Annotated in this window: 54 protein-coding genes and 2 riboswitches (1 of these 56 running past the window's edge); of the genes, 8 read left to right on the top strand and 46 right to left on the bottom strand. The window is 39.9% G+C overall.

Translation table 11 applies throughout. The features are described 5' to 3' along the window. A protein-coding gene (locus BIV59_RS07795) for a hypothetical protein (RefSeq protein ID WP_071350905.1) crosses the window boundary here: on the bottom strand, positions 1–223 show its 5' portion. Its footprint begins 2 nt before the window's first position; 223 of the gene's 225 nt are visible here — the first part of the coding sequence; the start codon lies at positions 221–223; its stop codon straddles the left edge of the window (only 1 of its three bases is visible, at position 1). A gap of 14 nt (positions 224–237) precedes the next feature. Then, positions 238–1,095, bottom strand: coding sequence for a hypothetical protein (locus tag BIV59_RS07790; protein ID WP_071350904.1), 858 nt, complete (start codon positions 1,093–1,095; stop codon positions 238–240). A gap of 252 nt (positions 1,096–1,347) precedes the next feature. On the opposite strand from BIV59_RS07790, the gene BIV59_RS07785 reads away from it, so the two are divergent. Continuing rightward, on the top strand, positions 1,348–1,695 hold the full coding sequence (locus BIV59_RS07785) for a hypothetical protein (RefSeq protein WP_071350903.1): 348 nt from the start codon (positions 1,348–1,350) through the stop codon (positions 1,693–1,695). A gap of 41 nt (positions 1,696–1,736) precedes the next feature. Here BIV59_RS07785 and BIV59_RS07780 read toward each other — a convergent pair whose 3' ends face one another. The 4 genes from BIV59_RS07780 to BIV59_RS07765 form a co-directional block, all read right to left on the bottom strand. Further along, positions 1,737–2,129, bottom strand: coding sequence for a YybH family protein (locus BIV59_RS07780; protein ID WP_071350902.1), 393 nt, complete (start codon positions 2,127–2,129; stop codon positions 1,737–1,739). Between the two features lie 27 nt (positions 2,130–2,156). After that, positions 2,157–3,389, bottom strand: a complete 1,233-nt coding sequence (fabF, locus tag BIV59_RS07775; RefSeq protein ID WP_071350901.1) for a beta-ketoacyl-ACP synthase II — start codon at positions 3,387–3,389, stop codon at positions 2,157–2,159. A 284-nt stretch (positions 3,390–3,673) separates the two neighbouring features. Then, positions 3,674–5,632 (bottom strand): elongation factor G, encoded by a 1,959-nt coding sequence (locus BIV59_RS07770; protein WP_071350900.1) that lies wholly within the window; start codon positions 5,630–5,632, stop codon positions 3,674–3,676. A gap of 35 nt (positions 5,633–5,667) precedes the next feature. After that, the gene (locus tag BIV59_RS07765) at positions 5,668–6,261 is read right to left on the bottom strand and encodes a branched-chain amino acid aminotransferase (RefSeq protein WP_083392084.1); all 594 of its coding nucleotides are present in this window, start codon (positions 6,259–6,261) and stop codon (positions 5,668–5,670) included. 240 nt (positions 6,262–6,501) lie between these two features. Here BIV59_RS07765 and BIV59_RS07760 point away from each other — a divergent pair, with 240 nt between their 5' ends. After that, positions 6,502–6,921: a ferritin-like domain-containing protein gene (locus tag BIV59_RS07760; RefSeq protein ID WP_071350899.1), complete on the top strand. Its 420-nt coding sequence runs from the start codon at positions 6,502–6,504 to the stop codon at positions 6,919–6,921. Positions 6,922–6,973: 52 nt separating this feature from the next. Here the strand turns inward: BIV59_RS07760 and BIV59_RS07755 are convergent, their stop codons facing one another. The 8 genes from BIV59_RS07755 to BIV59_RS07720 form a co-directional block, all read right to left on the bottom strand. After that, positions 6,974–7,252 (bottom strand): hypothetical protein, encoded by a 279-nt coding sequence (locus BIV59_RS07755; protein WP_071350898.1) that lies wholly within the window; start codon positions 7,250–7,252, stop codon positions 6,974–6,976. 12 nt (positions 7,253–7,264) lie between these two features. Then, positions 7,265–8,545 (bottom strand): ArsB/NhaD family transporter, encoded by a 1,281-nt coding sequence (locus BIV59_RS07750; protein WP_071350897.1) that lies wholly within the window; start codon positions 8,543–8,545, stop codon positions 7,265–7,267. 291 nt (positions 8,546–8,836) lie between these two features. Next, positions 8,837–9,055, bottom strand: coding sequence for a DUF378 domain-containing protein (locus BIV59_RS07745; protein ID WP_071350896.1), 219 nt, complete (start codon positions 9,053–9,055; stop codon positions 8,837–8,839). 697 nt (positions 9,056–9,752) lie between these two features. Then, entirely contained in the window at positions 9,753–10,598 is an 846-nt protein-coding gene (locus BIV59_RS07740; RefSeq protein ID WP_071350895.1) for a P-loop NTPase family protein, read from the bottom strand. Between the two features lie 51 nt (positions 10,599–10,649). Then, positions 10,650–11,480, bottom strand: a complete 831-nt coding sequence (locus tag BIV59_RS07735; protein ID WP_071350894.1) for a GNAT family N-acetyltransferase — start codon at positions 11,478–11,480, stop codon at positions 10,650–10,652. Positions 11,481–11,858: 378 nt separating this feature from the next. Next, positions 11,859–12,062 carry an alpha/beta-type small acid-soluble spore protein gene (locus BIV59_RS07730; RefSeq protein WP_071350893.1) on the bottom strand — a complete coding sequence of 68 codons (204 nt, stop codon included), beginning with the start codon at positions 12,060–12,062 and terminating at the stop codon, positions 11,859–11,861. A 136-nt stretch (positions 12,063–12,198) separates the two neighbouring features. Beyond that, positions 12,199–13,746, bottom strand: a complete 1,548-nt coding sequence (locus BIV59_RS07725) for a glycosyl hydrolase family 28-related protein (protein WP_071350892.1) — start codon at positions 13,744–13,746, stop codon at positions 12,199–12,201. 186 nt (positions 13,747–13,932) lie between these two features. Continuing rightward, a complete protein-coding gene (locus tag BIV59_RS07720; protein ID WP_071350891.1) occupies positions 13,933–15,126 on the bottom strand; it encodes a NupC/NupG family nucleoside CNT transporter in 1,194 nt (397 codons plus the stop codon). Between the two features lie 158 nt (positions 15,127–15,284). After that, a riboswitch (purine riboswitch) is annotated at positions 15,285–15,387 on the bottom strand. 211 nt (positions 15,388–15,598) lie between these two features. Between BIV59_RS07720 and BIV59_RS07715 the strand changes: the two genes are divergently transcribed. Beyond that, entirely contained in the window at positions 15,599–16,366 is a 768-nt protein-coding gene (locus BIV59_RS07715; RefSeq protein WP_071350890.1) for an SDR family oxidoreductase, read from the top strand. Positions 16,367–16,414: 48 nt separating this feature from the next. On the opposite strand, the gene BIV59_RS07710 is transcribed toward BIV59_RS07715, so the two are convergent. The 3 genes from BIV59_RS07710 to BIV59_RS07700 all read right to left on the bottom strand — a co-directional run bounded on the left by BIV59_RS07710 (position 16,415) and on the right by BIV59_RS07700 (position 18,943). Further along, positions 16,415–16,729: a DMT family transporter gene (locus BIV59_RS07710; RefSeq protein WP_071350889.1), complete on the bottom strand. Its 315-nt coding sequence runs from the start codon at positions 16,727–16,729 to the stop codon at positions 16,415–16,417. After that, entirely contained in the window at positions 16,729–17,070 is a 342-nt protein-coding gene (locus BIV59_RS07705; RefSeq protein ID WP_071350888.1) for a DMT family transporter, read from the bottom strand. The genes BIV59_RS07710 and BIV59_RS07705 overlap by 1 nt, the downstream gene beginning before the upstream one ends. Before the next feature lie 68 nt (positions 17,071–17,138). After that, positions 17,139–17,235: riboswitch (guanidine-I (ykkC/yxkD leader) on the bottom strand. 61 nt (positions 17,236–17,296) lie between these two features. Then, positions 17,297–18,943: an MFS transporter gene (locus BIV59_RS07700; RefSeq protein ID WP_071350887.1), complete on the bottom strand. Its 1,647-nt coding sequence runs from the start codon at positions 18,941–18,943 to the stop codon at positions 17,297–17,299. Positions 18,944–19,268: 325 nt separating this feature from the next. On the opposite strand from BIV59_RS07700, the gene BIV59_RS07695 reads away from it, so the two are divergent. Further along, positions 19,269–19,697 (top strand): MarR family winged helix-turn-helix transcriptional regulator, encoded by a 429-nt coding sequence (locus BIV59_RS07695; protein ID WP_071350886.1) that lies wholly within the window; start codon positions 19,269–19,271, stop codon positions 19,695–19,697. A 65-nt stretch (positions 19,698–19,762) separates the two neighbouring features. On the opposite strand, the gene BIV59_RS07690 is transcribed toward BIV59_RS07695, so the two are convergent. Together BIV59_RS07690 and BIV59_RS07685 are read right to left on the bottom strand one after the other, a co-directional pair. After that, a complete protein-coding gene (locus tag BIV59_RS07690; RefSeq protein ID WP_071350885.1) occupies positions 19,763–20,605 on the bottom strand; it encodes a deoxyribonuclease IV in 843 nt (280 codons plus the stop codon). 14 nt (positions 20,606–20,619) lie between these two features. Continuing rightward, positions 20,620–22,002 carry a glycosyltransferase family 2 protein gene (locus BIV59_RS07685; protein WP_083392082.1) on the bottom strand — a complete coding sequence of 461 codons (1,383 nt, stop codon included), beginning with the start codon at positions 22,000–22,002 and terminating at the stop codon, positions 20,620–20,622. A 376-nt stretch (positions 22,003–22,378) separates the two neighbouring features. Between BIV59_RS07685 and BIV59_RS07680 the strand changes: the two genes are divergently transcribed. Beyond that, positions 22,379–24,100: an LTA synthase family protein gene (locus tag BIV59_RS07680; protein WP_170846109.1), complete on the top strand. Its 1,722-nt coding sequence runs from the start codon at positions 22,379–22,381 to the stop codon at positions 24,098–24,100. Between the two features lie 97 nt (positions 24,101–24,197). Here the strand turns inward: BIV59_RS07680 and BIV59_RS07675 are convergent, their stop codons facing one another. From BIV59_RS07675 to BIV59_RS07600, 17 genes are all read right to left on the bottom strand, one after another. Next, the gene (locus tag BIV59_RS07675; protein ID WP_071350883.1) at positions 24,198–24,617 is read right to left on the bottom strand and encodes a VOC family protein; all 420 of its coding nucleotides are present in this window, start codon (positions 24,615–24,617) and stop codon (positions 24,198–24,200) included. Between the two features lie 247 nt (positions 24,618–24,864). Beyond that, entirely contained in the window at positions 24,865–25,266 is a 402-nt protein-coding gene (locus BIV59_RS07670; RefSeq protein WP_071350882.1) for a cytosolic protein, read from the bottom strand. Positions 25,267–25,358: 92 nt separating this feature from the next. After that, complete coding sequence (locus BIV59_RS07665; RefSeq protein ID WP_071350881.1) at positions 25,359–26,114, bottom strand: exodeoxyribonuclease III; 756 nt, start codon at positions 26,112–26,114, stop codon at positions 25,359–25,361. A gap of 368 nt (positions 26,115–26,482) precedes the next feature. Further along, positions 26,483–27,910 carry a glycogen synthase GlgA gene (gene glgA, locus BIV59_RS07660; protein WP_071350880.1) on the bottom strand — a complete coding sequence of 476 codons (1,428 nt, stop codon included), beginning with the start codon at positions 27,908–27,910 and terminating at the stop codon, positions 26,483–26,485. Between the two features lie 13 nt (positions 27,911–27,923). Continuing rightward, positions 27,924–29,030: a glucose-1-phosphate adenylyltransferase subunit GlgD gene (glgD, locus tag BIV59_RS07655; RefSeq protein ID WP_071350879.1), complete on the bottom strand. Its 1,107-nt coding sequence runs from the start codon at positions 29,028–29,030 to the stop codon at positions 27,924–27,926. 24 nt (positions 29,031–29,054) lie between these two features. Beyond that, positions 29,055–30,203, bottom strand: a complete 1,149-nt coding sequence (locus BIV59_RS07650; protein ID WP_071350878.1) for a glucose-1-phosphate adenylyltransferase — start codon at positions 30,201–30,203, stop codon at positions 29,055–29,057. Continuing rightward, positions 30,193–32,142 carry a 1,4-alpha-glucan branching protein GlgB gene (gene glgB / locus BIV59_RS07645; RefSeq protein WP_071350877.1) on the bottom strand — a complete coding sequence of 650 codons (1,950 nt, stop codon included), beginning with the start codon at positions 32,140–32,142 and terminating at the stop codon, positions 30,193–30,195. Before glgB ends, BIV59_RS07650 begins: the two co-directional genes overlap by 11 nt. 315 nt (positions 32,143–32,457) lie before the next feature. Continuing rightward, positions 32,458–33,474, bottom strand: coding sequence for a glycoside hydrolase family 15 protein (locus BIV59_RS07640; protein ID WP_071350942.1), 1,017 nt, complete (start codon positions 33,472–33,474; stop codon positions 32,458–32,460). A gap of 391 nt (positions 33,475–33,865) precedes the next feature. After that, entirely contained in the window at positions 33,866–34,381 is a 516-nt protein-coding gene (locus tag BIV59_RS07635; RefSeq protein ID WP_071350876.1) for a mismatch-specific DNA-glycosylase, read from the bottom strand. 38 nt (positions 34,382–34,419) lie between these two features. Next, positions 34,420–35,925 (bottom strand): cardiolipin synthase, encoded by a 1,506-nt coding sequence (gene cls / locus BIV59_RS07630; RefSeq protein ID WP_071350875.1) that lies wholly within the window; start codon positions 35,923–35,925, stop codon positions 34,420–34,422. A 228-nt stretch (positions 35,926–36,153) separates the two neighbouring features. After that, positions 36,154–36,702 (bottom strand): NADPH-dependent FMN reductase, encoded by a 549-nt coding sequence (gene ssuE, locus BIV59_RS07625; RefSeq protein ID WP_071350874.1) that lies wholly within the window; start codon positions 36,700–36,702, stop codon positions 36,154–36,156. Positions 36,703–37,052: 350 nt separating this feature from the next. Beyond that, positions 37,053–37,937, bottom strand: a complete 885-nt coding sequence (locus BIV59_RS07620; RefSeq protein ID WP_071350873.1) for a LysR family transcriptional regulator — start codon at positions 37,935–37,937, stop codon at positions 37,053–37,055. A 123-nt stretch (positions 37,938–38,060) separates the two neighbouring features. Continuing rightward, the gene (locus BIV59_RS23570; RefSeq protein WP_170846108.1) at positions 38,061–38,198 is read right to left on the bottom strand and encodes a hypothetical protein; all 138 of its coding nucleotides are present in this window, start codon (positions 38,196–38,198) and stop codon (positions 38,061–38,063) included. 27 nt (positions 38,199–38,225) lie between these two features. Further along, complete coding sequence (locus BIV59_RS07615; RefSeq protein ID WP_139194331.1) at positions 38,226–38,447, bottom strand: heavy-metal-associated domain-containing protein; 222 nt, start codon at positions 38,445–38,447, stop codon at positions 38,226–38,228. 14 nt (positions 38,448–38,461) lie between these two features. Further along, the gene (locus BIV59_RS07610) at positions 38,462–38,956 is read right to left on the bottom strand and encodes a helical membrane plugin domain-containing protein (RefSeq protein WP_071350871.1); all 495 of its coding nucleotides are present in this window, start codon (positions 38,954–38,956) and stop codon (positions 38,462–38,464) included. Further along, complete coding sequence (gene fdhF / locus BIV59_RS07605; protein ID WP_071350870.1) at positions 38,931–41,912, bottom strand: formate dehydrogenase subunit alpha; 2,982 nt, start codon at positions 41,910–41,912, stop codon at positions 38,931–38,933. Before fdhF ends, BIV59_RS07610 begins: the two co-directional genes overlap by 26 nt. Before the next feature lie 21 nt (positions 41,913–41,933). Continuing rightward, on the bottom strand, positions 41,934–42,716 hold the full coding sequence (locus BIV59_RS07600) for a formate/nitrite transporter family protein (RefSeq protein ID WP_071350869.1): 783 nt from the start codon (positions 42,714–42,716) through the stop codon (positions 41,934–41,936). A gap of 108 nt (positions 42,717–42,824) precedes the next feature. On the opposite strand from BIV59_RS07600, the gene BIV59_RS07595 reads away from it, so the two are divergent. Further along, positions 42,825–43,046, top strand: coding sequence for a hypothetical protein (locus tag BIV59_RS07595; RefSeq protein ID WP_071350868.1), 222 nt, complete (start codon positions 42,825–42,827; stop codon positions 43,044–43,046). A gap of 50 nt (positions 43,047–43,096) precedes the next feature. Here the strand turns inward: BIV59_RS07595 and BIV59_RS07590 are convergent, their stop codons facing one another. From BIV59_RS07590 to BIV59_RS07550, 9 genes are all read right to left on the bottom strand, one after another. Continuing rightward, positions 43,097–44,131 carry an LLM class flavin-dependent oxidoreductase gene (locus BIV59_RS07590; protein WP_071350867.1) on the bottom strand — a complete coding sequence of 345 codons (1,035 nt, stop codon included), beginning with the start codon at positions 44,129–44,131 and terminating at the stop codon, positions 43,097–43,099. Between the two features lie 126 nt (positions 44,132–44,257). Further along, positions 44,258–45,250, bottom strand: coding sequence for an LLM class flavin-dependent oxidoreductase (locus BIV59_RS07585; protein ID WP_071350866.1), 993 nt, complete (start codon positions 45,248–45,250; stop codon positions 44,258–44,260). A 299-nt stretch (positions 45,251–45,549) separates the two neighbouring features. Further along, positions 45,550–47,340: an oligoendopeptidase F gene (pepF, locus tag BIV59_RS07580; RefSeq protein WP_071350865.1), complete on the bottom strand. Its 1,791-nt coding sequence runs from the start codon at positions 47,338–47,340 to the stop codon at positions 45,550–45,552. Between the two features lie 279 nt (positions 47,341–47,619). Further along, positions 47,620–48,534 (bottom strand): cysteine synthase A, encoded by a 915-nt coding sequence (cysK, locus tag BIV59_RS07575; RefSeq protein ID WP_071350864.1) that lies wholly within the window; start codon positions 48,532–48,534, stop codon positions 47,620–47,622. Positions 48,535–48,615: 81 nt separating this feature from the next. Beyond that, entirely contained in the window at positions 48,616–50,871 is a 2,256-nt protein-coding gene (locus tag BIV59_RS07570) for a DEAD/DEAH box helicase (RefSeq protein WP_071350863.1), read from the bottom strand. A gap of 373 nt (positions 50,872–51,244) precedes the next feature. Beyond that, a complete protein-coding gene (gene pcp, locus BIV59_RS07565) occupies positions 51,245–51,892 on the bottom strand; it encodes a pyroglutamyl-peptidase I (protein WP_071350862.1) in 648 nt (215 codons plus the stop codon). Positions 51,893–51,906: 14 nt separating this feature from the next. Next, the gene (locus tag BIV59_RS07560; protein WP_071350861.1) at positions 51,907–52,869 is read right to left on the bottom strand and encodes a DUF979 domain-containing protein; all 963 of its coding nucleotides are present in this window, start codon (positions 52,867–52,869) and stop codon (positions 51,907–51,909) included. 14 nt (positions 52,870–52,883) lie between these two features. After that, positions 52,884–53,582 (bottom strand): DUF969 domain-containing protein, encoded by a 699-nt coding sequence (locus tag BIV59_RS07555; RefSeq protein ID WP_071350860.1) that lies wholly within the window; start codon positions 53,580–53,582, stop codon positions 52,884–52,886. Between the two features lie 39 nt (positions 53,583–53,621). Beyond that, positions 53,622–54,383: a 5-oxoprolinase subunit PxpA gene (locus BIV59_RS07550; protein ID WP_071350859.1), complete on the bottom strand. Its 762-nt coding sequence runs from the start codon at positions 54,381–54,383 to the stop codon at positions 53,622–53,624. A gap of 295 nt (positions 54,384–54,678) precedes the next feature. On the opposite strand from BIV59_RS07550, the gene pxpB reads away from it, so the two are divergent. Both pxpB and BIV59_RS07540 read left to right on the top strand, forming a co-directional pair. Beyond that, complete coding sequence (gene pxpB, locus BIV59_RS07545; protein ID WP_071350858.1) at positions 54,679–55,416, top strand: 5-oxoprolinase subunit PxpB; 738 nt, start codon at positions 54,679–54,681, stop codon at positions 55,414–55,416. Then, the gene (locus BIV59_RS07540) at positions 55,413–56,417 is read left to right on the top strand and encodes a 5-oxoprolinase subunit C family protein (RefSeq protein ID WP_071350857.1); all 1,005 of its coding nucleotides are present in this window, start codon (positions 55,413–55,415) and stop codon (positions 56,415–56,417) included. Before pxpB ends, BIV59_RS07540 begins: the two co-directional genes overlap by 4 nt. 116 nt (positions 56,418–56,533) lie before the next feature. Here BIV59_RS07540 and BIV59_RS07535 read toward each other — a convergent pair whose 3' ends face one another. Continuing rightward, on the bottom strand, positions 56,534–57,301 hold the full coding sequence (locus tag BIV59_RS07535) for an IclR family transcriptional regulator (RefSeq protein ID WP_071350856.1): 768 nt from the start codon (positions 57,299–57,301) through the stop codon (positions 56,534–56,536). Positions 57,302–57,671 lie beyond the last annotated feature (370 nt).

Below are 57,671 nucleotides of genomic sequence, written 5' to 3'. Positions count from 1 at the left end.
ATATTCCCAGTCGAGAAAGAATATGACGTACATTTGGATTGTTTTTTTTATCGCCTGAATTTCGCAAGTTGCGTTTTTTATGGGAAGGAGCATGTCCGGTTTGCTTGATCATCACGGATATTTCCCTCTTTCCACTTCTTTCCAGTTCAATATTTTGCAGTTCATTTAAAAGTTTTTTTTCATGGGCGGTTAAAAATTGGCCCGTCCCTTGATTCTCAGCCATAGTGCTACACCCCTCTATTCCTGTTCATTTAGCAAGTCATACAGCTTCTTTGCCATAATGGAATATTCAATACCATCAGCACTCAGCTGCACCATCCGGTAAATGGTTTCTAAAATAGTTTCATCCATTGCGTCAAAACCATTTTTATAGTCATACATGACAATTACGTGAGAGATTTGATCTGCTATAAAAGGAAAAACCATTACATTCAGCCTGTTCAAGATACTGCTGCCATTAGAGGTCTGCAGCTGATTTTCAGAAAGCGCGGTCAGCAGCAGATGCTCTGACTGAGAAGTGATTTTTAAAGGCTTTACTTCCTCAGACTGAACAGAGCGAAAGGATAAATCTCTATATTCATAAATAACCCAATTAATGCTTTTATGAAAGTTTTCTTTGTAATTTAATTTCATATCGCTCAAAAACCATGCAAGGCTATCCAGGATATTTACTTTTCCTGCAGAATCTACAAACAAATCTACAATAACCTGATAGGTTTCTTGTGATGTGAGCTGTCTGATATAGTTTGATTTCGCTTCGTAGGTGTCCACCAAATCCACTATTGCAGATTGGACTTCTTCTTTCTCTACCACTTCTATTTCCAGATTAAACAATTTAAACCTTCTCAGTGTAGCTAGCCCTGCTGGTATCAATAAAAAAAATCCCACTAAAATCAGCAAATAAAAAATAGCCCGGAAGATTTTTAAATTAAGCGGATCCTGAACAATTGGCTGAAGGACCAGTTCAGTCCAGGTTGCATTCTTAACCGTTTCGCTGGCAGAAGGCGGAGTATAAATCAAAGCAAGAATGATACATCCTGCAACGATGCATCCGTATGTAACTTTAAGCCAGTTAGGTACAGACGATGATTTCATTTCTCCTCCAGGTTTTTTTATCACTATTATAGCATTCGGCTGACTAATAATAAACTCAAAAAGAATGCCTGGTTTGTGAGTGTTGTTTGAATTTGGCTATATATACAAACCCTTTTCACCATCATGGTTTTTCAGCCGTTAAGACTGATGATATGAATAGAGGATCACTGCACTGCCTACAAAGCAAGGATCAGCGTTTAAGTATACAGCATTCGGGTATGTATAAAAGTAAACGTTAATAGGAGGAAATAAATGATGATGAAGAGAAAGAACATGCTGATGAGTGCAGCTGCATTAGGTGCTGTTTATCTATTAAGAAACAAGGATGCCCGTGATAAATTAATGAATGGGGTTCAAAATTATATCAGCCCAGAAAAAATCGAGAAAATGAAAAATAGCGTCCAGTCCATGATTAATCCGAAAAATGGTGAACAGCCAGAGAAATTTGCAGGTTCACAAGCAGAAAGCAGCAAAATGAACAATGACAGCTCTGAAATTGAAAAAGCTTCAAAGGCTCAAGACCAGGCCCTGTTAGGCACAGACTTCGCACAGAAGGATGAAGATGAATCACATTCTCTAGCCGAGGCGCCAAAATTGTAAAACTGATAATCCCCTTGGAGTTATTCAAGGGGATTTTATTGTTATGGAGATTTTATGTTCTTTAATGTTAAAAGGCCGCTTAGATGCTCGTGTTTAATTTTCCATGAACCATCACAGCTCTTTACAAAAACATTTGTTGCCCTGCCGCTTCCAGCAGAAGGGGCACTATTATAAATGCCTTCCCATGTATAAGTATAAATGCAAATAGCTACATGCCTGTCTTCGGCAATCCACCGGACATCTTTTGCCCCATAGACCTCATTTTGAATGGTATTCCATGCATGTTCGAAGTATTTTTTTATTTCATCTCTGGTTGTGCACGTTTTATCAGTGAACCAGTAGATGGCACCTTCAGCCAGAAGGTTTTCAACATTTGAGAAGACGTGGGTATTAGTTGCAGCGATATATTTCTCCAGTGCCTGAATATGATCCATTAATTTCACCTATTCTGATATTTTTAGTTAATAAGCCTTAAAAATCAAAGCGGTATTATGCCCTCCGAAACCAAGTGCATTGCTTAAAGCAGCCTTTACCGGGGCTTTTCTGGCTGCAACAGGCACATAATCAAGATCACATTCCGGGTCAGGGGTGACTAAATGTATGGTCGGAAGTATAATGCTATTTTCTATTGTCAAAAGAGTAAAAATAGCTTCGATAGCTCCTGCAGCACCCATCATATGGCCTGTCATTGACTTTGTAGAGCTGATAGGTATTTTAGGTGCGAATTCCTGGAAGAAGGTTTTTATTGCCTGGGTTTCTGTAATGTCATTGTAATGGGTGCTTGTTCCGTGGGCATTGATGTAGTCTATATCCTTTTTGTGAAGTCCTGACCCTGCAAGAGCGAGTTCCATTGCACGGACACATCCTTCTCCGCCAGGTGAGGGGCTCGTGATATGATAGGCATCCGAAACGGTACTGTATCCTGCTATTTCCCCATAAATTTTTGCTTCTCTTTTTAAAGCAGACTCCAAAGTTTCAAGAACTAAAACTCCTGATCCCTCACCCATGACAAGTCCATCGCGGTCTTTATCAAAAGGACGGCATGATGTGGCTGGATCCGGATTTGATGAAATGGCCCCCATGGCACAAAATGCTCCAATTCCCATTGGTGTGATGGATGCTTCTGATCCCCCTGATATCATGATATCCGCCTCGCCTCTTTGTATGACCCTAAAAGCTTCTCCTATCGCATTTGAACTGGAAGCACAGGATAGCACAGAGGTATTATTATAGCCTCTTGCACCAATTGCGATGGATACCTGGCTAGCTGCCATATTGGAAATAACCATTGTAGCGGCAAAAGGATATACCCCCTGTATCCCATTTTGATTCATGCATTTATAAGTTTCTTCAAAGCTTTCCAGTCCTCCTGCAGCTGTACCGAAATATACACCTATCCTTTCTGGTTCTGCATGTTTCCCTGCAATAACCCCTGAATCCCTGACAGCCATGATGGAGGCAGCCACCGCATATTGTGCAAAACGGTCCATTCTATGCCTTTTATTAACAAGCATGTAATCTTCCATACGAAAATCCTTCACTTCTGCAGCTGTCTTTGCTGTGAAATTGCTGCTGTCAAATTTAAGTAAAGGCCCGATTCCTGTTTTTCCTTCAAGGGCAGAGCGCCACGTTGCTTCAATAGAATTTCCCAAAGGCGTAACGGCCCCTATTCCGGTAATTACAACTCTTTTCAAATGGCATCCCTCATTTTTTCAAAAATGTAATATAATTCCTTTTTAAAAATATTCGACATTAGCCAACATTAACCTTTATATTTCCAAAATTTATGATAAATTTCTTTAACATTTTTGCTCATTTATTCGCGCCTTCGGATTTCAGCAGCAAAATCTGCGTTTCGAGAGTGTCCAGGGCCTGTGCAAAAAGCCTGCAATCAGCATCGGCTCTAATTTCAAATACAATTGGTATTGATAAGCATAATAAAAAAACTGGGAATGGCCTATTAATGCCATTCCCAGTGCTAAATTGATATATGCATCAAATGTTCGGCTTCTTGCCAAGTTACAGAATACCCCTGCCCTCTTGCGCAAAAAATGGAAGAAGACGTATACTCGGGGTCCCTATCCTTCTTATAGCCGCTTTTTTTCACAGCTTCCTCTTCATTGTGACAAGGCTGGTACCCTCCAAAGACCAAGCCGATTGTCCCCTTCCCTTTGGTGAAAGAGGAAAGGGATGTACTATATTCCATGAATGTTGCCACAGGAGCTTTCCCTGTAATCACGGCTTTACTGTGAATGAGTTCCGGCGTGTTAAAAGAACCAAAAGCAGCCTGGATATCAGAGAGTACCCTGCCCATATGATTAATATCCACAGTGATTTTGAAATGATAGTATGGTTCAAGCAAAATATTTTCAGCTTTTTCAAGGCCTTGTCTTAACGCCCTGTAAGCCGCTTGCCTGAAGTCCCCTCCGCTTGTGTGTTTAATATGTGCTCTGCCAGTAAGCAGCGTGAGTTTGATATCAGTTAATTCAGATCCCGTTAAAATTCCATGGTGCTTTCTTTCAAGCAGATGCTGCTTTATCAGATTTTGATATCCTGGAGGCAAATCATCATTAGAGCAGACATTCCTATATGTAATGCCGCTTCCGTTTTGCGCGGGTTCAAGCTTTATATGCACCTCGGCATAATGCTTTAGCGGTTCAAAATGCCCGAAACCATTTACCGCCGTTCCAATAGTCTCTTTATAAATGATTTCAGGTTCTTTAAAAGAAACTTCTATATTAAACCTTTCTCTTACCACCTCTTCAAGCACTTCAAGCTGAATTTTGCCCATTACCCGGACCGAAATCTCCTGATTTGTTTCTTCCCAGGCTACATTCAAGGAAGGATCTTCCTCATTAAGAATGTTAAAGCATGCTAAAACATCCCTTACAGGGATGGCTGGGTCGAAGGCTGCCTTGGATTTCAGAGGAGAATCCAAACTAAGATTTTTAGATTCACTTAGGATGCCGAGTCCATCGCCCGGAGAAATTTTTGTGAGCCCCGAAACGGCAAATAGCTCCCCTGATTCTGCTTTGTCAGCTGCCACATAAGTATTGCCCTGATATTTTCTGATTTGTGTTATCTTTTCACAGGTGCGTTTTTCCCCTTGGCCATAGCAAATTTCATCTCTTACAGATAATGTTCCGGTCAGAGCTTTTATATAGGCAATTTTAGTCCCGTTTTTATCGTATTGCACCTTATAGGCTCTGCCAGAGAATAAACCTCCATTGCTGTAATTAGTTTCCGTTAATAAATCCAGGGTATCCAGGAATGGAAGGATCCCCTCATCCTGCAGTGCGGAGCCTGATGAACATGGGAAAATGCGGTTCTTTCTTATCATTTCCTTCATGGAACTAATCCACTTTACGCTATCATAGCCCCCTGTGAGATATGTCTCCAGCAGATTTTCGTCTCTTTCAGCTAGAAATTCAATTAATTCCTCATTCATCTCTCCAGTATGGCATAAATCCCTGATATTTACTGCATCCCGGGTAATCGCCAGTGAAATTTCTTCTCGCACTTTTCCTTCATCGGAACCGTTCCGGTCAGTTTTGTTAATGAAGAAGAAAGAAGGAATATCGTGCTTCCTCAATAGATTCCAAACGGTTTCTGTGTGGCTTTCAACCCCTTCAACTGCGCTGAGTATGATCACAGCGAAGTCCATGGCCATAATAGACCGCTCCATTTCTGGAGAAAAGTCCACATGGCCTGGAGTATCAATTAATTGGATCAGGGAATCTTTATAGCGCATTTCAGCCTGATTGGAGAAAACAGTGATTCCCCGTTCCTTTTCTATATCATGGTGATCAAGAAAAGCATCTTTATGATCGACCCGTCCTCTATGTTTGATAACTTTTGTATGATATAAAAGCTGTTCGGCAAAAGTGGTTTTGCCTGCATCAACATGTGCCAATATCCCAATTGTCTTTCTTGCCATTATTATCTCCTCACCCCTGCCTGGCTGTTTATGTTTTAGGCTGTTTTCTCTGTGAATTCAGCAAGCCGGAATAAGAAGCTGTAAATTAGATTAAAGGCATCTTCAAGAATCATGTTTTCAGAAAAGCCGGTTACATCATTTAAAGCAAAGTTGAGATCCCATAAGCCGTCCTGACTACTGAACATTAATTCAAAGGAATCCTGTTTTTTTGCTAATTCAGCATGCAAAAACTCTCTTATGGATGCATCAAACTTTTTTTGCAATTTTAAACCTAATAAAACAGAGTATGTTCGAAACACATCATCTAATTCAAAAGATACGGCATCAGCTCCAATCAGCTCAAACCATTTTGATTCGACATAAATAAATTCACCAGCATGTTCTTTAAAGTATGCAATTGGGTGTTCGAAAAAGGCGGGGGATTCTTCAGCAATCATTTCTTCACTTTCTTTATTGCAGCGCTCGATATAAGCGTCTTTAAATCTTTTTTCTTTCTCTTCGGCGAGCACACTGGCCTCCGCCAAATTATGCTTAAGTATGTATTCTCTTTCTTGTTCGAATAACTGTACCTGTCCCTGGGAAGAACTCTGAACATTTTCCAGGAATTTAATCATTTGTTTATTTAGCATAAAAATTTCCTCCTCTATGTAATAGCTGCAAATTAGCCATTCAATGAACAGCCCTGATTGTCTATTCACACTAATTATATCAATAAATTTTCTTCAGCGTGAAAAATGGCTGTATGCATTTCTATGTCCTAAGTGTGCCTCATTATATTTTTGGATGTTTATCACAATAATAGCCCTTTTTTCATATCATGCATGGAAAACAAAAAAGCAGGTGATTGCGCCGTGTATTACGAGTCGAATATGTTTGAAAGGGCCACACAGGATGCCCAGCTGATCAATGACCTTATGCAAGCGATAAATGGAGAATACTCTGCCATTGCTTGCTATAGGCAGATTGCCAAAAATGCACCTTCTGAAAAACAAAGAAATCGTATTCTGGAAATCCGCAAAGACGAAAAAAGGCACCTGAATATCTTTTCCTCCATCTATACACAGCTGACAGGGAAAAGGCCTGAACCCAAAATACTTGAAGCATGCCCTGTCAGTTATAAAAAAGGATTGGAATTTGCAATAGAGGATGAACAAAATACAGTGGATTTTTATAATGAGATAGCTGACAAAGCCCAAACTCCGTATATAAGAGAGCAATTTTTAAGAGCAGCAAGAGATGAGCAGAACCATGCTGTCTGGTTCCTGTATTTTCTCACCAAAAGACTTTGAATGCAGCATGGAAAAACCTTCAAATAAGAATTTGAAGGTTTTTTTTTAAGTTTTACTTCGGCCAACTTACACTTTTTAAAAGTTTCCATTTAAACAAACCGAGGATGAAAGATACATAAAGATCCCTGCGGACGATGACTTGTATTTTCTTATTCTTAAGAGAATAAAAAAGCACGTCGCTGTAAACATCATCTCCTTCAAAAAAAGAGCGGAGTTCCATTAAGGTATCATGTGCATTTTCATTAATTGTGCTGATCAAGAATTCATAATCCTCTTCACCCCTTCTTTCTTCCAACGAAATCAGATTTTCATTCACACTATAATTCAACATCACATACACCCCTCAGATCAGATATCGCACATATATATATACCATGCTTACTGTAATTGTAATGAGCATGATCGGCAGACCTAAGAGCATAAATTTCACAAATGAAATTTTATAGCCTTCCTTTTCTGCAAGCCCTGCTACAATTAAATTGGCACTAGCCCCAATCAGTGTCCCGTTACCTCCCAGGCATGCACCTAAGGATAAGCTCCACCATAGCGGCTCTAAATTATGAATACCCATCTTTCCCATGGACTCAATTAGGGGAATCATTGTTGCTACAAAAGGAATATTATCAACAAAAGCAGATGCAATCGCGCTCAGCCACAGTATTAGAATGGAACTTGATGTAACATTGCCGCCGGTTAAGCTGATGGCATAGCTAGAAAGCTTTTCTATTACACCTGTTTCAATAAGTCCGGATATTAAAACAAAAAGTCCAATGAAAAAGAAAATGGTTGGCCACTCAACTTTTGATAGAGATTGTTCCAGATGCTTTTCCCCGGCAATAAGCAGAAGTATAAATGCACCAGCCAAAGCTATCGTGGCAGATTCGACTGTAAGAAGCTGGTGAAGGAAGAATCCAAGAATGGTTAACCCGACAACTGTTAGTGACTTGATCATTAAGACTTTATCAGTAATTTCTTCTTTTTCGTCCAGATCCATAATACGGCTCCGAATCTCATCTGATACTTTCAAGTCTTTTCGGTAAATCATGATAAGTATAAGAAGGGTGATGATAGTAATAATTAAAATGACAGGTGCCAGATTATAGATAAAATCCATGAATGAAAGTGATTGAACTGCACTGCCTATCATAATATTCGGAGGGTCCCCTATCATGGTTGCCGTTCCGCCGATATTGGACATCAGTATTTCAGATAACAGATATGGCATTGGATTTATTTTGAGCTGTTTTGTAATGCTTAAAGTGACTGGAACCATAAGCAGAACAGTAGTCACATTATCAAGGAATGCTGAACCGATTGCAGTCAGCAAAGATAATGATACCAAAATGGACAATGGCTTGCCTTTCACTTTCTTTGCTGAGAAGATAGCAATGAATTTAAATACACCTGTTTCTGCTGTAATGGAAACGAGAACCATCATGCCAATCAGTAAGCCAAGTGTATTAAAATCAATATGGTGCAGTGCTGTTTCCTGATTTACTACCCCGAATAATATGATGGCTGCCCCGCCTAGCATGCTGATAATCGTGCGATGAATTTTTTCACTAATGATGAATCCATAAGTAACTAAGAAGATTCCGATTGCTAAAATTGCTTGTTGAGACAAAAGTTTCACCCTTTCAAATCATGCTTCCAAAATTATAACAAGTATGAAAAAACAGCAAAAAGGAGCCTGCAGTGACAGACTCCCCCAAAACATGCATACTTATTTAATTTAAGAAGAAAAATGTTAAATATACTATATTCCTGTCTTGCTGCAATATAGTTTCTATAAAAATCATACATGATATTACGATAACTTACAAGTGCTGACCTCCTGGAAGGCTAACAATGAAAATCCCAGCAGCTTTTTAAAAGCTGCTGGGATTGCCGTCTTATTGTTTCTTTTCACCTTTTATTAAATATCCCTATTGCTGTAGCGGTTGTTTAATAATGGAATGAACTTTAGTGAATAGATTGCGCATAATCCAACAATTATATAAACAACCCTGGATAAGGCCGCATCCTGTCCTCCAAAGATGGAAGCTACAAGGTCAAATTGGAATAAGCCGACCAAAAGCCAGTTAAGTCCCCCGACAATTAATAATATTAGTGCAATGACATCTAAAGTTTTCATTAAATGAATCCTCCTTTTCGAGTTGTCTGATATCGTTCTTTTTAACTTTGGTTGTTATTTATTAACAAAATAAATGGACAAGCAAATGTGCAAGTTTATGCTTTTTGTCTTTGTCTCCAGCTTTCCAAAGCTACCTCCTTTTTTGTTTATAGGTATTAATTAGCCTGCTTTAACTTTCAGTAAACTTTTGAATGTGCTCAATACTTTTTTGCATTGAATAATATATAAAAATACATCATTTGCCTTTGTGTTTTTACATTGTCCTTGGAAGAATGGTCATTTCCCCTTAAAAACAAGCGGTCTTCGTAAACCTTGCTGTTATGAAATATGGCAGACGGCTTGCTCTCCAATCTATGTAACAGAGGAATGGCCTCACAGAACTCATTTAAAAAATTTGGCTGTTTTCGTAAACTTTGTTGCTACCTGGACAAGGGGTTGATTTCCGCTCCAGGTTACTCGCTTCCCGCTAATCCTACAGGAGTCTCGCACCTTACGCTCCAATCAACCTGGTTTAACAACAGGTTCGCTTCACAGAACAATTAAAAAACAACAATCTTTAAGAGAAGAGCCAAAAGTTTTAAGAAAAAGCCAAAAACAAAAAAGAAAGCACCTTAGAATAAAGGCGCCCTACTGGAATGTAAACATCACTACAGAGTGATATCTGTATATAAATTTGGGCTCTTCTTCTTTCTGGAAATTAGCCGATAAGCAGTTGAATGGCATCATGAAGGGCCGCAGTATGTGAAGACAAATCAAAAGCGGAATTGTTAATGGTCAGGCTTTTTATTTTCAGCCGCTGCAGGAGATGTTCTTCGAGTTTCTTTCTTTCCTGAAGAACCTGTATAGTACCTGTGACCCCTGATAAACCAAAAGCTTTTCCATAGCCTTGTTTAGTATAATAATCAATGAAATTCTCACTCCAGGATATTGGTCGCTCTTTTATTGCTTTTCCGAAAGCAAGGGAAATATCAGGCTGATCCACATAAATTAAAGCCGGCTGCAGCGGTTCAATAATTTCACCCAATTCCTGAATATATCGAAATATTGTTTCTTTTGGTGCATGGTGTTTAACCATGCAGATAGTTAACGGGTTTTGAATGAAACAGCATTCAAAAACATACACCCTATTTTCTTTAAGAGCGTATTCCGTGAATCTCTTCCAGTTGTCCTTCATTAATTCTATATGTAAATCTAGCGGCAGTTCATAAATATCATACTGATAAAGATCTGAAATAAGTTCATCGGGAATGTGAGTGGCATATTCTTTTTTTAGCTTTGCATAAAAAACCAAGTACCCATTTAATAGTTTTGCTGAAAATCTGGCGATCATATCATGATAAGGCTTATGGGCGGATATGAAAGCGGTGTATTCATCAAAGGAGAGAAATGCGGTGCTTTCATAGTCGGCAGGATGATTAAGATCTCCCTCCAAATATAATTCCGCTGCTATACTGTCTTTCTTCAAGAGCCCGAATATCGCTTCTGCTGTTGTTGTTTTTCCAGATCCGGGAAGTCCTTCTGTCAATATCAATTTTGCTGGCACAGCTCATGACCTCTTTTCATACATCATTTAAGGTGAAAAATTATTATGAAGCTAAACTAATTCCCTAAAGGGAAGAAAGTATACAGGATATTTTGGCAGCTGAATGAATCCTGCATTCTTTGCTATGGCTATGGAATCCTTCCGGAAATCCTCAGTTGTCCAATGTGGAATGATACCTCTTTTTATACAGATACTGATATATTCCCTCGCCATCGCCTTTCCCAGCCCTTTGCCGCGGTGTGCAGCTGAATAAGTATTGATGCCAATTTCATGATCATGCCGGCCTGCAAACGCAGAAATGCATGTGCCCACTACAGTTTGATCCTTCATAGAACAAACACCAATACCTTGAGCAAAGAAGTCCGCTGCTGAAGGCCAAAATTTTAAGATTTCCTTAAGAATAACATGTTCCATATCTTCCAAAAGCGTATCTCTGTTTATTATTTTAATTTTATATCCATCAGGTATTTCAATGGGAGGCTGCTCACTAAAAATGGTTTCATCAAATATGAAAGGAACTCTTTGACCGATTCCCATTCTATCGCTGAAAATCTCCTTTACAGTATTTTGCCACTGTTCATAAGGATAGGTTTCAAGATTAATCATCTCTTCGTTTATTTCCATGGCCTCAGGTTTGATTTCACTTATGAAAAGCTGTTTTAAATAAACATTAAACTGAGGAATGTTTGCTTCTCCTATCAGGAAAAACATTTCGTTTATTGCCCATACCAGAGCAACTTGTGGTTTTCTCAGATTGTCAACATAAATTCTGCCAGGATTTCTGCCTTCCATAACACCTTGTATTACAGGATTCGTTCCAGTGAACTTTAACAAGTGTTCAATGGATTTATAGTCACTTTTATTTTTGATTTGAAAAATCATGAATGATCCTCTTTTCCGTTTATTTACCTTCAAGCAAATAGTCAAATAAAAGCGGTGTAGATGTAACATACGCCCTGTTTTGGATAAGCCCCGCACGCAAAGCCACATAGGGATTGATCATCATTGAATTGCCCCCAAATGCTTTGCACAATCAGCAAGGTATTGAATAATGAACTTTAACCAAGACTTTTATAAAGGAATGGTTATCTATTCGCCATGTTTGCTCCAAATTCCTTTTTAAATGCGGTTTCACGCTTGCTTTGTTATTGGGGTTATTGAACTGCTTTTGAAGAATATTCAGAAGATGGTTTAGATGAGGAAGCATAATGAAGACTGCCTGCTGATGCAGGCAGTCAATTCCATTATTATTTATTTAGATTAGCGGGAAGTATATCCAGAAAGCTGCTGCTGAGCAGTCATTACAAGACGTTTTGTAATCTCGCCTCCAACTGATCCGTTAGCTCTTGCTGTTTGATCTGCTCCAAGCTGTACTCCAAACTCAGAAGCGATTTCGTATTTCATTTGCTCTAGTGCTTGTTCTGCACCTGAAACTAAAAGCTGATTGCGGTTTCGGTTTGCCATAATATTCACCTCCTATTACTTTTATGATTTGCTTTGCTGTAATGGGAAATACTCTGCAATAAATGGAAAAATGCCGTTTTTTCAAGGGAAGTGATACCTGAAAATTAAAGAGTAAAGACAGAAAAATATCGTGACTTCATATATAGACCAATTCTTTTTTGTCCTTAGGTTTTATATCATTAATACTTATATTTTCAATATCCTTTCCAAAGACAACGGGTTTAGTGCCTTGCCGGTCATAGTACACTCCCCCAATGGTAATATGGTCGGCTTTCTGCTCACCGCCAAAAATCTTGATGGCACTTGAGGCCTTATTAAAGCCATTGATTGTAATATTGCTGAGCACTACATTGCGTGCCCTGTATTGGATAGCAATCACTGGCTGCTGTTTATAATCATATTCAGAATTTCCGATTAATAAAAAATGATTAATGGCTACATTTTTATAGGCGGAAATAACCATGCCCCTTGGATTTGAATCTTTATATAAGTCAGTGAAGACCGGTGCGAGCGACACGATTAGGGTTGCTCTAATATTATAGGCAGTTTTGGACTCTGGATCCTTTTCCTTGTGGTGCCCAATATGACGGAAATTGTAGGATCTATTATCGTTTACAGAAAGATGGCCAATAATGGTTACATTGGCAGCAGCAGAAGCATTATGATGCGCTTTTACTTCTACACCACCAAAGCACCGTGCTGTCGAATTATTCATAAGCCACACATTTGTTGAACCATCATCCACTTCAATTCCGTTCGAATTGGAAAATCCCTTTTGATGTGCTCTTCCGCTGGGGTCGCACAGATGTGAATTCGTTATCAAAATGTTATCGCTATGATGGGTTGTAATTCCATCATCACCGAAACCATAGCCATGAACATGATCAATCCAAATATACCGGCTTCTTCCGGGGCTTTTGGTTCCGTCCCCTAAATAAGTATATTTAGTGGAGGAAACATCGAAGCAATGAAGGCCAGGATTGATTGCCACGATATTTCTTGTCCATCCGTATGTAACATTGGCAAATGTAAGACAGCTTGACCGGTTGTTTCCTGAACTTGTCTTTTTATCGGCAGGAAGCCTCTCTGCATTCCAGTTCAATGTCATATTTTCCACAAGTATATTGCGATTTCCTTTAGTGTGATTTTTGTTCGTGATTAGCCTATTGCCCCTTGGTGACCGGTCATGAAGCTTAACGATTGTTTCTCCTTCACCCTGCCCTGTGAGAATGGTCCAGGAAGGCAATTTGATTCCTTTTGTTATATAAGTTCCTTTTGGAATGACCACCTTCACTTTTCCTGAACCAAGTGCCTTCTTAAAAGCCTGTGTGCAATCTGTCACTCCATCACCGACTGCACCATAATCAAGCACATTGACTTCCTTTTTTATGGAAATAATCAATGCATTATATTCCTTATCCAATTTATTTTTCCATTCAGGAAATAAGCCTTCGTTCATTTCAGTATCATTTCCCCTGTGGCTAAAACCGGTGAGTTTAGCGAGCAGGCCCTTCGCTTTATCCATAAAGGAGAGCTTAGAAATCCTGGTTTCCATGTTTTTGTGTTTTTGAAAAAGCTTATTTGTTTCTTGGACTGCCTTTTCGGCGTTCAATTGAGTGCCAAATAATTCTGATAGTAATTCACGATTTTTTCTTGAATCATGATTCTTACCCAGATCAATCATTCCATCAGCCCCTATAGAGTTCTACAGGAATTATTCCCGGTCTCGTGAGATGTAATCATATAAACAGATAAAACGTATTTTTGAAAGCTTTAATCCGGAAATCTTAGTTGCTGATATTCAGCTGAAGAAAGCAAAAAATGCACAGCAAAAACCCTCCCTCTATAAAGAAGGAAGGCCTATTGTTTATTACCAAATGAAAAGACCGACAAGCATAGCACTTAATAATGACACTGCCATGCCGCTGACAAGCAGCTTCCAGACATTCTTGCCGATAATCGAGGATTTATCTTCACCAAGAATTGAATTAAAAGTGCCATAAATCATTCCGACTGTACTGAAATTGGCAAAAGACGTCAGAAAAGTTGTAGCGGCTGCGATGGTATGTGGCGGCAAATCCTTAATATGCTTTTTCAAGTCCATCATCGCCACAAATTCGTTGGTAGAGATCTTAATGCCCATAAGCTGTGCAACATACATGGCATCATCTTTATTAAGTCCCAGCAGGAAAGCAAACGGACTGAAAATTATAGAGAAAATTTTCTGTATCGTTAAACCATCTACAAAAAATCCTAATATGCCGTTTAGACAGGATGTAAGGGCTACATATCCAATCACCATGGCCAAAATGACGATAACCATTTTCATTCCTACAAGCATGCTGTTAGAAATAGTGGAAAAGAAATCTTTCCTTTCCGATTTAGGAGGAAGGTACACGATATCGTCTTCCCTGCTCACTTCCTGCGGATTCAGCATGCTTGCAAGCAATAATGCATTAAAACAATTTAATGGAATGGCAGCAAAAACATACTGAGGCGGCACCATGGTTAAATAAGCTCCAATGATGGACCCGGAAATGCTGCTCATGCTCATAATGCCAAAGGTAAGCATCCGGTTCTCTTTTAATACTACGAGCTGCTGGCGTATTACAGCCAATGCTTCCGTGTTTCCAAGAAACATCATTTGAATGGAAAAAAAACTTTCAAGTTTAGGAAGCCCTGATATTTTTGAAATAACCCAGCCCACTTTATTAATAATCCAGCCCATAATTCCGAAGTAGGATAAAATATCAAAAAAAGTGATAATAAAAATAATCGGCATCAAAGCGCTGAAAAAGAAATCTACGGTATCATTTGCCATAATTGATGGAAAGGCGAAAGAGATACCGTCATTGGCACAAGAAATAAGCCATGTAAAGAATGAAGCAATATAATTTATGATATTTGTCCCTAGTTTGGTGTCCAGCATAAACCATGTTATGACAAGTTCTGCAGCCAATAGTATCCCAATTGATTTCCACTTAACATTTTTTTTATTGGGCGAAAGCAGAAAAACGATGCCGATTACAATGAAAATTCCTGCCAAATTTAAGAAAAAAAGCATGTCAGCACACTCCTGAAGTAAGATTTCCATAGAAAAAGCCCTTATTTTTTCACCTTTTTGCCGTAAAATCTGACAGAAAGCATGAAAAAATAAGAGCTCCGTCCAGCTTAATTCTTCCTGTTAGTGTTAGAAAATAACAGAAAAAAAGAGGAGATGCTTTATTTTGCATACTTCCTTGTAGTCCGGCATTTTACGGCTGCCAGGTAGAAACTATCAGACCATTACAACTGATATTATACAAGGATAATTTTTGGAATGATTATATATTATTACACACTGTGGGAAACTACAATGGTTTTTATCTTATTCGGAATTTTTAAAGAACTATTACAATCTATAACACTATTTTGTTTATGCAAGAAAATTGCATAGAATAATTTCTCCCTGTTTGCCTGAGTCTAATTAATGGAATCTGCTGGCATAAACGAGTAATATTCTTAGAATAATTTGGTTTTATGAGGAGGAAAATACATTGAAACTATCCGGACATACGGTACTTATAACTGGGGGAGCATCTGGTATTGGACTGGCATTTGCTGAACGTTTCTTAAAAGCAGGCAGTACGGTTATTATTGCTGGCAGACGGGAAGCAAAATTAAAAGAGGCAAAAGAGAAATTTCCAGCACTTCATACAAGGGTTTGCGATGTTTCTGAAGAAAAACAAAGAATTGAGCTTTTCAACTGGGCAGTAAGCGAGTTTCCTGGTCTTAACGTTCTTGTTAATAATGCAGGCATTCAGCAAAGGGTAAACTTATTGAATGTGCAGGAAGACTGGAATTACTACCGCAATGAAATTTCGATTAATGCAGATGCTCCAATCCATCTTAGCATGCTGTTCACCTCTCACTTTGCCAAACTCGATCATGCAGCAATTATCAATGTTTCTTCAGGACTTTCCATGACACCAGGTGTCTGGGTGCCTGTATACAGTGCAACAAAAGCCGCCATCCACTCTTTTACAATCTCCTTAAGGCTGCAGCTGGAGAAGACCAATATAGAAGTGATTGAAATATTCCCTCCTGCAGTCAATACAGATCTTGGCGGTGCAGGATTGCATACTTTTGGTGCCCCGCTTGATGATTTTGCTGACAGCATATTTTCAGATCTTGAAAATGGCATCCGGGAAATTGGTTATGGGGGGGCAAAAGACCGTTTGCGTGCATCAAGGGATGAACTTGATCAGGGCACGCTCCAGGCATGGGAAGGATACTTGGCGAGAAATCCAGATTTCTTTGAATGATGTTAATTATGAAAGGGAGCCTTGCTTCATGGTTCCCTTTCTATTTTCTTATTCGGTCACCTTTAATCCAATTGCTGCACAAAGAATCATAGCAATGAATAATAGACGTTTCCAATCCTTTGATTCTCCATAAAAGACCATCCCTAAAACCGCTCCGCCTGATGCTCCTATTCCTGTCCAAATGGCGTATGCAGTCCCCATCGGAAGTGACTTCATGCTGTATGATAAAAAAAGGAAGCTTGCTCCAAACCCAATAATCAAATATACCAGCCAAAGGAAGCTTGTTTTTCTGTGAAATTGATTTATCATCAATACTCCTGCCATTTCGCATATACCAGCGAGAATTAATGCAATCCATGCCATCAGTTCTTCCTCCTTTCTTCAATCTTTTCCGCTGTTACCGTTTTTAAGCCAATGATTCCTGCTAATAGAAGTAAAATTAACAGCACTTTCGATAAATGAAAAGGTTCGTGAAAAAAGATAATATCAGACGTGACAGTTCCAGCAGTCCCGAGACCAGTAAAGACAGCATACACAGTTCCTGCAGGAAGGGTTTTTCCGGCTGATATCATTCCGTAAAAGCTTACTAGTATGGCAAATCCAGTTAAAGCCCAGTCCAAAAAGCTGTCTGCATGTTTTAAGCCAATCACCCAAATGACTTCAAAAAAGGCAGCTATCATTATTTTTATCCAGCTAGCATTCATTTTGCACCTCTTTAACTTAAGAAATTCCTAAAAACGCAAAAAGCCCGGGAGCCTTCTGAATGAACAGAATCTCCCGGGCTTTTATCCCTCCGTGGCACAGCTCGGCTGCGTGTTTTCTCTCGGTCCAGGCCAGCAAGATACTGCGGAACCCTAGAAAACATAGTCATTTTTAGTTCTTTCTATTATACAAAGCAATGCTGCCATTAGCAAGGGCGGCATGTTTACATTATTTATGTTTATCAGGTGTATTAAGCAAAAGTGTAACAGGCGGTTTTTCATCTGCAGTGACAGGGGCAGCTTTTTGTACAAGTGAACGTCCTTTTCCTGTAGCAACCTTGCCTATAGAAGCAGCTAAAATAATGATGCCCAGTACTAATAAAATCATAAAAGAATCATGATAAGTATCCATAAGGGCACTTTTTTGTGCATTACCGGCAATGATTGCAGTTACCTTGCTTTTGGCATCGGCTGCAGACATGCCTGTGCCCGTAAATTTGCGGATCAGGTCATTCATTTGAATCGGAAAATCCTGGCTTGCAAAGCTCAGCTGATTTCTTAATTGCTCATAATGAAAAGTATTTCTCATGGCTAAAAACCAGCCTAGTATAGGTGCAGCTATGGCACCTAGCATGTTTCTTGTAAAATGCAATGAAACAGATCTCATAGAGGCCTTATGTATATCCCCGGCAAGAGCTGTTCCCAGTGCACCGGAAACCAAAGCCATTGATATTCCCGCGCCAAGCGTCCCAAATTGAAGACATAAGGTTGTAAGTGAGGCATCTTCATTTACAGTAAGCCACTCGAAACTGACATATATAATTGCGAGCGAACCTATTATCCCCAATATGCCAGCTCCCAGCTTGTCATAGAAAAAGGTGCATATTAGTGCGGATACCACAACACCCAAAAATAGGGAGAGATAAACGTGAGATAGTGAAATAAAGGCAGTATCTAAAATGTTGCGCAGAAAGCCATTTACTCCTGCCAAGCTAACAATGAAAGCAATATGAGAAACTATAGCCATCATAAAACCGAAAAATGGTTTTGCTGCAAATAAGGTTCGAAACGGAACTAACGGATTTTCCAGTGTTGTATCCAGCCAGATGAATAGTATCAGGAAAACCGCAGCAGCTGCAAGAAACGGCCAAACAAGCCCAGATTTAAATCCGAGTTTTTGGAGATTAATCATCGGAACAGATAAACATGCAGCGGTAGCAATCAATAGCACCGCTCCTCTTTTATCAAAAGCCCTTTTATCAAGACTTTCCTTTTTATCACGCGGCAAGAGAAGCATGCCGACAATCAGGCATAGAAGAGCGCTAATGACATTAAGCACAAAAAGCCATCTCCATGCGTCTAATCTAAGTGATATGGATCCGAAATAAGCTCCGACTGCAGAAGAACCGAATAGTCCTGCTATTGCCATAAAAAGAAATGTGTTTCTGATCTTATTGGGGAAGGAACGGAGACTGACGGGCAGTATGGTCAAAAATAACAAACCTGCACTAAATCCCTGAATGATCCTCCCTAAATCAAAAAGATCGAGTCCAATCGAAAAAAGGTTTATGACCGAACCGAATAAAAAAACAATGATCAACGTTAAATAGGATTGTTTGAGCCCGAATTTCCTGCTGAATGCCGGGCCAAGCGGCACGCCAATCGCAAACGCCAAATTTGATAAAATAGAGGGATAAAGCATATCATCCGAACTTGCCATAAAACCATTTTGAATGATTATCTGATTGATGGTAAATGAAAGATTCAAGAAGTATTGCGGACCAATTGAAAAAATCGTCAAAATGGCAATGACTAAAAATTTAGGAAAGTATAATTCCCTTGATAGTGTTTTGTATGAAAAATGTGTATCTTCCATTCCTGCTGCCTCCTTGCTTTTTATCATTGACCGGCACTAGGCATGCCTGATAAATGATATTGCCTTTATGTATATTTCAAATAGCAACTTGTATTATACAATATAATGATAAAAATATAAATAAAATGGTTCATTCGTAAAATACATATATAGTTTATCTGCCTAAAAGGGATTGAAGAATAACGAGCCAATCATCAGGCAATACTGACAGTTTCAAACTAATAGTATGGCTGCCCATATAAAAAAATTTGCATCCATCCCTTTTATGAATGTATGCTAATAGTATTCACTATGCAGAGCTTAATTATTTTCCGGGAGGATATTTATGGATCGAATTCTTGATATGATTGAATATGAAATTGCCCTTCTTAACCGGCTCACAAATGCCATCAGCCCTAAACTGGGGAAATTGGACCGTTCCGGCTACATCTTACTAAGCAAAGTCATCGATGGAAATCCTGCGGGAATTAACGAAATTGCTGAAGAGCTAAAATTGAATGTTTCAACAGCAAGCAGGCAGGTGGCAGCTTTGGAGGAGAAGGAGTATATCTCCCGCACACCCGATCAAAAAAACGGAAGAATCAGTTTAATAACGATAACTGATCTTGGCAGGGAAGTTTTTAATTCCGTTAAAAAAGCACGTACAGATGCTTACGCCGCGATTCTCCACAATTGGCCCAAAAAGGATCTTGAAGAATTGGAATCTTCGCTTTCCAAGCTCAACTCAGCTTTAGTGCTATGGAACAGACCCTGATTGACAGCAAACTGTAGTAACTCTAATCCGGTATCTCTGACTAGACATCAACATTTACTGGCAAGTTAATGCAGCATCCCCCATTTTTTATTCAATTGCATAATTTCCTGTTCATGCCCATTTTCTGAGTTTTTCGGGGTTTCTAGAATGCAGGGGATTTGACGCAATTCAGGAGCTGAAAGCAATGAGTGCATTTGCTCTTCAGTAATATAACCTCCAGAAAAAATATTGGCATGGCGATCTTTCCCCTGACCCGCGGGATACAGGGAATTATTCAAATGAATGACTTCCAATCCGTCAAAGTATCCCAGGGCTGTACCTCTATCCAGAAAAGTCCTGGTATTCTCCCCGTTCCATATGCCGCTTGCGAAAGCGTGGCATGTATCCAGGCAAAATCCGATTTTATCCGGAAAACTGCTTAAGTTCCTGACCTGGACCATCTCTTCAAGAGTCGTTCCAAATGATCCAGGGGGACCTGCATTATTTTCAAGAAGCAGCTTACATTTCCCCTTCCATTGAGCTAAAATACGATTCAGCGTTTCTATGATAAGCTGATAGGCGCTAAGCGGGTCAGTACCGCTGGTCTGGTTTCCGAAGTGTACTACTGCCCCAATGGAACCGCAAGAGTCAGCTATCTCCAGATCATTGAGCAAGGAAGAAATGAGCCTTACCTTCTTTTTTCCCGTTGGTGTCAAATTTGCCGGATAGGGTGTGTGTGCAACGGAGATGATGTGATGTTCCAAACAATATTCTCTGCAGCGGCCAGCATCACAAGCATCATAATTTTTAATGGATAAGCTTCTTGGGTTTTTAGGGAAATACTGAAAAGCTGAAGCCTGAATTGCAAGTGCATGGTTTGCAGCGGCCAGATATCCGTCCCGTATACTTAAATGACATCCAAATTTCATGAAAATCCCTCAGTCTATTCTATTGGATTTTGTCCATATAACACATCTTTTTTTGTATGCATGGTCTCCAGTTCTTCTATGGAAACGGAGCGCGTATGTTTTGTATGGGCCCACTCTTTTTGATTTTTTTTAAGAAATCCGAGCAAAGTTACTGGAATCCATGACAGCCCGAATAAATAGGAAATAAAGAACCAATGCAGCTTTTTTCCTTTGTTTTCAAGTATCATCGCCAGAATGGGAAGAGATATGTAGAAGAATACAAAAATTCCGTAAATCCAGCCGTCAAAAAGGATTGAACGGTCAATAATATCACCGAGAAATCCATTTGCTTCGTAAATACCCATGTAAGATAAGCCTGCAAAAATCATCAAGATAAGCGCCAAAATAGACCGGGATGGCATTGCTAAATAAATGGCTGAATCAATTAGCATAAATTTTCTCTTGATAATTCCAGCCTTCAATAATGGAAAAGAATATCTTGTCATACAGTCAAAGTGGCCCTGCATCCAGCGTATCCGCTGTTTAAATGATTGCTTGAATCCCAGCGGTTTTTCATCATAAAGCTTGGCGTCATGTGCCCAGGCAACTCTTTTCCCCGTTTTTAGAATGTATCTCTGGGTGAATTCAAGATCCTCAGTTAGTGATGTAGCTCCCCAGCCTATTTCTTTTAATACCTTCGTAGTGACCGTCACCCCTGTCCCTCCAAGCTGGGCAGTCAAGCCAAGATTTTCACGGGCTAACTGGTAAATCCGGTTTGTTGACCAATAGGCGAATGAATAGGATTTAGTGACCCATGTGTCAAGCGGGTTTTTTGCATCAAGATATCCCTGAATCACATCGTGTCCATCCAGGATTTTAGAATTGACGATTTTAAGAAAATCCTTGCTCACCAGGTTATCAGCATCAAACATGACCGCAGCATCATATGCAGTTCCCTGCTTCTCCAGCTCCCATAATTTATCAAACATCCATTCCAGTCCATAGCCTTTTCCTCGTTTGCCGGGATCGTTTCTAACCATAGCATGCACTCCCGATTTCTTGACTTCCTCAGATGTATTGTCACTGCAGTTATCGCAAATAACAAAAATATCGTATAGTTCTTTTGGATAATCCAGCTGTTTTAAATTTTCGCAGATTTGACCTATTACTTCTTCTTCATTATGAGCAGCAACCAATACTGCAAACTTATTGGCGGGCGGTTTCACTGCTGTTTTCCTGAACCTTCTTAATCCGGAATAGCTCATGATTGTCTGATATCCAACAAAGAATATTGCAATGCCCTGAACAAGGAGAAGCACTAAATAAGTGGAAAATTGCCAAGCATCATCCCACCCTCTTGTAAAAACTCCAAATGTATAAAAACCTGCAATCAGTATAAAAGCATATAACTTGAACATAAAATCACCTCTGTTTTATTTGCTGAAGCTTTTGTAAACCATTTGCGAATTTTAACCCTTTAGGGTCCGTCCCTGCATGTAACCGTATATTTATATTGCTGGTATTTGCTTTTAGACATACACAAAGGGTATTAGGGCTGTCTGCCTATTGTTTCCGAAAATCTGGTTATCATTCCATGATGGAATAATATTGGAAAAGTTAAGTATCTTGTATAGTGTAAATGGTTAGCATGGGTAGGAGACTATATTCAAAGAGGTGTTATCAGTGTCAAGACAAAAGACTTTTATAGGGGTTTTTACATATCTATCTTTAATAATAAAATTTAGTATCGCCAGTTACATAATGATGGGCAATTTTCATATACAAGGATTTTTTATGGAAAGCTCTCTTTTGCTGATGCTGCTATTTATGCTGTACTTGATGAATTATCGGCCATTTACGGCAGCTTGTTTCTTCACCAATTTCATCCTGTCTTTGATAGTAGTCATACAACTGATGTATTTCGATTATTACAGTTCAATTCTCACTTATAAGTCGCTTGCACAAGTAAATCAGGCAGGCAAAATATCAGAAAGTATTATTGCATTAACCAGGTTAAGCTATCTGCTATTTTTTGCGGATTTACTTGGTGTGCTTTTATATAAATTTCTAAATGGTCCTGCTATTAAATTACCAAGGCTGTTTTCAAAAAAAATAATGCATATCCTGCTTATTTTGGGTTTTTCATATGCTGTTTTTGGTTTAATCGGCAGCAGCAAAACGATTAGCGAACTTCATCAGTATGACCAGCTGGGATTTTTGGGCTTTCAGCTGCTGACTGCAGCAAAAGATGCAAAACAAGTCCTTTCGGAAGAAAATATAGTTACAGCAGACAGTCTGGAAAATGAGAAACAAGGCATACTCGAGAGGGAAATCAAATATAAGGGAATTGCCAATGGAAAAAACCTTATTATTGTACAGCTGGAATCAGTCCAGAAGTTCCTTATAAATCTTTCAATCGGCGGCCGGGAAGTCACTCCTAATTTGAATGCATTTTTGAAAGAAAGTTTTTACTTTCCTCATTTTTATACACAAGTGGGCAAAGGCAATACCTCCGATGCCGAATTTATAACAAACACGTCTTTATACGCTAAGGGTGATATCCCAATGTCATCTGCAGCAGAAGGAAAAAAAGTGCCCGGGATGCCCAGGGTCCTTAGGGAGAATGGCTATCATACTGCGACATTTCATGCAAATAGCGTGACATTTTGGAATAGGGAGAAACTTTATGCTTCATTAGGCTTTCAGGAATTTTTCGATAAAAACTATTTTGGGAGCCAAGACCCTATCTCGTATGGTGTTTCAGATGAAGTGATGTATAAAAAAACAGTAAAGGAATTGTCGGCCTTCAATCATGATGGTGAAAAGTTTTATAGCCATATCATTGCTCTTTCCAGCCATTTCCCTTATAAATTGCCTGAAGAAAAAAAGAAATATGCAATATCACTGCCAAAGGAATATGAAGGTTCCATGGTCGGTTCATATATTGAAGCAGTAAGCTACGCGGATTATGCTTTTGGAAGGTTTATCAAGGAATTAAAAAACGAAGGGCTATATAATCAATCTGTTATAGCCGTCTATGGAGATCATCAAGGCCTTCAGACAAAAAGCAGCAAAGATGAAAAACTTGCGGGAAACATATTCAGGAAAAAGTATGATCCTGTACTGGATCACCTGAATATTCCACTTATCATTAAAGTGCCATCCATCAATCAAGGCGCCACTATTAACATGACGGGCGGTCTCGTGGATATTTACCCAACGGTAGCCAACTTGCTTGGTATTGATATCTCAAAGGAAGTCATATTCGGGACCGACTTGATTAATGCAGCAAGTAATGTGATTGGCATCCGCTTTTATGCACCCACTGGAACATATATAACTGAAACCAGCTCGTTTTCTCCCGGAACAAATGAAAAAAGCGGAATCAAGACAAATATTAACACAAGGGCTAGTTCTGCAGCAGACAAGAAATCTATAAAAAAACTGCACCAGCTTCTTCATTATCTTAAGCTCTCAGATGACTTTATCGATTCATTGCCTTCCCTGCAGAATTAGATGAGTATGCCTTCGCAGATGAGCAGAGCAGGCTCACCGGCCGGCCCGCACAGGGGGCATCCAGTTAAGGATAAAGTCACCTGATTTTGATAACGGCCTATTTGGAAATTAGGTATTTTTCTCTAAATATTGGACTCAGCTCACTCCAAACATCAAATTTATTTCCATTTAAATCATAGAAAACAAAATTTCTTCCAGAGTGTCCTCTGTTTTCTATTTCTCCAACTCTAACTTGTTTTCCAATAAAATCCTTACGTATAGCTTCTAAAGCATTTAAACCATTGACTTCAAATGTTAATGAAAAACGTTCTTCGCCATGAATATCAAAAAAGTTAGAGCTTTGATTTTCATCAGATTTTACGAGAAATACGCTTTGATCAGCAAGGTTAAGTATCGCTTTATCTTCATCTTTATAACTTAATTCAGCTCCCAATATGTTCACATACCATTTCGAAGAAAGTTCTGTATTTGTAACAGGAATATATGTTGTACCAATTCTTAATAATTTTTCAGCCAATTATTTCTCCTCCTCGGAAGTATTGTTGTGAAAATTATGATAATTCAGGTTTATTATAACAGAGTTATTTATCATCGTTAATATATAAAATATCTAAAATATGAATGACATGCGATTCAAAATTCAGCAAAGTAAATGGGGTTTGTATCTGCAGCATACGAACCATCCATATAACAGGAAAAACAGCAGTACATAAATGCACTGCTGTTATTTTTTACGATATTCTTTCCTGCTGTTTTTCTTTATATTAAACCTTAAGGTCTTTTCCCGCATCAGAAATGTGGACAAGAAGATGTGCCAAGTGATGTATAGGGCCGTATTCTTCTTCTTCTTCCTCTTCTTCAACGTCCTCAATGCTTGATGCACCTTGCAAATAAAGAGCCATAAACTCATAAAAATCTGTCATTTCAAAAGAATAGCAGGCGCTTGGATCTTCATTTTCTTCCTCATATTGAAGTATGAGATAAGAAATATCTCCATCATCATCTTCTGCGTCGATAAAAACGAAATATCCTATGTTCGTATCTAAATCAAATAAATGTCTTATGCCGCCTAATACCGATTTTTTAAATTCTTCTTCTGACAGTTTTTGGACCTGCATTGTATCAACATGGTCTTCCTGGTGAAAAGTTACATTAAATGAGTTCATGGGTTTCCTCCTTTTACATATTGAAAATAACAGCAGGCAATCATGTGACAATATTAATTATACCCTTTTTAACCCATTATTATCATGTCTGTCTAAAAGGATGTTTCCAAAATAACTGGACAATGATCGCTTCCCATTACCGAACAGTGGATATCCGCACTTTTCAGATTTTCTTCTAGCCGCTGAGATGCAATGAAGTAGTCGATACGCCAGCCAATATTCCTTTCTCTGACTTTGCTCATATAAGACCACCATGTATACATGTCTGTTTTATCTGGATGGAAAAAGCGGAAAGTGTCCAGAAAACCCTGTTCGATGATATTTGTCATTTTCCCTCGTTCTTCTATCGTAAATCCAGAATTCTGTTTATTTGATTTTGGATTTTTCAGGTCAATCTCATGATGTGCCACATTCAAATCACCGCATAAAATAACCGGTTTTTTTGCATCAAGTTCTTTGAGATAGGCCAGCATTTCTTCTTCCCAGTGTAATCGGTACTCCAGTCTGGATAAATCTCTTTTTGAATTAGGTGTGTAGACATTTACAAGGTAAAATTTTTCAAATTCAAGAGTGATAATTCTTCCCTCAGGTTCTTCCTCATTTACCCCTACGCCATATTTAACGGATAAAGGCTCTTTTTTTGTAAAAACAGCAGTGCCAGAGTAGCCTTTTTTAATTGCATAATTCCAATATTGATGATAACCATCAAGTTCAAGAGAGATTTGCCCTTCTTGAACTTTCGTTTCTTGAATGCAAAAAATATCCGCATCCATTTCTTCAAAATAACTTAAAAAACCCTTTCTGACACATGCCCTTATTCCATTTACATTCCAAGACACTAATTTCATGATATTAACATTCTCCCCGCTTGCATTTATAGTAACTTTTTCTATGTTATCAGCATAACACAGGAATCTCCTCAAAAAATAAGAACATGAGCTGACAGGTATTCAGCTCATGTTCTTATTTATACTATTTATTTTAGGCACTTTTCGTAATCTTTGTTGTTATGAAACAAGGTGGTTGATTTCCGCTCCAGGATGCTCGCTTGAGCGGCGGCAGCCGTTGATCCTTTTTCGGCCGCGCCTGCGTATCTCACCTGTTCTGCTCATCTAAGCAGGAATCTCGCATCTCACGCTCCAATCAACCTCTGACTGAACAATGGGAATGACTCACAGAACTTATTAAAAAAACACCAATATTTTAGAAAGAAACCTTATTTTAAAAGTGATTGATAAAGTTCTTTATATTGCTGTGACGAAGCGTTCCAGCTGAAATCCAAATCCATTGCCCTCTCAGCAAGCTTTTTCCATCTATCAGGCTGGAAACGGTAAAACCCTACAGCCCTTTCAATGGTGTAAAGCATGTCATGTGCATTGAAATTAGCAAAACTAAAACCATTTCCTTCTTCTGTAAACTCATTAAAAGGTATCACGGTATCATTTAGGCCGCCTGTTTCCCTAACCAGGGGAAGTGTGCCATATCGCATAGCAAGCAGCTGCCCGATTCCGCAAGGCTCAAATTGAGAAGGCATCAGGAAAATGTCGGAGCCTGCATATATCTTTCTTGCCATAGTTTCATCAAAATAGGTTCCGGCATATACTTTATCCGGATATTCACGGGCAAAGCCCCTAAATGCTTCTTCATATTGCTGTTCGCCTGTTCCAAGAAGAACAAATTGAACATTGAGTCCCATCATTTCATGAAATACATGCAGAACAAGGTCTATTCCTTTTTGATCCACAAGGCGCGTGACCATGGAGATAATTGGAATATCTTCTCTGACAGTAAGGCCCAATTCTTCCTGCAGCCTGAGTTTATTTTCCATTTTTCCCTTGGTATCACTAAATTTTTGATAGATTCTTTCATCTGCTGCCGGATCATATGTATGTGCATCGATACCATTCACTATTCCGAATAACTGGTCATTCCGTTTATTTAAAAAGCCGTCCATATTTTCCCCATAATATGCAGTCTGAATTTCTGATGCGTATGAAGGGCTAACTGTCGTCAGTATGTCGGAAAATGCCAGTCCAGCTTTCATATAGCTTACATTTCCATTAAACTCGAGTCCGTCTATATTAAAATATAGATCGCTCAAATCAAGGAGTTCAGACAGGACCGACTTAGGGTACACACCCTGATAACGCAGGTTATGGATCGTGAAAACCGTTTTAATATTCTCATAAAAAGGATGCTTCCTGTAATGTGCCTTCAATAACACACTGACAGGTCCTGTCTGCCAGTCATGGCAGTGAAGGATATCTGGCTTATCCTCAAGATATGGGAGAGCCTCAAGCACAGCTCTGGAAAAGAATGCAAAACGCTCACCATCATCATAATATCCATAGCTGCCATGCCGTTTAAAATAATACTCGTTATCAAGAAAATAATAGTTGATTCCATCTGATACAATCCGTTCTATTCCGCAAAATTGCTGTCTCCAGCCTACTGGAACTTCAATGCTTTGTATATGCTGCATTTTTTCTTTGAATTCCTGTGGAAGGTCCTGAAATTTTGGCAAAATGACGCTCACATCAACCCCTTGCTCTTTTAAAGCCTTTGGCAGTGCCCCTATTACATCTCCCAGTCCGCCTGTCTTGATAAAAGGGGCACATTCTGATGCAGCAAATAAAACATGCATGGTAAGACCTCCGTTAGATAGTTTCTGCTTTTTTTACCACTCTTGGCTGTGACTCGCCAATAAGCATTTTATCCTTTGTAATACGCACTTGTTTATCAGTAATAACATTTTCAACATGTGCGCCTTCTTCAATTTCTCCCTTTTGCATGATGATGCTATTTTTCACGTAGGCACCCTTTTTAACTTTAACTCCCCTGAAAATGATGCTGTTTTCTACAGTTCCTTCGATGTCACAGCCATTGGCAATTAAGGAGTGTGAAACGCTTGAAGTGTTGGAATATTTAGCAGGTGCTTCATGCTTTACTTTTGTATAAACATCCCATGAATCATAAAAGTAAGAACGGATTTTTTCAGGATTTAAAAATTCCATATTGCTTTGATGGAAAGTTTCCAGTGAATGGATAAAAGGCATTTCCCCTTTGAAATGGTAGCCCTTTACACATAATTTATTAAGGTTGGCCTTAACTGCATCTTTTAGTAAATCAAATTCGTCGTTTTCTACACACTTTTTAATTAAGTCAATAAGAATGGCTTTATCAATTACGAAAGTTTCCAGACACACATGATCGCCTGATTGAGGGGAAGTAAAGAGCTCCAAATCCAGGATATTGTCCTCAAAATCCACTGAACAAGTATGATAAACCAGTTTCTGGACCGGCTCCCCGTCATAGTCTTTATAGACAACGGTAATGTCAGCATTGTTGCGTTTATGCTCTTCCAAAATTTCATTAAAGTCAATTTTAGATACATGGTGCCCCGGCGATATAATCACTGTGTCAGCGGAGGTCCGCTCAAAAAATTCAAGATGATTATAAAATTCCTGAAGATCTCCCTTGATTTGTACATCAGGATGGACTGGAGGAAGAATGAATAAACCACCGCTTCTCCTGTCAAGATCCCATTCCTTCCCAGATCCCAAATGATCCATGATAGAGCGGGTATTGTCTTTCGTGAAGACGGCTACCTGCGAAATTTGCGCATGTATGAAATTGGATAAAGTGAAATCGATTAACCGGTAGCGGCCCGCAAAAGGAACTGCCGCAAACTCCCGATAAGATGTCAGTTCCTTAAGGTATCTTTTTTCATTAATTAAGTTAATTATACCTAACACGTTGTCCATTTTTTTACCTCCAATGATGTAATATTAACGTAATTCCTTGCTGGGCTGCTGGTTCTCTCCGATTAAAACAATTTCATCCGATCCTCTTTCAGAATTTATCACAGTATTATCCTCGATTACCGTATTTGGCATGATAATGGCTCTTTCAATAGTGACATTCTTTCCAATTGTTACATCAGGCATGATAACAGAATCCTTAATGGATGAGCCGCTGCCGATTTGTACGTTATATGATACTACCGAACGCTCCACACTGCCGAAAACGATTGATCCTTCGTTTATAAGTGATTCTCTGACATACGCTTCTGGTGCAATATATTGAGGAGGGTGATTTGCATTTCCTGCATAAACCTTCCAATGGCTGTCTTCGCAATTGAACGCAGGCGTATCGGACAGTAAATCCATATGGGCTTCCCACAAGCTCTGAACAGTGCCTACATCCTTCCAGTAACCCCCGAAACGGTATGCATAAATTTCATCATGGTCTTCAAGCATTTTTGGAATGATATCTTTTCCAAAGTCATTGGAAGATGAAGCATCGTTTTCATCTTGGTTAAGGTAGCTTTTGAGGAGCTTCCAATTGAAAATGTATACACCCATTGAGGCGAGATTGCTTTTAGGATTTTCTGGTTTTTCTTCGAATTCTGTTATTTTTCCCTGATCATCAGTGTTCATAATCCCAAATCGGTCTGCTTCGTGCCATGGGACTTCAATAACTGCTATCGTTGCTTTTGCTTTCTTTTCGATGTGTTCCTTAAGCATGCGGTTATAATCCATCTTATAAATATGGTCTCCAGAGATGACCAATACATATTCAGGATCATACTGATCGATGAACTGGGTATTCTGGTACACTGCATTTGCAGTGCCTTTATACCATTCCCCTCCATCTTTTCCTAAGTAAGGAGGAAGCAGGGATACTCCGCCGAAATTTCTGTTTAAATCCCAGGCGCCGCCATTACCTACATACTCATTCAGTACATGCGGCTGATATTGAGTCAGGACTCCTACCGTATCGATGCCGGAATGTGTACAATTGCTTAATGTAAAGTCAATAATCCGGTATTTTCCGCCAAAAGGCACTGCCGGCTTTGCCAGCCCTTTCGTTAATTCGCCGAGCCTTGAACCCTGTCCGCCTGCTAATAGCATTGCAATCCACTTTTTAGATGCCATGTTGCATTCTCCCCTGTCTTTTTTTTGTTTGTTTCATAAATATAGTCACACCTAGTGGAGGAACTTTTATTTCCATACTGTGAGGCTGATTATGATAAGGTTTTTTGTCGACAGAAATTACTTCTTCATTACATTGGCCAGATCCGCCAAAAGAAATGTCATCGCTGTTGAAAACCTCTATGTATTTTCCCGTTGAAGGAACGCCTATCCGGTAATCTATATATACCTCTTTTGAAAAATTGCAAACTACTATACAGTAATCGCCTTTGCGTTTTCCCTTTCTCATGAACGCCAGAATGCTCTGATTTCTGTTATCAGCATCAATCCATTCAAAGCCCTCCGCTTCATGATCAAGCCGCCATAATGAAGACGAATCTTTATAAAACTTGTTAAGAGCTTTCAAGTATTGGCTGAAATCTGTATGTGACTCATACTCTAAAAGCATCCAGTCAAGCTGCTCTTTATCCTTCCATTCTGCAAAAGGAGCAAGCTCGCTTCCCATGAACATGAGCTTTTTCCCTGGATGAGCCATGAAATATCCGAATAATAGCCTTAGATTAGCGAATTTCTGCCAATAATCTCCCGGCATTTTATCAAGCAGAGATTTTTTTCCATGGACAACTTCATCATGTGAAAATGGAAGCACGTAATTTTCTGTAAATGCATAGAAAAACGAAAAAGTCAGCAAATTATGGTGAAACGGCCTTTCCTGAACTTCCAGCTTCATATAACGCAGAATGTCATTTGCCCAGCCCATGTTCCATTTATAATTAAAGCCAAGCCCGCCCGCATCTGTCGGGGAACTGATCAATGGCCGGTCGGTTGCTTCTTCGGCCATCATTAGGATACCCGGGTACTTCTTGAAAAGAGTTTCATTTAATTTTTTGACAAATGCAATGGCTTCTAGATTTTCCTCGCCGCCATACTGATTTTTGAGCTTGAAAGGCAGCGGATTATCATGGTTTAAGTATATAAGAGATGAAACCGCATCAACCCTGAAGCCATCAATATGATAGACTTCCATCCAGAACATGGCATTGGAAATAAGGAAGCTTACAACCTCAGGCTTGGCAAAATCAAAACTGTATGTACCCCATAGCGGACGTTCGGCTTTATTGGGATCTGCTGGTTCGAAAAGCGGTGTTCCATCAAATTCCCCAAGGCCATGAAGGTCTTTGCAAAAATGTGCCGGAACCCAATCAAGAATGACACCTAGCCCTTTCTTGTGGCATTGATCGACAAAATACATGAAATCCTCTGGCTTGCCAAATCTGCTTGTCACAGAGAAAAAACCTGTAACCTGATATCCCCAAGACCCGTCAAAGGGATGCTCCATAATGGGCATCAATTCAATATGTGTATAGCCGGCAGAAACAACATAGTCTATTAGTTCACTTGCCATTTCCCTATATGTATATAGCTCATCGTTTTCTTTTTTCTTCCATGTACCCATATGTACTTCATAAATATTCATTGGCTTATGATAAACATCTGTTTTTGCTCTTTCAGACATCCACTTGCCATCCTGCCAATCATGCTTATCCAAATCATAGATAACAGAAGCAGTATTTGGACGGAGCTCGGAATAAAAGGCATAAGGGTCTGCTTTTAAAACAGTGCCGCCAGAAGAGCTGTATACCTTGTATTTGTATATATCGCCTTCTTTCAGGCCGGCAATGAATATCGCCCATATCCCGGAACCCGCGACACGCTTCATTTCATGAACAGCATCTTCCTGCCAGTTATTAAAGTCCCCTACAACTGAAATCTTTTTTGCATGAGGAGCCCATACAGCAAACCGGACACCTTCCTGGCCATTATAGGAGGCAAGGTGCGCACCAAGCATTTTATAGCTTTCATACAATGTTCCTTCATGAAAAAGATATAAATCAAACTCGCTAGGATATATTTCAGGATGACCTTCCGTTATCTCGTTCAATCAAAACCCCCGCCTTCTAATTTATTTTTTCTTCAGCAGCCTGAAATAGCTTTTGAATACATTCGACATATATTTTTGATTTTCCTTTGCGAAACAATGATTTTTATTATACAAATTTGTCTAACACCTATTGATACCCACTATCTTTTCTGCTGAAACCTAAAAAAGATTATTTTACAAAAATATTTTCGCTTATTTTTGAGCCCCTTGAAAATGGAGCAGGCAGTGCGTCTTTGTACCCCGAATATAGGTGATGGTGATTTTGAAAAAAACAAAAATAGCCCTCCTTCATTTCAGGAGGGCCGCAATTGCCTTTTAAGCTTCAAGGGAATCAAGCTCTTTATTTTTCATTTTATTTAAAAACAGATAGGTTAATGATACAGACCATGCAAGCGGTGTGTTTCCGTTTGGCCTGTTTGTTCCGCCAATATAAAGTTCAGGGATTTCCCAGCTGTCAGGAATGATTTTCTTTGTTTTCTTAATATACTCCTGAGCTTTATCAAACATTCCTAGTTCGAAATAACATAACCCGAGCCACGGCAGCCCGAAACACCATTCTGCTTCACTGCCTTCATTATAATATTGGTCATTTTCATACCTTATGCAACCGTATGTCCTTTCGAGGCGGGTTGAAACGGTTTTTACAATAGTCATTGCCGTTTTGCGGTCTACGATGCGGTAAGGATAAACCAAAGATAATAATGCTAAATCCGTTTCTTTTGTTTCGCTTTCTCTAGGCAGCATAAACCTGAGTGTTTCCTGCCCTTTTTGAATTAATTCTTCTTTAACATCCACCAGCATTTTCACGGCATTAAGTCCTGCTACGCAGGCACCGATGCTGGAAGAGTGCAATTCCATATTTTCTTCCCACATGCCATTATCCTTTGCTTGCCAATATTGAAGGCACTCAAGATATCTCACTAGTTTTTGAACAATTTCAAGGTCTTTTTCATCTCTTATTACATTTTGGCCATGGCGCACACCCTCGCCTGCCCCCCAAAGGAAAGCTCCGATTGCATCATTCTGTGCATGGCCCCATTCCTGGCTGATCTCTTTGAGATCCTGTGAATATCTTGAGTGAATATATTCAAAAGGATATACCGGTTTTTTCTCAGTATGAATGTCAATCTTCCATTCATAACGTTTAAATAAGTCGAACATTGAATGATAGGCTGTTTCATATCGCTCGCAAGGCACCTGCAAAAAAGGCAAAACCGTATAGACAACATCCCGGATCCAGACATAGCTGTAATCTTGGGAAGTGCTCGCTGTATATGTGCCATTTGGAAGCCTCATCGTATCAAGAACTGTAATCGCTTTATCACAATCCATCATATCTGCACCTCCAGAACTTTTTTCCAATATCCTTATTCTAGACAAATGATTCTAATCTAATCATTACATGCTGATTTTTTATAAAAAATGAAAAGAAGTTATTTTAGAAGCGTTTTCATTTTGTGAGATGTTCAAAATGAAACAGCTTTTAAAAAAAACCATTCCATTTCAGGGATAAGATAGTTTATGTTAAAAAGTAATCATTTGATAATAAGCCAGATAATAAGCTGTTCAAAATCAGCATATGCCTATTTTATGGAAGGGACATAGAGATAGCAGTAAAGATTAAAGCTGCATATTATTATGATATCTGACAAAGAGTCTCTATATGACAGTTACACAGGAACAAAAGTACAAAAAAATGATCCGATATAGGCATATCGGATCATTATCCTGTGAATTTCGCAGCTAATGCAGTTAATTCACTGTATATTTCAATGATTTCATCCATTTTCATTCTAACTAGGCCGCTTGAAGAAGGTGCAACAAAATCAACGGTTCCGGGAATCATTGAATCATTTTGAATGCCCCACTGGCTTTTAGTTTTTTTTGAATATTCCTTATAAACTCCTTTTCCGACAAAACAAACAATTTTAGGCTTATAATATATAATCTTTTTAATTAAATCTTCTCTTCCGGCCTTATATTCTTCCTTTGTAATTTCGCCGGCATTTTTTGTTGGCCGTTGTACAATGTTTGTAAATCCATATCCTGCAGAAAGGAGCTCTGCATCTTCTGAAAAATGATGTAATTTAGGTGTTAAACCAGAATAATATAGGATCTTCCAAAATCTGTTTCTGGGATTTGCATAATGATGTCCCGTTTTACCTGAAAGAAGACTTGGATTGAAGCCGACAAACAATATTTGAAGATTGTGTTTAATGTGGTCATTTATTCCATTCACCTTTTAAAATTAGCTCCCTTCCAGGGCTGATTTCATATTTATAGCACTCCAGAAAAAAGTCTTGCGAAAGATTCCTTCGACCTTTCTGTGAAACCTCTCTTGTAATACTGGACAGGTTTCAGTTTTTCGCTGTCTTTTATATCTTCTTCATAATGTGCCGTTAAATCCCGGATAGATGTACTGCCAAATAAAAAGATATTTACTTCAAAATTCAAATGGAAACTTCTCATATCCATGTTGGCTGTGCCTATAGAAGCCAGATCTCCATCTATAATGATTATTTTCTGATGGAGGAACCCTTTCTTATACGAATATATTTCAACGCCAGCCCGCAGCAGCTCATGAAAGTAAGAGCGGCTTGCATATTGAGTCAGAAATCCGTCATTTGTTTCCGGGACCATGATCCGCACTTCAATTCCTTTGGAAGCTGCCACTCTGAGAGCAGTTCGGATTGACTCATTAGGGACGAAGTATGGAGTGGCAATCCAAATAGATTTAGTGGCGCAAGAAATCATTGTATAATAATAATCACTCATAATCCCCTGCTGGGTATCAGGGCCGCTTGCCACCACCTGGACCGCTCCATCTCCTTTCTCCTCTGGAGGTTCGTAGCACCTATATTTTTCAAGGATCTTTTCTCCGCTGACATATTCCCAGTCAAGCAGTAAAACAGTGTGCAGCGTGTATACTGCCTCTCCTTTTACAACCATATGGGTATCTCTCCAAAAACCCACATTTTCATCTTCCCCAAGATATTCGATTCCTACATTCAATCCACCCACAAATCCGATTTTCCCGTCTATAATAATGATTTTGCGGTGATTTCTAAAGTTGAATTTTTGGTTGAAGAATCCATACTTTAATGGCAGGAATGGATGCACCTTAATGCCTGCTTCCTTCATGTTTTCAATTTCCTTAACAGACAGTTTCATGCTTCCTGCAGCATCAAAGATAAATAAGACCTCTACACCATTTCTGGCTTTGTCAATCAATATATCAATGATTTCCTTGCCTAAACGATCAGACCGGAAAATATAGTATTCAATATGTATATATTCTTTTGCTTCTTTAAGCCTTCTCTTTATTTCTGAAAAAGTTTCTTGGCCATTTTTTAAGACTGCCGTCCTTGAAGCCGTGCTAATGCTTGTCAGGGATTCATTTTTGGCAAAAGCTGCCAGGCATTGCTGATGGTCATTCAGAAAGGACAAATCAGGATTCGTTTTTTTGTAAACAGAACGCTGCCATTCCTCCCTGTGATTTCTTCTTTTGTTCCTGAAAAGGAACCCCTTCAGATACAGCTGCCCTGAGTATAAATAAAAAATATAGCCAATTATGGGGAAGAACAGCAATACATATATCCATAAAAGTGTATTTTGAGGTGAACGGTTTTCAAGCATAAGAGAGTAAACGCTTGAAATGATCGCCACTGCATACAATGCCGCAAATAAGTACTTGACAGCAAGGCTTGCAGGGCTCAGCAAAACCATATATGCGGTAAAAATATAAATAAATAAAAATACAAAATCCATTCTCCGTTTTTTCATGCAATCAATCTCCGTCTGTCAAATTTTTTTCAAATCTTGTTTCTATACCCCTTTTGACAGCTTTCAGAAACTAGCTTTAAATAATTTAAATGCTTCAAACGTTATTTTGCCCTAAAATTATACTTCAAAGCCAAAACAGGCTAATTTTTGCATGAGCTTCTATACATTTTGGAACAGCAAAAAGAGCTGATTTGCTTAATCAGCTCCTTAAGCAGTTTTATCCTTCAGTTATCGATTTCGAAAATGTTTTTCCTTATGAACCGCCTCTTCGAATTGTTCCAGCTGATTATTCAGCCTCTCGATGAGTTCCTCATCTTTCAGCGGCATATTTTCATCTGTTTTATCAATTTGTTTATCAATAAAATAAAGTCCCTGAATCGGCTGTCCTTTTAATATGGCAATGAGAGGTTTTAAAGAATAATCAATCGCCAGTAAATGCGCCATGCTTCCGCCTACCATAATTGGCAGCACGGGTTTATTTTTAAAAGCCCCTTCAGGCAAAAGATCAATCAGTGATTTTAAAACACCGGTATATGATGCTTTATATACTGGAGACCCAATAATCACTCCGTCTGCATTCAGGATAGCTTGTGATAATTTTTCAATCTCAGGGCTGTCATAGCGTGCATTTACCAGGATATCAGCTGAAAAATCCCTCACTGAAACATATTCAGATGTGAAACCATTCTTTTCTTCAAGCGATTGTACATGTTTAAGAATCAGGTCGGTCCTTGAAGGCGCCGACGGGCTTCCGGAAATGATGACAATTTGGCTCATTATATACTTCTCCCCTTTTTTTAAAACACAGATTATTTTTTAAAAAGCTCTTTTAAACTTGCCAAGTGCTTTTCTCTGTAAACGCAAGACTCGCGGGTGCGTCCGCTGAGCCTTCTCACAGCTTATTTTCTTGGTCGCCAATGATGCCAATTCACCGGCAATCGATTCTGCTCCAATCAACAAAGTGCAAAAAGCAACAATGTGCTTTAACAAAGCCTTTTAAAAAATGGCTGTTTGTCGGAAGCAGGCCTTATAAAATACATTATGATTCAAATACCTTGAATTAAATCATAATCTTCTTTTAAAATGACTGTCAATATATAGAGCCGTTATAAATAATGGGTGCGGATTCATTTAAGCGGGTAATTTTCATTCAGCCAAAGAGTGACTGTGGCGATAAATTTTTCTGCTGCAGGAGAAAGGCGTTTAAAGGATAGTGCGGATAACCCGATAGAACAGTATTCTTGATGCCCTGCAAGCGGAATTTTTTTCACACCGGCAGGGATACTGCCCACAGCAATTTCGGGAAGTATGCTTACCCCAAGATGTTTACCCACCATGGCCAGTATAGCTTGCTCATCTTCCAGTTCATATGAAAAACGAGGTGTTATACGATGTTTTTTTAATAATTTAAGAACGGTTTCACGAAAAGATTTCTTTAGTATCAAAGTTTCCCCCTTCAGCATTGAAAGCGGGAAATCACTATTTTCCGGAGAATTATGAGCTGCAGGGAGTATTAAATATAATTTTTCGCTTTTCAGATTTAAAATATCAAAATTTCCGGCCGGGGGCAAATTCAAAAAACCGAAGTCAATGATTCCATCTGCTATCCATGAGCATATTTCCTGCTGATTCCCTTCCATAAGGTTAACTTTAATCGATGGATATTGATCGGTAAATTTCTTTAGCATTCCCGGGTACCATTGTGATGTAACGGATGAAAAAGAACCTATTTTTATACTGCCGGTCTCGAGGCCGGAAATCTCTGCAGCATCCTGCTTTAATTTATGATAGCTGTTCATCATTTCCTTGATATGTATTAAAATTTTCTCTCCATCTGCAGTCAGCGAAATGCCGCCCCTGTTGCGGATAAGGACGGAAAACCCAAGCTCTTTTTCCAGTGCGGAGATTGCATGGCTGACTGCTGACTGTGAAATTTTTAAGAATTCGCCGGCTTTTGTTAAACTGCCGGTCTCTACCACTTGATAAAAAATTTCATATTTTCCCAGTGTCACAATAAACGCCTCTTTTAAAAGATTTTGTATATTGAATATAGATCAATATCAGGGAATGGGCAAAATTTTATACACCCCGATAAAAAATAGCGGGGCAGCTTAATGCTGTCCCGCTGAACGTTCTTATATGATTGAATCGCTGTCTAAATTATATCTTCTGTCATTGATGCAGTCTTCACACAAATAAAGATGTGATTCACCAACCAGAACCTCTTCGTCGTTCATATCCTTTTGATGTCCGCATATTTCACATTTGTACATAAATTTTACCTCTTTCTGTCATTAGCGTTACTGCTGATCATTACTTTCAATCTCATATCCAAGATCCAGTATTGCCTGTTCAAAATCCTGCCGGGAAGCCATCCTGCTGTCGTATGAAAAGCTTGCTTCACGATGTTTTATATCGATTTCAGCTTTATTGATACCCCAAACTGATTCTAAAGCCTGAAGGATTTTTTCTCCGCTTTCCTGGCTGTCCAGTCCGCTGACAATCATTTTCCACTGCTCCACATCTTCTCTTCCTTTCAATGCTTTTTATTATTTTCAAGAAAGACTTCTCCCATGCCCTCCATGAAATCTACCATTGTGGTCATAGCCGCACGTATTTCAGGACTGCGGAGTCTTTTGCGCATTTTCCATAAAGATTGTTTTTCTCCCTGATGTCCCGTTTCGGAAAGGCGTTTTATACCATGGCTGACGCCTTGAAGCATTGTTTCAAGTTCGTTTGGATTCATTGTTGATAAAAAACCAAATAATCCCATGGCGCTTTTAATAATATTATGGACAGCAGGCTGGTTGATTTGTCCAATGGCGATTGCAGCAACCTCTGTCCGCTGTTCGAGGAGAGAGTTAGCTGCTTCTAAAATCGTAAGGTCATTAAGGCCTTTCAAAACCCCTATTGCAGCCAGAACAGCTTCACGGTTTTCTGCCAGCTCTTTCACAATATCTGCTACTGCCTGATTTTGTTCTTCAGCATAATTTGGAATGGTTTTATTAATTTGCCTGATTGCTTTCGCCATATTCATCCCCCTTTATCTCAAAAAGTTCAGTTATTGGTTTAAAATCTTCTCTTTTCCACTTATCTTCAACACGTACACTGATTTGGGGAACTCTGTTTCCAAATCGATGGTTATGGCGGGGAAGCGGCGGCTCCCCTTCTTTTTCGATTACAGTCATCTTGACGCCCGCTTCTTTGTAGGCAGGAGTGTGGGTAATTGTATCATGGTAGCTGCTTGTCAATCGGTTCACAGCCTCATTATCTTCAAATGAATTCATGGTTAGATAAAGTTCATTGCCCTGGACTCTTTCCGTTACCATGACCCGAACTTCAACATGGCCATATGGGGAAGTCAGCCCTACAAGTGAACCGTCTTCCAGATTTCTTTCAGCAGCTAATTCAGGCGAAACTTCTACCCAAGGATGAGGCACTTTATGTGTAAGCCCTTCTGATTTATATGTCATGTTTCCTTCATGGAAATGCTCAAGCAGCCTTCCATTATTCAAATGAAGGTCATATTCTTCCCCGGAAACGAAAGGAGGCGTCCACTCAACACTGACCAGCTTCGCCTTTCCATCAGGGAAAGGGAATTTATCTTTATAAAGCAGAGGTGTATCAGTCCCATCATTAGCAACAGGCCAAACAAGGCTTTTGAAGCCCTCCAGTCTATCGTAGCTGACTCCTGCAAATAATGGTGCAAGTCTTGCGGCTTCATCCATGATGTCGCTTGGATGCTGATAATTCCAATCTGCCCCCATCCTGTTAGCTAAATCCTGGAATATTTCCCAGTCGGGTCTTGAATTTCCTAGCGGCTCGAACACCTGATAAAAACGCTGGATTCTGCGTTCTGTATTCACGAATGTTCCATCTTTTTCTAGTGATGGAGATGCAGGCAGCACCACATCGGCAAATTGAGCAGTTTTACTGAAAAATACATCCTGGACAACAAAAAATTCTAATTTTTCAAATCCATCAATGACATGATTGGAATTGGAGTCAACAATTGCCATATCTTCGCCAAATAAATATAAAGCTTTTAGCTTGTCATTATGAATGGCTTCTACCATTTGATGGTTATTCAACCCAGGAACTTCAGGTATGGCAGTACCCCATGCTTTCTCGTACCTCTCTCTTGCCTTTGGATCTTCAATAGCTTCATATCCAGGGAACCATGCTGGCATTGTGCCAAAATCACATGCTCCTTGAACGTTATTATGTCCCCTTAAAGGATAAGCCCCCGTTCCAGGCTTGCCGTAATTGCCGGTAATCAGCAGAAGATTGGAAATGGCTGTGCTGGTATCTGTTGCTCCCTTATGCTGAGTTACCCCCATTGCCCAGAGAACACATGCTGACTTTGCATCATGAATCATTTCTGCAATTTTTATTAAATCACTTTTTGAAATGCCTGTTTTCTCAGCTGCATAATCAAGGGTGTACAGTCCCAAACTTTCCTTGAATTCTTCATAACCGGAAACACGCATTGAAATAAAACTTTCGTCATGCCAATTTTGATCAATGATATATTTAGTTACAGCATTTAGCCAAATAAGATCAGTGCTTGGCGCAGGATGGACGAGGAAATCTGCCCGCTCCGCAAGTTCATGCTTTCTTATATCAGCCACAAGGAGCTTTTGGCCGTGAAGCTTATGCGACCGTTTGACACGGGTAGCCAGAACCGGATGTGACTCAGCTGGATTAGCGCCAATGACAATAACCAGCTCAGAGGCTTCAATATCTTTTATGGTTCCTGAATCTCCTCCCATTCCGACTGTTCTCAGCAGTCCAGCGGTTGCAGGAGACTGGCAATAACGGGAGCAATTATCCACATTATTTGTTCCCATGATGGCACGGGCGAATTTTTGAAACAGATAGTTTTCTTCATTAGAGCATTTAGAAGAAGCAATATAGCCTATTGAGTGGGGACCATATTTTCCCTTAATCCCGCCTAATTTTTCTGCAATTAAATCAAGTGCTTCATCCCATGTGGACTCCACAAATTCTTCTCCGCGGCGGATTAATGGCTTTGTCAGCCGTTCCTCACTGTTTACAAAGTCCCAGCCCCATTTGCCTTTTACGCAAGTAGATATGCCATTGACAGGTGCCTCTGTCTGCGGCTCGATTTTTAGAATTTGCCTGTCCTTTGTCCATACTTCAAAACTGCAGCCAACCCCGCAATATGTACAAACTGTCTTAGTTCGCTTGATACGAGATTGACGCATGGTTGCTTCCACCTCGGAAACGGCAAAAATTTCTCTGTATCCAGGCTCTACTTCCTTCGTCATATCAATCATAGGCCCAAGTACCTTAGGCGGGATTCCTGTTAGGTAGCCTGCCTCTCCAAGCATCGATTTTTCCATTAAAGCATTGCATGGACAGACAGTGACACAGTGTCCGCAAGATACACATGATGACTGATCAATTGGTACATCATTATCCCAAATTACTCTCGGATTTTCCCTGCTCCAGTCAATAGTGAGAGTTTCATTAACCTGCAAATCCTGACAGGCTTCCACACAACGGCCGCATAAGATGCACTGATCAGGTTCATAACGGTAAAAAGGATGTGTCATATCTGGTGAATATGGCTTAGCTTCAAAAGGATATGCCTGATGTGCCAGATCCATCAGTTCTACCGTATTATGAATTGTGCAATTTCCGTTATTATTGTCGCAAACCGTACAATAAAGCTCATGATTTTTTAGTATCCTTGAAATTCCTTCATATTGTGCAGCCTGGACAAGCTGGGAAGAAGTATCAATAATCATGCCGGGTTCTGTTTTTGTCGCACATGCCCTTACCAGCTGGTCACCTGCATGAACAAAGCAGGTATCACATGTCTGGATACTTCCTAAATTAGGGTGGAAACAAATGCTTGGAATGAAAACGTCTTGCGCTTTAGCAGCGTCCAATATAGTTTCGCCAGGATTTGATAAACATTCTTTTCCGTTAATCTGTATTGTAAAGTTTTCTTCGTTCATTTCCATGCCTCCTAAAAATGATCAGCCTCTATTTTCTGGTTCTCTTATATAAGAGAGCCAGTAGATGCCTGCTACAAAAAGTGCGCCTCCGATAGCATTGCCGATATAAACAGGAATGAAATTCATCCAATAGTCCATCCATGTAAAATGGCCGCTGAAAATGGCTGCCGGAATGACAAACATATTGGCGACAATATGCTGAAATCCGATTGCGACAAACCCCATGACCGGAAACCATATCCCAAGAATTTTACCAGTGAAATCATCACTTCCGTATGCCAGCCATACTCCAAGTCCAACAAGCCAGTTACAGCCAACTGCAGAGAATAAGGCTGCAATGAATCCTTCTTCAAGCTTAGCTCCTGCAATCGCCGCTGTCTTATCCAAAAAAGGACCAGTTTCTGTTAGGCCGACAACATGCCCAAAGATGTAGGCTACAAATAGGGCTCCAATTAAATTTGAAACGGTAATATAAAACCAGTTGGAAGCGAGATTTGATAGTGTTATCTTTTTTGAAAAAAATGCCATTGTTACTGCCATCATATTTCCTGTCAGCAGTTCGCCTCCTCCCAGCACGATTAAAATCAGTCCAAGCGGAAAAACTGCCGCACCAAGGAATGTGCCAAATGAGCCCCATGCTTCTGGTAAATTTGCACTTACCCTAATGTCCAGCAGGAATCCGATTGAAATGAAAGCCCCTCCCAAAAAACCGAGCAGCAGTTTGCTTGTCAGCGGCAGTGATACCTTTTTGATTCCGTGCTCTACTGCTTTTTGTGCAATTTGCTGAGGATTGTAAAATGCCATTATGCCTGCCTCCTTTTGAATCTGTAATATTATGAACGAAAATGGGGGAAAATATAATGAATAAATGGATAATTTTAATTGTGATAGTCATGAAAGGAGAATTTTTGAATGGAAAAAGAAATTTTATATAGCCGTATACACACAATGATTATGTCATCAGCAAAAAATCCGAAATATATGTCTATTTCATCTGCAAAGCTTGCGCAGCTTTGGGATATGAGTATGGAAGATATTGAAGAAGGGCTGCAGGAACTGCTGCAAGAAGGGAAAATAATAAAAAAGACCCTTGCCGAACCGCCAAAATATGAATATTACTTGCTCCCTCAATAATGTAAGGAAACATAAAAAAACCTCCCGATTACCATGGGAGGTTTTTGTAATTAGTTTTGCCCCTTGTTTTTAAGAGCTGATAAAATTTCAAAAGAGTGCAACCTTGCTGCATGATCAAATATTCCTGAAGTAACGATGATTTCGTCTGCCTGGGTTTCATTAAGGAATTCCTGAAGTTTTTCTTCTACTTCATCCGGGCCGCCAATGATGGATGTTTTAAGCTGCTGCAAGACGGCAGCTTTTTCATATTCTGTCCAGATTCCTTCCATCGTTTCCACTGGAGGAGCAAGCGGGCCAGGAATATTGCGGATCAAATTCAAGAATTGCTGCTGGTGGGAAGTAGCCAATTTCTTGGCTTCTGCCGCTGTGTCTGCAGCAAATACATTTACTCCAACCATGGCATACGGTTTATCCAGTACCTTGGATGGCTTAAAATTGTTGCGATAAAGGTTCAAGGCAGGAACTGTATTCTCAGGTGAAAAGTGGCTGGCAAATGCGAAGGGCAAGCCAAGCTGGGCAGCTAATTGAGCACTAAAACCGCTTGATCCAAGAAGCCAGATCGGGATATTCAACCCTTCTCCAGGAATGGCCCTTACTGCCTTGCTGCTTGAATCTGCATCCAGATAACTCCGGAGCTGTTCCAGATCTTCCGGGAACTCTTGTCCATTTCTCCTGACATCACGGCGCAGAGCCATTGCTGTTAACTGGTCGCTTCCGGGTGCTCTTCCCAGGCCAAGGTCTATCCTGCCCGGGTACATGGACTCTAATGTGCCGAACTGTTCTGCAATGACGAGCGGAGAATGATTCGGCAGCATGATTCCCCCTGATCCAACTCGTATTTTAGAGGTGCCGCCGGCAATATATCCAATGACGACTGATGTAGCTGAACTGGCTATCCCAGGCATATTATGATGCTCGGCCAGCCAATAACGGTTAAATCCCCATTTTTCGGCATGCTGAGCCAGGTCGAGGGAATTCCGGAATGACTCTTCAGCAGAACCGCCCAGAAGAATAGGAGCTAAATCTAAAACGGATAAAGGTATATCCTGTATTTGCTTTTTGCCTGTTGAATTTTGTGTAGACATACGTTCATCTTCTTTCATTTTGGTTTTACTAATGATTCAATAGTGCCATCTTATTAAAAAATAAAACGAATTGCACGTGATACGGCTTGAGCTGAGGTTTTCCGCAATACAGGGATTTTGATCGATTTATAAAATCTCGCGGGCAATTAATTCGTAGGAATTAATCCTGTCACGGATATCATGTGCAATAGTAAGGATCATGAGTTCATCTGTTTTATACTTCTGCTGCAATGCAATCAGCTGATCCTTTACTTCAGCGGGATTTCCTATGATGAAGTTAGAATTCAATTGCCCGCTGCTGTTTTTGGAGCCATGCTTGCTAAAGTATTGTTTTGCCTGTTCTTTTGAAGGAACCTTCCCTCCTGTACCGATAGAGGCATTTATATTCCACAGCAGGCTGCTATCTGCTATTTCTCTTGCTTTTTCCGTTGTTTCTGCACAAACTGCATTTATCGTCAGCAAAGACATAGGAGCCTTTAAACTTTTTGAAGCTGTAAAATTATCATTATAGATTGATAAAATTTCTGCTGCTTCCTTGTCAGACATGAACTGGCCAAATGCATAAGCCATTCCTCTTTCGGCAGCAAGCTTAGCGCTTTTGGCGCTTGTACCGAGGACCCATGGTACAGGGCTGGTTTGCGGAACAGGTACAGCTCTTATTTTTGAAAAAATATTATGTTCGGGAAAATCAGCATGAAGAAAATGCTGGAGCTCTTCCGCCAGCTCTGGCATTTTATAAACCTGCTGAAGGAATTCATCAGATAGAGCTGTTGTTGCTTCTGCAGATCCTCCAGGAGCACGCCCGATGCCTAAGTCTATCCTGCCAGGGAAAAGTGAAGCCAGCATATTGAACTGCTCCGCTACTTTATACGGCTTATAATGAGGAAGGAGCAAAGCGCCAGAACCGATTCGGATTTTATGTGTAAGTGCACCTATATAACTCAGCAGTATTTCCGGGGCAGAACAAGCAAGTCCGGGCATATCGTGATGTTCAGTCACCCAAAAACGGCTGTATCCGTACTTTTCTCCTGCTTGTGCCAGTTCAAGAGAGTCTTTGAGGGCATCTGCAGCAGTTTTTCCTTCTGGAATAGGAGATTGATCTAATATACTTAATTTCATGGAATACTCCTTCCTGTGCTAATCATTCATCTTGTTACAAGTATCCTTATGTTGTCATATCTTTAGCTAGTTTAACGCAAAAATAATGATATTACCCTATATAAAGCTTGGGATAGCAAGAGTCTGTAAAAAAAGGTTTTATAGTCAGCATGTGTTTAATCCCTATTTTTTCCGCCACCTTGTTAAATAGCGGCACAAAAACAGCCTATTAACCGGACTTCATTTTAACATGTAAAAGCCGCACTTTTTCCAAAAAAGGATAAGTGCGGCTCTTTCTGTTTATTGTTCTGCATTAAAATTTATTTTAGAGCTGCGAACTCTTCAACTAAATCACTGAAAATGGTAAGAGCATGTTTAATGGTATCGGGTTCTGTAAGATCTACCCCGGCAGATCTAAGAAGATCCAGAGGATATTCAGAGCTTCCGCTTTTTAAGAAGTTCAGATAGCTGTCAAGCGCTCCCTGTTCTCCTGATAAAATATTGTCCGCGATAGTGATGGCTGATGCATAGCCGGTGGCATATTTGTATACATAAAACGGGCGGTAAAAATGCGGTATGCGTGACCAGCCATATTTTACTTCGTCATCCAGAATGATTTCTTCTCCATTGTACTGTCTATAGATGCTCTCGTATGTTTCATTAAATACATCTACATTTAATGGTTCATCCTTCTCTGCTTTTTCATGTACCAATTTTTCAAATTCAGCAAACATGACCTGAGTGAAGAATGTCCCTTTAAAACCGTCAATAAAATGGTTCAGCAAATGCTTTTTCATTTCAGCATCTTCTGTGGTTTTTAACAGATAGCGAATAAGCAGGATTTCATTCACAGTGGAAGCGACTTCTGCCACAAAGATGGAATATCCGGCTGTGATTTGCGGCTGATGCTTTGAACTGAAATATGAATGCATGGCGTGGCCGGATTCATGAGCAAGCGTGAATAAGCTGTCAAGATCATCCTGGTAATTCAGCAGAATGAACGGATGAACGCCATAAAGGCCAAGATTATAGGCACCGGAGCGCTTGCCTGGAGTTTCTCTTACATCAATATATCGTTTTTCCTTAAACTGTGATAATACAGATTGATACTCTGCACCTAATGGCTTCAGACTGGCAAGCATAGTATTATAAGCCTCTTCATAAGGAATTTCCTGTTTTACTCCTTTCACAAGCGGTACGCTTAAATCATATTGACGCAATTCCTCGAGTCCAAGACGCTCTTTTCTTACACTCATATATTTGTGCAGGGGCTTTATATGTTTTTTGGTGGCCGAAATGAGATTAGTGTACACTTCATTTGGCACTTTATCTCCAAATAAGGACTTTTCAAGCGCAGATGGATAATTTCTTAATTTGGATAAAAGGACATTATTCTTAACGGCAGCTGAAAGAGTAGAAGCGATTGTATTCTGCAGCCCTAAATAAGGCTCATAGTATGCCTTATATGCTTCTTTGCGCTTCTCCCTGTTTTCATCTTCAATGAGCTTGCTATACATCCCGCGGGTAAGCTCAACTTTATCGCCTTTTTCATCTGTTACCATCCCGAATTTGATGTCAGCATTATTAATCATACCGAACGTTTTTTGGGGAGATGACAGGGCTTCACCGAGCTGGGATAGCACCTGTTCCTGTTCTTTAGAAAGGACATGTGCTTTATAACGGAATGAGTCCAGTAAATCATCCTCAAAATATTTCAGTCCTTCTTCTTCCTCAATATATCCTTTTAGTGATGCTTCACTTAGTGAAAGCAGAAATGGCATGAAAAAAGAAGAAGCACTGCTTAACTTTTGTCCCAGCTGGCTTGCTTTATCCAGTAATGCCTGAGAGCTTGTCTTCCTTGTATCAAGATCCACATGAAGCATCGCATAAACATATACTTTATTGTATAAATACCCTGTATCTTCGCTGAGCTTCAAATATTCCAGTAAACTGCCGGCGTCAACTATCTTACCGTCAAAGGATTTTATCTTTTCAGCAGATTCAAGTATTTTGCTGAAGTCCTTTTCCCAAAGGTCCAGACTGCTGTATATGTCGTCCAGGTTCCAGGTCTCCTGAACCGGCACTTCTTCACGGTTTTTATAAGTCTCCATAATTATCCCGCCTTTTAATATGTATTTAGCTGATTTGCAATGTGCCAATCCAGCTGATGTTTGATTAACTGCAGAATTCAAAAAAAACAGGTCATCAATAGTATAATGAATCAGACAAATAAATATGTTTGTGAAAAAGAGGACATTTCATGGCGGTTCTCTGCAAACAGAAGAAACTGGAGCCAGCGGGGTTTTTGCTGCTGAAATTCCCGCTGGCTCCAAGGTAATATGCTCCAATTAATAAAACGCAGAAATCAGCCAAGTCCTTTAATAGAGTTCTTAAAATAAATTCATGCTTAAGTAGCGTTCACCTGTGTCAGGTGCAATGCATAATACCTTTTTGCCGGCTCCGAGGCGCACTGCAACCTGTATGGCTGCATAAACAGCTGCCCCTGCTGAAGGACCTAGGAATAATCCTTCCTTGCTTGCAAGCTTTTTGAACATGTCTATTGCCTCTTCATCGGATATTTGCATGATTTCATCATATACTGCTGTATTTAAAATAGCGGGAATAAAACCGGGGCTTGTTCCGACAAGTTTGTGGGGACCGGGCTTGCCGCCTGAAAGTACCGGGGATCCTTTAGGTTCTGCAACAGTAATATGAATTCCAGGAAGCTTCTTTTTAAGTGTTTCCCCAATTCCTGTAATGGTACCGCCAGTTCCCGCTGTAGCAACGAAAGCATCTAGCTCGCCGTCCATCTGCTCCAAAATTTCAATGGCGGTTGTGCTTCTATGGATATCAGCATTTGCAGGATTTTCAAACTGCTGAGGAATAAAGCTGTCAGGAATTTCATTTTTTAATTGAAGAGCTTTTTCTACCGCCCCTCCCATTTTTTTCTCGCTGGGCGTCAGGACTACTTCGGCACCATATGCTTTAAGAATGCTGATCCTTTCCTTTGTCATATTGTCCGGCATGACCAATATGGCATGGTACCCTTTGGCAGCTGCAATCATGGCAAGCCCGATACCCGTATTTCCGCTGGTAGGCTCAATAATTGTGTCTCCTTCTTTCAGTAAACCTTGTTTTTCAGCTTGTTCAATCATATTGTAAGCTGCCCGGTCTTTAACACTCTTAGAAGGATTGAACATTTCCAGTTTTACATAAACATCTGCAGCTCCTTCAGGTACTAGCCTGTTAAGTCTGATCACAGGTGTTTCTCCAATTAAATCGGTAATATTCTGTACTACTTTCATTATGATGGCCTCCAAAAATTATGTGATTTATATTATTTAATTCTTCTTCATTATAAAATATCAGATTAATGTTACAAGTTATTAGCTTTCTTCTGCAATTCCTGGCATTTGAGAAATAAAGTTGCTGCAGAACACAGAAGAATCAAGTCTTGCTGTGACAAAAGGCGGCTCCCGGTATAAAGATTGATCAAGAGGCAAACCCAGCCAAAAATACGTCTCATCTATAATAATGAATGGATATGCCACGTTTTGCGACACCGCCTTATGCTTCCCGAATCCGGACCATTCTGTCCCGGAAAGCACAGTAATCCTTACTTCCTCGGATTTTAATTTTAAAAGATTTTTCCATTGAGATGATAAAATGGTGCCTTCCGGAAGAGAAACAATAATTGATTTTTCCGCGGCATTTATATCAGAAAAAATCTTATCGGTCTTTTTAGCATGCATCCACTTGAGCTTCGGATGCTGATTTTTAATCCATTTTCCGATTGTATCAATTTCAGCCGTCTTATGGTATTTTTCTTGATGATCAACGAGCTGTCTCAGTGTTTTGCCATGGTGAATGTGTTTTTTTATGAACGAACGGTCACTTACCTGAATGAATTTACCCTTGGTTCTCGTAACTGCGACATTTATCAGTCTTTCACTTTCTTTTCCGGTTAAAAGCATTCCTGCACGAGACTCCGGATAGCTGTCCACTGTATCAAAAATCAGGATATCCCTTTCGCTTCCCTGCAGTTTATGGACGGTTGCAGCAATAATATCAGCTGAATTCATTTCTTCACTGTATAAATCAGCCAGGAGATTCTGCATGAAAACAGCCTGTGCCCGGTATGGTGCCACATAACCTATAGAACGCGAGCCGCCTTCATATGCTTCGTGAATCAGCTGAAACGAAAGCAATAGATGCATCGGATTAAACCTAGACTTAGACATTCTTTCCTGCGTGCAATGTGCCCCTGTAAAACTCGTATCCAAAAGGACAGCAGCCCTATTATTGAACGGGGCACGGGAAACGATCCCAGTTCTGGAGTTCAGCACACTTTCGTGATCTTCAACAAGTGAATGATAAATATAGCGGTTAGTAAATGACGAAATGTCCGGATGCATTCTTCTTTGCTGTTTTAATAAAAATAAATGGGGGTGAAGGTGATCTTTCGAAACCGAATCAGCTACCCCTGATTTATGAAAAATATCTTCCTTCAGCCACTGATTTACGAGAGGATTTCTTGCGGCGGCAATCGGCGGCAATTGTTTGAAATCACCGCTGATAATCACATTGCTGCCTAGAGCTGATGCAAATGCAGCCTGAGGTATATAGGCCATGCTGGCTTCATCCACAATGACTAAATCAAACTCTCTTTCATTGATGGCAGGATCTCCTGCAGCTTTGGCAAGAGTCGTTCCAATCAAGCAGGCCTCTTTTGCCAGATGAATCTCTTTTTGCCGTATTTTTTCCAGTACTCTGGCTATCTTCTTTTCTATCTCAATGAGGGCTGAAGAATCCCTTTTGCTGAATGAAGAACTGAGATCTTGTTTCAGTCCCTTTTTTTCACCGGTTAACCTGTTCTTGTCATCGAGAAGACCTGGATATTCTTTTTTGATAAGTGCAGAAGGGAGAATATCTTCGTGACTGTTCAATTCGTCTCCGGCCTGTGATCCGTAGCGAAGCACCTCCCCTTCATTAAATCTTTTTTTCAGCTTAATGAATCCTGATATTTCCTTCATAAGTACATCAACAGCCTGATTGCTGTGCGATAATATTAGTACATTTTTGCCTTTAAAATAGGCATTGGCTGCAGTACGGGCTAATGTATAGGTTTTGCCGGTGCCAGGCGGGCCCCAGACATATGTTACTGGATTGTATTTGCTTCTGAGATATAGTTCTTCTACACTGCTTTTTGTTTTGCCCTCAGGATGTTTCGCAGGCATTGATGGATTCATGAGTCTTTTTATGCGCAGCCGTTTTGTTTTGTTTTTTTTGCTTTCCTGCAGTCTTTCGATAAGCTGCTCAAGAAGCTCCCAGGGATCATGGAGCAAATTTGCTTCTCCTATTAATTCTCCCAAATTCTTTTCAAATGTAAGGATTATACTCTTGCCTTCAGATGAGAGTATGCGGCCCTCTGATTTTTCCTTTCCCCTTTCAAGCTTTACGATAGTGCCTACAGGGATCTTAAGTGACACATTACTGTCAAAATAATAGGTAAATCCAGATTCCGCCGACAAAAGCCGGCCGCTGAATACCCGGTATTTAGTGCTTCCAAATTTTTTCAGATGGCTGATTTCATAGTCAAGTGCTTGCTGCCATTCTTTGATATATTCTACAGTTGTATTCATTTTAATCTTCCTTTTAATGAAAAAAAACCCATCAAATATGATTGAGTTTGTTTATTGAATAACCTTTACTATAGCACTTTCAGGTTACTTTATCCATTGGCCGCCTATTATCATAATTACTTCCTATGTCAATGCCTGGTGTTAGTCCCTTCAGGCGCAAAAATGGAGGCTAACAGGCCTCCTGCAGAAAGCGACCATCCTGTAGCGGAAAGACCGGCTTATTCCATAACAGCAAAGTTTACGGAAACAGCCATTTAAAAAAAGGCGGAAAGCTGCATATTCAGGAAGCTTTCCACCCTTATTTCTACCCTTTTCTGCCATTTCTCTTGTACGAAAAGTAATTGGTCTAACATGATACATAAATTAGACTTTTTTAGCTGATTTGGCCCCCTTCCGCTACAATATCTTCCTGATATTGAATGGACGATTCAATGGCAATCTTTAATCCCTTAACAATGGTTTCTACTGACATGCTTGGCTGCTGTCCCTTGCCGATTGCCTGTTCAGGAAGAAATGGGATATGAATGAACCCGCCCCGGACGTTTTTAGGAAGGGATTGAAGCTCATGCATCAGCCCATAAAATAAGTGATTGCAGACGAAGGTTCCTGCACTTTGCGAAACAGAAGCCGGAATTCCTTGGGCATTCATTTCTTTGACAATTGCCTTGATTGGAAGTGTCGAAAAGTATCCGACAGGACCGCCTTTTATGACTTCTTCATCTATTGGCTGATTTTGTTCGTTATCTGGGATGCGGGCATCGTCGACATTAATCGCAACACGTTCAATAGAAAGGTCATGGCGTCCCCCTGCCTGTCCAACACATATGACAATTTCCGGATCGTTTTCTTTTATCGCTTCCTTAAGGTGATCGATGGATTTATGAAACACAGTAGGAATCTCTTTTACCTTAATTTCATGATTGTTTATGGTAATTCCTTTTAACTTTTTGACTGATTCCAGAGCGGGATTAACGCGTTCTCCTCCAAATGGATCGAATCCTGTTACAAGTACTGTTTTCATCTGGGGTTCCTCCTTTAAAAATTATATACAAGCACATACATTAAAAGCATATTAATAATCATTAATGGCAGTGCGATGGGAAGCTGTGCTTTGATGACTGCATTTTTATCCTTTAAATCAAGGAGCATGGCAGGGACAATATTAAAGTTGGCCGCCATTGGCGTCATTAAGGTTCCGCAATAGCCGGCAAACATTCCTAATGCTCCCATGATGGCAGGATTTCCGCCATGCATCTGCACAATAAGCGGAATTCCAATCCCGCCCGTAATGACTGCAAAAGCTGCAAAGGCATTTCCCATCACAATCGTGAAAAGAGTCATGCCGAGGCAATATGCGGCAACAGCAATAAATGAATATTGCGTTGGCAGTACGCTGCCGACAATCTCAGAAACAACCTTGCCCACACCGGCCGAGGAAAATATGCCGCCAAGAGCAGATAGCATTTGAGGGAGAATAATGGCCCAGCCGACTGCCTGCATCAGCCTGCTCCCTTCATGAACAGGCACCGATGCTTTTGCTTTGGTAAGATAAAGTGCCGCAAAGCAAGCGATCACCGTGCTTAACCCAAGAGAAATAAGGGTGACATTCTTTGGATCGGCTAAGTATGCTCCGCCGATATGAATTTTGCCTAATGTCAGTGTCCCGATAACAGTAAACACGGGAATCAATAAAGCGGGAATGAAGACTTTGCCTTTTATCCGGCTGGCGTTCAACATCCGCTCCTCTTTTGGCGGCTCGGTTTCTTTTCCTGCTTTCACCTTTCCTAACGCAGCAATAATTACCATGATTAATACTAAATATCCGACTGCCAAAGAAGGAATAAATTTACCGAAAAGAAAGGTAAATGCAAAGATGCCCCAAAATAGGAAGGAACCTATGCGTGCAGGGTGCGACTTATCCATTATCACCCGGATGGCTACAAAAGCAACAATGATTCCAAGCAAGTAATATATATATTCCAGTGTAATGATACTCATGGGCTGCCATCTCCTTAAGCAATGCGGTTTTTAGATTTTTTTGTTTTTCCATGTATTTCGTTATGAATGTTTTTATCAAGTCTGCTAAATCTCCACCACGATAATAATAGAGCGGAAATGGCTGTAGGTATGCCCCATAAGGCCATGTCCCAGACTCCAACGTGAAGGCCTGCTGAATCATAATAGCCCTTCATAAGCAAAATGGCGCCTGTTGCAATAAAGATATCTTCGCCGAAAAACCAGCCAATATTTTCCGATGCCGCAGCATGGGATTTGATATCATTCTGAATTTTTTCTGATAGTTTTCCATGTTTTGCTGCTGCAGCACCTTCAGCCATGGGAGCTACCAATGGACGGACTGTTTGAGCATGGCCGCCAATATTCAGTCCCAGTGCTGCAGAAATTTCCCTGATAAGAAGATAAGACAGCATTACTCTTCCGGCAGTAGCGGCTTTTGCCCTGATTATCAAAGCTTCTGCCCTTTCTTTCAGCCCGTGCCTTTCAAGAATTCCTATAACTGGCAATGTAAGTATGATAGGAAGGGACATATACCTGTTGTCGATAAAAATTTGTCCGAATTGCGAAAGAATCTCATTAAAAGAAAATCCAGACACCAAGCCAGTGACAATACCTGCAGCCATAACAACAAGCAAGGTGTTGATTCTAAAGCCAAAACCAATGGCAACAATAACAATGCCAATAAGCTTAATCATTATAAAACCCCTCTCTATTTAGTTTTGTTTTTCATATTCTCACCTATGGATTCCTCTAATTCCGATGCCTTCAAGTTCAAGTGCTTTCTTGATCTGTACGGCAAACAAGAGGGCGCTTGGACCATCTCCATGAATGCATATGGTATCTGCCTCTATTGGTATATAACTTCCATCGTGAATTTTGACTTTTTTATTTTTTATCATTGAAAGGACGTTTGAAACGGCGAGATCTTTATCCTCTATCATTGAATTTTCCTGGGTTCTTGGGGTGAGAGACCCATTACGCTGATATGTTCTATCAGCAAATACCTCATTCGCAGTATGTATACCCAATTCTTTTCCTGCTTTGATTAATTCACTTCCAGCCAATCCGTATAGGATAAGATCTGGCTGAATCTTATAGACAGCTTCAGCGATAGCCTGGGCATATTGCGGGTCTCGTGCAGCCATATTGTAAAGTGCTCCATGCGGTTTGACATGGTTAAGCCTGCCGCCTGCCGCCTTAACAAATCCTTGGATCGCTCCTATTTGGTATATCATAAGATCAAATATTTCTTGTGGAGCCATTTTTATTTCCCGCCTGCCGAATCCTGCTAAATCGTTAAACCCAGGATGAGCTCCAATTTTTGCATTCTTTTTCAGTGCAAGGTTTACAGTTTTGCGCATAACCGTTGGATCGCCAGCATGATATCCGCAGGCAATGTTTGCTGAGGAAACAATATCAAGGATTTCTTCATCATTTCCAATATCGTATCTGCCAAAACTTTCTCCCAAATCGCAGTTCAAATCGATTGTTAACAAAATATCCTCCTCCTTATGTAAAATAAGTTCCGAAATGTGGAATTGAAATTCCGAAATTTCTATTTACAGAATACTATATATTTAGAATTTTTACACTTGTAAGTTTTTACTTTACATTTCCTTTGAATTAAATTTGCTTCAATCTGCTTGATTCAGCTGAATATAATGAGCAGCAGAACCGATGATAGCGCTCATTTCACATTAATGATTGTTTTTGTAAATTCAGACTATTATAATATTAGAAGACCAACATTCGGAATATTAGTTCCGAAAATAGGAATTGAGGTGTACTGCTATGAATGAGATTTTAAAGGAAAATATCAATATCATGCCTTTAGGTGATTCAGCTTTGATAATCCAATTAGGCAGCACAATAAATCCGGAGCTCCAGCAAGTGGTCAGTTCTTTAACGGCACATCTCGAAAGCACCCCTTTTCCCGGGTTTATTGAGTGTGTCCCCGCCTTCGCGAGCATAACCGTATATTATAATCCGGTAGCAGTCATAAAAAGCAGGGGATCTTCCCAAAGGGAATCACCATATAAAATCGTGCATTCTTATATTAGCAATATCATTCACGAGAATCGAAATGCAGAAAAATTCACAAGAAGAAGAGTAGACATTCCAGTTGTATATGGCGGAGAGTATGGACCTGATTTAGAGTTTGTTTCCAGTCATCATTCTTTATCAGTACAAGAAGTTGTGAGTATCCACTCATCAAATGATTACCTTGTGTATATGATAGGATTTGCTCCAGGTTTTCCCTATCTGGGCGGGATGTCAGAAGAAATTGCTGTTCCGCGAAAATCTTCCCCGCGATTGCGGATACCGGCTGGTTCTGTCGGCATTGCCGGACAGCAAACAGGGGTTTATCCAATATCAACGCCAGGAGGATGGCAAATCATCGGCCGCACCCCTCTTCCGCTTTTTAATCCTGCTAAATCCCACCCAAGCTATCTTCATGCTGGAGATATTGTCACATTTACTCCTATTGATGAACAGGAGTTTCTGGAGCTTAAGGAGGCATTACATTGAGTATTAAGGTTATTCGCCCAGGTCTTTTAACGACCATTCAGGATCTTGGAAGATACGGATATCAAAAATTTGGCGTAATCGTATCAGGAGCAATGGATATAGTTTCATACAAATTAGCAAATATGCTTGTCGGAAATCAAGAAGACGCTGCTGTCCTTGAAGCGACTTTAATCGGGCCCGAATTAAAAATTGAAAGAGACATGCTATTGGCGATAACTGGAGCTAACCTTAATCCTAAAATCAATGGGGAATCGGTGCCTTTATGGAAGCCATTGTATGTCAAAAAAAACAGCATTCTTACTTTTGGGGCATGTACACTGGGATGCCGCTGTTATATTTCATTTTCCGGCGGTTTGATCGCAGAGGAAGTTCTTGGGAGCAGAAGCACTTACTTGAGGGCGGAATTTGGCGGGTTTCAAGGCAGGGCTTTAATCAAAGATGATATCTTGTTCACCAATGATATCACAAGAAATGGAAAGGCTGTTTTTCAAGATCTTAAGAAAAAAGAAAAGGCAGGATACGCAGCAGCCAGCTGGCATATCCCGCGGTTTTTTTTCCGGAAAAGAAACCAGCATATTCTTCGGCTAATAAAAGGACAGCATTTTAGTATGCTTGATGAGAAAGCCAAAAATGATTTCTTTGAAAAAACTTTTATAATTGATTCTCATTCTGATAGGATGGGATATCGTCTATCTGGCCCGGTGCTCCAAACGGAGGTTTCCGGTGAATTGTTATCCGAAGCAGTAACTCACGGTACGATTCAGGTGCCCCGGGATGGAAAACCTATTATCCTTTTATCTGACCGGCAAACAACAGGAGGCTATCCAAGAATCGCACATATTGCTTCCGCAGATGCGCCGCTTTTAGGCCAGCTCAAACCTGGTGATTCCATCTCCTTTCAGGAAATTACGTTAATGGAGGCGGAACATTTACTAATAGAAAGAGAAAATTGGCTGGGAGAAGTAAAGACAGGCATCCAGCTTAAACTAGAAAGTTACTGACAATTTTATCGCTGCAAGACGGCTTTTTCATTAGCCTTCTTGCAGCAGAAAAAACAGATACTGATAATTAGCAGCGTTTAATATCACTCACATAGCGGGTCATACCATGCTGACTATTATACTCTCTCTCTGTTCCTGTACCCCAGTTTCATTGAGATTTTTGCAGCTTCACTTTTGAGCTTCTCTATAAACAATGAAAGTCGGTCTCCTCCAAAATTTCCTTCAAATCCTGCAAGGCTGATTCCTGCAGCTATTTCCCCTTCGTGATCGAATATCGGGGCAGCAACAGAAACAGTATGGTTTTCAAGCTCAGAATAACTTACTGCATATCCGTCTTTTCTCGCTGTTTCTAAATTATGTTCCAATAACTTTTTATCCGTAATGGTTCCCGAAGCTAACGGCAGCAGCCTGCACTTTTTTATGTAATCCTCTCTTTCATTTTCTTTCAAGTTGGCCAGGATGATGCGGGAACATGCGCCTGCATATAACGGCGACCTTCTCCCTATTGCCGTAAAAAGTCTAACAGGATGCTGGGTATCCAGTTTTTCTACATAAATTGCTTCATCTCCATCCCTTACAATCAGGTTAACAGCTTCTCCTGTTTCATTTAGCAGGCTGCGCATAAATGGAAGTGCTATTTTTCTTATGTCTAACCGTTGGGAAACAATTTGGCCGAATTGCAGGAACATTAGCCCTAACTCATAATAACCTGCCCTGTCTCTGACAAGAAAACCCATCTCGGTAAGGGAACCCAGCATTCTGTGAACCGATGTTTTAGGAATGTTAGAGAGATCTGCAATCTCCTTTAAGGTTAGCTTGGGATGCTGAATAAAAAGGTTAAGAATTTCCATCGATTTAATAACTGTTTTATTTTGATTTTGCATAATTGACTCCTTTTTACTTGTAAAATTCCGAATTCCGGTATTAAGGTAATTATACGATTTACAATCCCTATTACAAGAATATTTAGAAACCTTTTCGGCAATTTTTATATGATGAGAGGTAAATCTTCTTGCTACATATGTTCTTTGCTGCTATCTATGCTGATTGCTGAATTAAAAGAATTTTTATATTTTTCAGATTAAATGTTTATACTTTTTCATGCCGGGTATACATTAGAATGTAAGACATTCTCATAACACCAAAGGAGATGGTTAGATTGATTGTAATCAGCAGCCAATGGAATAACGAGAATGACGCAGCAGTATTCAGTCCCGGTGATCAGTGCTAAATCTTTTAATTAAAGGAATGCAC

Source organism: Bacillus sp. MUM 13 (assembly GCF_001866725.1).
In the GTDB taxonomy this organism is placed as follows: domain Bacteria; phylum Bacillota; class Bacilli; order Bacillales; family DSM-1321; genus Peribacillus.
This window is presented reverse-complemented; position numbering and strand designations above follow the sequence as displayed.

Excerpts from the sequence above, each read along its gene's own strand:
- BIV59_RS07665 (WP_071350881.1), bottom strand. The coding sequence starts at position 26,114 with ATGAAATTAGTGTCTTGGAATGTAAATGGAATAAGGGCATGTGTCAGA.
- BIV59_RS07600 (WP_071350869.1), bottom strand. The coding sequence starts at position 42,716 with ATGGCATTTTACAATCCTCAGCAAATTGCACAAAAAGCAGTAGAGCAC.
- BIV59_RS07760 (WP_071350899.1), top strand. The coding sequence starts at position 6,502 with ATGTTTGAAAGGGCCACACAGGATGCCCAGCTGATCAATGACCTTATG.
- glgA (WP_071350880.1), bottom strand. The coding sequence starts at position 27,910 with ATGCATGTTTTATTTGCTGCATCAGAATGTGCCCCTTTTATCAAGACA.
- BIV59_RS07780 (WP_071350902.1), bottom strand. The coding sequence starts at position 2,129 with ATGGATCATATTCAGGCACTGGAGAAATATATCGCTGCAACTAATACC.
- BIV59_RS07710 (WP_071350889.1), bottom strand. The coding sequence starts at position 16,729 with ATGGCATGGATTGCATTAATTCTCGCTGGTATATGCGAAATGGCAGGA.
- BIV59_RS07730 (WP_071350893.1), bottom strand. The coding sequence starts at position 12,062 with ATGGCAAACCGAAACCGCAATCAGCTTTTAGTTTCAGGTGCAGAACAA.
- BIV59_RS07770 (WP_071350900.1), bottom strand. The coding sequence starts at position 5,632 with ATGGCAAGAAAGACAATTGGGATATTGGCACATGTTGATGCAGGCAAA.
- BIV59_RS07720 (WP_071350891.1), bottom strand. The coding sequence starts at position 15,126 with ATGCTTTTTTTCTTAAATTTGGCAGGAATTTTCATTGTAATCGGCATC.
- BIV59_RS07705 (WP_071350888.1), bottom strand. The coding sequence starts at position 17,070 with ATGAATGCTAGCTGGATAAAAATAATGATAGCTGCCTTTTTTGAAGTC.
- BIV59_RS07595 (WP_071350868.1), top strand. The coding sequence starts at position 42,825 with ATGGAAAAAGAAATTTTATATAGCCGTATACACACAATGATTATGTCA.
- BIV59_RS07535 (WP_071350856.1), bottom strand. The coding sequence starts at position 57,301 with ATGCAAAATCAAAATAAAACAGTTATTAAATCGATGGAAATTCTTAAC.
- BIV59_RS07745 (WP_071350896.1), bottom strand. The coding sequence starts at position 9,055 with ATGAAAACTTTAGATGTCATTGCACTAATATTATTAATTGTCGGGGGA.
- BIV59_RS07790 (WP_071350904.1), bottom strand. The coding sequence starts at position 1,095 with ATGAAATCATCGTCTGTACCTAACTGGCTTAAAGTTACATACGGATGC.
- pxpB (WP_071350858.1), top strand. The coding sequence starts at position 54,679 with ATGAATGAGATTTTAAAGGAAAATATCAATATCATGCCTTTAGGTGAT.
- BIV59_RS07735 (WP_071350894.1), bottom strand. The coding sequence starts at position 11,480 with ATGATTTTTCAAATCAAAAATAAAAGTGACTATAAATCCATTGAACAC.
- BIV59_RS07685 (WP_083392082.1), bottom strand. The coding sequence starts at position 22,002 with ATGTTCAAGTTATATGCTTTTATACTGATTGCAGGTTTTTATACATTT.
- cls (WP_071350875.1), bottom strand. The coding sequence starts at position 35,925 with ATGAAAAAACGGAGAATGGATTTTGTATTTTTATTTATTTATATTTTT.
- BIV59_RS07560 (WP_071350861.1), bottom strand. The coding sequence starts at position 52,869 with ATGAGTATCATTACACTGGAATATATATATTACTTGCTTGGAATCATT.
- BIV59_RS07700 (WP_071350887.1), bottom strand. The coding sequence starts at position 18,943 with ATGGAAGATACACATTTTTCATACAAAACACTATCAAGGGAATTATAC.
- BIV59_RS07785 (WP_071350903.1), top strand. The coding sequence starts at position 1,348 with ATGATGATGAAGAGAAAGAACATGCTGATGAGTGCAGCTGCATTAGGT.
- BIV59_RS07640 (WP_071350942.1), bottom strand. The coding sequence starts at position 33,474 with ATGGATTGTGATAAAGCGATTACAGTTCTTGATACGATGAGGCTTCCA.
- BIV59_RS07555 (WP_071350860.1), bottom strand. The coding sequence starts at position 53,582 with ATGATTAAGCTTATTGGCATTGTTATTGTTGCCATTGGTTTTGGCTTT.
- BIV59_RS07570 (WP_071350863.1), bottom strand. The coding sequence starts at position 50,871 with ATGAATACAACTGTAGAATATATCAAAGAATGGCAGCAAGCACTTGAC.
- BIV59_RS07690 (WP_071350885.1), bottom strand. The coding sequence starts at position 20,605 with ATGAAATTTGGATGTCATTTAAGTATACGGGACGGATATCTGGCCGCT.
- BIV59_RS07725 (WP_071350892.1), bottom strand. The coding sequence starts at position 13,746 with ATGATTGATCTGGGTAAGAATCATGATTCAAGAAAAAATCGTGAATTA.
- cysK (WP_071350864.1), bottom strand. The coding sequence starts at position 48,534 with ATGAAAGTAGTACAGAATATTACCGATTTAATTGGAGAAACACCTGTG.
- BIV59_RS07765 (WP_083392084.1), bottom strand. The coding sequence starts at position 6,261 with ATGCTAAATAAACAAATGATTAAATTCCTGGAAAATGTTCAGAGTTCT.
- BIV59_RS07610 (WP_071350871.1), bottom strand. The coding sequence starts at position 38,956 with ATGGCGAAAGCAATCAGGCAAATTAATAAAACCATTCCAAATTATGCT.
- pepF (WP_071350865.1), bottom strand. The coding sequence starts at position 47,340 with ATGGAGACTTATAAAAACCGTGAAGAAGTGCCGGTTCAGGAGACCTGG.
- BIV59_RS07590 (WP_071350867.1), bottom strand. The coding sequence starts at position 44,131 with ATGTCTACACAAAATTCAACAGGCAAAAAGCAAATACAGGATATACCT.
- fdhF (WP_071350870.1), bottom strand. The coding sequence starts at position 41,912 with ATGAACGAAGAAAACTTTACAATACAGATTAACGGAAAAGAATGTTTA.
- BIV59_RS07670 (WP_071350882.1), bottom strand. The coding sequence starts at position 25,266 with ATGAACTCATTTAATGTAACTTTTCACCAGGAAGACCATGTTGATACA.
- ssuE (WP_071350874.1), bottom strand. The coding sequence starts at position 36,702 with ATGAGCCAAATTGTCATCATTTCCGGAAGCCCGTCGGCGCCTTCAAGG.
- BIV59_RS23570 (WP_170846108.1), bottom strand. The coding sequence starts at position 38,198 with ATGTACAAATGTGAAATATGCGGACATCAAAAGGATATGAACGACGAA.
- BIV59_RS07680 (WP_170846109.1), top strand. The coding sequence starts at position 22,379 with ATGGAAAGCTCTCTTTTGCTGATGCTGCTATTTATGCTGTACTTGATG.
- BIV59_RS07650 (WP_071350878.1), bottom strand. The coding sequence starts at position 30,203 with ATGGCATCTAAAAAGTGGATTGCAATGCTATTAGCAGGCGGACAGGGT.
- BIV59_RS07695 (WP_071350886.1), top strand. The coding sequence starts at position 19,269 with ATGGATCGAATTCTTGATATGATTGAATATGAAATTGCCCTTCTTAAC.
- BIV59_RS07585 (WP_071350866.1), bottom strand. The coding sequence starts at position 45,250 with ATGAAATTAAGTATATTAGATCAATCTCCTATTCCAGAAGGAAAAACT.
- glgD (WP_071350879.1), bottom strand. The coding sequence starts at position 29,030 with ATGGACAACGTGTTAGGTATAATTAACTTAATTAATGAAAAAAGATAC.
- BIV59_RS07755 (WP_071350898.1), bottom strand. The coding sequence starts at position 7,252 with ATGTTGAATTATAGTGTGAATGAAAATCTGATTTCGTTGGAAGAAAGA.
- pcp (WP_071350862.1), bottom strand. The coding sequence starts at position 51,892 with ATGAAAACAGTACTTGTAACAGGATTCGATCCATTTGGAGGAGAACGC.